Genomic DNA, 47,187 nt, shown 5'->3' with positions numbered 1-47,187 from the left:
AGATGTGGAGAAGAGACAGGCCCTGGAGGCCGCCGGTCAGGTTGCCCAGCAGGCTGGTGATCGGGTCGAGCGGGCTGCCGCCCGGCGTGCCGGACGGCGGGTTGAGCAGGCCGCCCAGCGACGCCACCGCGGTGCCGGCGGTATTCACGATGCCGCCCACGTTGGTCACGATGGGCGCGTTGGTATTGGTCAGCGCCGTGCCGAGCGAGGCCACGCCGCCGCCGACGGTGCCGAGCAGGTTGTTGGCCACCGGACCCAGCCCCGTGGCCGCGCCCAGCGTCTGCGTGGTGCTGACCAGCGTGGAGGTCAGCGGGACGATCGCCTTGCTCACGCCGCCGACGACCTGGTTGACCGGATCGGCCAGCGTCTGCGGCGACAGGCTGCCGACCAGCGCGCCGGTCTGGCTGACCACGGAGCCCACCGGCGCCGTCACCGCCGCCAGCGGGCCAGTGCCCAGGCCGCCGACGGTATCGCCGACGCTGCTGACCGCGCTGCCGACCTGATTGAGCAGCGATGCCCCGGCGGCGCCGGTGGCGCCCGTCGCGCCCGTCGCGCCAGTTGCGCCGGTCGCGCCCGTGGGCCCGGTGGGGCCGGTCGCACCCGTCGCACCCGTCGCGCCGGCGGGGCCGGTCGCCCCGGTCGCGCCCGTTACACCCGTTGCACCCGTCACGCCGGTCGCGCCTGTCACCCCCGTGGCGCCAGTCGCGCCAGTCGCGCCGGTGGGCCCCGTGGCGCCGTCCGCGCCGCTGGCGCCAGTCGCCCCCGTTGCCCCCGTTGCCCCGGCCGGGCCGGTCGCCCCCGTGGCGCCGGTCGCACCGCCAGCCGGTCCGGTGGCGCCGGTCGCGCCGTTGTCTCCCTTGGCGCCGGCGGCGCCGGTCGGACCAGGGGTGCCGGCCGCGCCCGCGGCGCCGGTCGCGCCCGGATCGCCCGTGGGCCCGGTGGCGCCCATCTTGCCGTCGTGCCCGTTGGCGCAGCCGCCAAGCAGCACCAGGGCACCCAATACACCAAGCAGATATTGCTGATTACGCACGGTCGACCTCTCTCCGGTTATCGTTCTCGACCAGGCGTTCACGCAATAGCTGTGCCCGACGCCGGCGGCGTCTTCCGGGCCCGCCGCGCGCGTCTCGCGGTCTGCCGGAAACCCGCGCGCGGCCTGGCTTTGCGGGCAGGCGGCGATGTCGTGGCAGGGCGTTTCATGCGGCCCATGTGTCGGCCGTTCCCGTTACGTGTTACGTAACGCGGCACGGCCCGCGCATGCGCCGGCGCGCTTGTCGATACAGGCGCCCCCCACCACGCGGCGCCCCGGCGCGCGGCGGATTCGGCGATACTTCTCCACCTCGCCACGCCGCATGCAGGGCGCCCCGCATGACCGCGCCGCGAGACGCCTTTCGTGGATTGCCTTCGAGGATTCCCTTCAAGACCGCCCTGAGCCATGCACCCGATCCGGCCGGACAAGACCCAACCCATCACCTTCCAGGGCGCGCTGGCGCTCACCTTCGTGGCCTGGTTCGCGGAGGTCATGGTGAGCATGCTGCTGCGCCCGTTCCTGCTGCGCCACGGCATGCAGCCGATGGCCGCGGCCAGCCTGGTGCGCGTGGTGTGCTACGGGCTGGTGTTCAGCGCCATGCTCCATGTCAACGGGCTGACCTACCGCCGCCTGTTCCATGAAGGGCCGGCCAGCGTGGGCGCGACGCTGGGCGTGTTGGGGCCGCCGCTGCTGCTGATGGTGCCGCTGATCCTGCTGCTCGACAGCCTCGCCATGATGGTGGTGGACGCGCTGCTGCCCATGTCGCGCGGCGAGGCGCAGATGATGTCCGAGATGGCGAACGGCAGCATCGGCGCGTGGGCGCTGGTCTGCATCATCGCGCCGTTCATCGAGGAGATGTTCTTCCGCGGCATCCTGCTGCGCGGCATGCTCAAGCGCTACGGCCAGGCCGACGCGACCGTCTACTCGGCCTTCGTGTTCGGCGTGGCCCACCTGAACGTCTACCAGTTCGTGATCGCGTTCGCGGTGGGGCTGTTCGTCGCGGCGCTCTATTGCCGCACGCGCTCGCTGTGGCCCGGCATCGTGCTGCACATGGGGCTCAACACGGGCGCGACGATCTATGCGGCGGTGGCGCCGGACGGCAACGCGCTGGAAACCCCGCTCGGCCTGTGGGCCATCGCCGTGCCGCTCGGCCTGCTGGGCGCGCGCATCCTGCGCCGGCTGCTGTGGCGGCCGACCGCGGACGCCGCGCCGGGCGGGACCGAGCCGCCGCCGGACGCGGCCTGAGCGGCGGCCCTGTCCGGGCTGCCGACGAAATCGATTGGCCGCTGGTTGTCTCCCTTCTCCCATGAATGGGAGAAGGGAGACAACCTCCACACCTCGCTAGAACGGCTTGGACACCGCCACGTAGAACGCGCGCCTCGGCGCATACTGCGGCGCGCCCACGCCGATGCCGGTGCCGTCGCGCAGCTCGTACGAGTGGTTGAACAGGTTGATCACCGTCAGGCGCACCTTGAATTTGCCGGCGACCGGCGTATCGAACGTATGCGCCGCGCCGACGTTGACCTGCAGGTACGGCGGCAGGTGGCCGGTATTGGCGAAGCCGTTGCGCAGGCCGCTGCCGAACAGCGCATCGGCGGTGAGCAGCGTGCCGCGCCACAGGTAGGAGGTGCCGAACGAGCCGGCCACGGTCTGGTCGTGGTCCAGGTGCACCCAGTTGCTGGCGATGAAGGCCAGCTCGTCGGCCTCGAAGTTGAACTGGCCGGTCTCGATGCCCTTGGCCACCGCGTGCGACAGGCTCACGTTGGCGTAGGCACCGAAATTCCCCTGCCGGTAATTGGCGGTGCCTTCCAGCCCGTAGATCTTGCCTTCGTCATAGTTGAACGAGGAGAAGATCAGCGCGTTGCCGAACTGGCCTTCGTCCTGCAGGTGGCGCACCTTGCGGTAGTAGGCGTCCAGGCCCAGCGTCAGGTTGCGCGTGGCCTGGTGCGAGATGCCCAGGTCGAAGTAGTCCGAGCGCTCCGAGCGCACCGCCGTGTTGGCGTCCGACGGCAGCGCGTTGGTGGTGCCCGTGAACCTGTCCACCGAGGTGGTGTCGATCTTCTCGGTCGCCGGCGGCGTGAAATAGCGCGCGTAGCCGGCGTGCAGCCGGGTCGCGTTGGTGAGCTCGTAGGTCAGGCCCAGGCGCGGGCTGAGCTGCTGCTCGCTGACCACCGTGTTGACGTGGTCGTAGCGCGCGCCATAGTTGATCGTGAGCTTGTCGGTGGCCTTCCATTCGTCCTGCAGGTAGAAGCCCAGCGTGGTGCCCGTGTTGCTGGAGTTGTCGACGATGGACAGCGGCACGCCGCTGGTCTGGTTGCCGTCCGCGTCGGCCGGCAGCACGGTGGAGCTGTTGTCCACGCCGAACCGCTCGCGCTGCAGGAACAGCCCCGCGCGCAGCGTGTGCGCCGGGTTGAGGATGTAGCTGCCGTCGGCCTGCACGCCGTAGGCCTCGTTCCTGCGGGTGATGTCGGCGGCCACGCCGTTGTAGGCCAGGTCGCCGATCGGGTCCGGGTTGTAGTCCACCCGGCTGGTGCGGTGGAACAGCGAGACCTGGTAGTCGAGCGCGGACGAGACCTTGTTCTGGAACGAGAGGATCTGGAAGTCGGTCTTCTCGCGCTGGTTGGCGTTGAGCGCGTCCGAGGCCGGCGGGACCACGCCGTCGATGGAGAACGAGGGCGACAGGCCGGGCCGGTTCGGGATCTGGAAGCGGTTGTCGGCGCTGCCGAACATGAAGCTGATGCGGCTGTCCGGGTTGACCAGGTACGACAGCATGCCGAAGGCCTTGCCCTGGTCGGTGTGGTCGTGGATCGCGTTGCTGCCGCCGGTCGGGTTCTCGATGCCGAGGTTGTTCTCGCTGAACGAGCCGCTCAGGAAGTAGCTCCACGGGCCTTTCGCGCCCTGGATGTAGCCGTTGGCCTCATGGTCGGCGTGGCTGCCGATCACGGTGCCGATCTCGCCGCCGAAGGCACGCGGCTGGCCCTCGTCGTCGGTGGCCGCGCCCTTGGTGCGGATGTCCACGATGCCGGCCGTGCGGAAGCCGTATTGCGCCGGCAGCGCGCCAGTCACCAGCTTGATCTCGTCGGCGAAGCGCGTGTCCAGCATCTGGCCGAAGCCGCTGATCGGCTCGGGAATGGTGACGCCGTTGATGCGGTACTGCAGGTTGGCGTGGTCGCCGCGCACGTGCAGCTGGCCGAAGGAATCCTGCACCACGCCGGGCGCCTGCAGCAGGACCTGGTTCAGCGGCGTGTTGTCGCCCTGGGGCAGCGCGTCGATGTCCTCGCTGTCGAAGCGGTAGACCGAGCTGCCGGTCTCCGGCGACAGGGCGTTGCGCGCCTCGTCCAGGCGCTTGCTGGTGACGACGACCGCGTTGAGCGACTTGTCGCTGGCGGCCGGGGTGGCGGGGGTGGCCGGGGTGGCGGCCTGCGCCTGGGCTTGCCGCGCGGCGGGCGGCGTGGAAGGGACGTCGGCTGGCGCCGACTGTGCGTGCGCCGAGACGGCGAGCGCCGACGCGGCGCCGGCCGCAATGGCTCGAAGCTGGAAAACTGACATGGCAATGCCTCTGACGATATGGGAGTGTCGCGCGGGGACTCCTTGCCCGCGCCAATGCACTACGTGAACGACAAGCCGGTCAGAGGCGGGCCGCGGCTGCGGGGCCGCGGCGAGAATACGGGCGCGAGGTGGCGCTCGGCGGGCAGGGGATAGTGCCAGCGGCGCGAGCAGGCGATGAGCAGCCACGACGCCAGCGCCGGCATCGCCACCGCCAGCGCCGCGAATGCCAGGCACTGCAGGCAGACATCCTGGTCGGGCTCGCACTGCCCGGCGTCGTCCGCCGCCACGCACGCGCTGCTTTGCAGTTGCGCGTGCAGGTGGGACAGCGCATGGACGTAGTTGCCCGCCTGCCCGAAGAGCAGGGCCACGACCAGCAGGAGGGCGAGCGAGCGTCGAAACACGGATGACTGCAGGGAGGGCGGGCGGCCGGTTTTCCGGAAAACAAACCGGCTATTGCAACAGAGTTGCGAGTTTGCCATCTGTTGGCGCGCTTCGCAATGGCTGATGCGGCACGTTGCGGCCAGCCGGCGGCGCCGGGGCCGGGGCTGGCTGGCGCGCAGCCGGTGTCGGAGCGGCTGTTGTGCGGCAAGCGCCACGCCGGTTTCCGCGGGCCGCTTGCCGCGGCGGGCCGGTTCGCATCCGCTCCACAGCGCGATTGCCCGCATCGGCCATCGAATTTCATCGGTTTAATTTTTCCTTAAGGAAACCATTCCTACACTGGCGGCCAAGCGCGCGCACCCACAGCGCAGCGCCTTCACCGCACCGCGCCCGCCGAGGCAGCGGGCGATGCCTGGATCGGGAGTCTTCCATGCAGGTGTTTTCCCATTTGGCACCGGCCGGCACCGCGCTGGCGTGCCTGGCCACCGCCTATGCGGGCGCCGCCGCCGCCGCCACCTGGCGGGCTCCGGCGCGGCACAGGTCTTGCGCGGCGCCGGAAGATGCCGGCCCGAAGCCGGTTAGCGTGCTCAAGCCACTGTGCGGCGCCGATCCCAATCTCTACGACAACCTCGCCGGCCTGTGCCGGCAGCGGCATCCGGCGTTCCAGCTGGTATTCGGCGTGCGCGCCGCCAGCGACCCCGCCATTGCCGTGGTCGAGCGCCTGCGGGCGGAGTTCCCGGCGTGCGACATCGCCCTCGTGGTGTGCCCGCTCGTGCACGGCAGCAACCTGAAGGTCAGCAACCTGATCAACCTGCTGCCGCGGGCGCGCCACCCCTGGCTGGTGGTGGCCGACAGCGACATCGCGGCGGACCCGGACTACCTCGTGCGCGTCACCGCGCCGCTGGCCGATCCCGCCGTGGGCGTGGTGACCTGTCTGTACCGCGGCCGCCCGGTGGGCGGGCTGTGGCCGGCCCTCGGCGCGCAGTTCATCGACGACTGGTTCGCGCCCTCCGCGCGCGTGGCCCACGCCTGCGGCTCGCGGCGCTTTTCCTTCGGCGCCACGATTGCGCTGCGGCGCGAGGTGCTCGACGCCGTCGGCGGCTTCGCCGCGCTGTCCGACCGCCTCGCCGACGATTTCTGGCTTGGCGAGCTGACCCGCCAGCGGGGGCTGCGCACGGTGCTGTCGGAAGTGGAAGTCAGCACCGACGTGACGGAGACGCATCTGGCGGCGCTGTGGAGCCACGAGCTGCGCTGGCTGCGCACCATCCGCTCGATCAACCCGTCCGGCTTCGCCTTCATTTTCATCACGTTTACCTGGCCGATGCTGGCGCTGGCGGCATGGCTGGCGCCGCAGCCGCCGGTGCTGGCCGTCGCGCTGGCCGGGATAGGCGCGCGCAGCCTGCTGGCGGGCAGTCTCGGCGCGGCCCTGCGGGCGCCGCTGCGCGACGTGCTGCTGCTGGCCGAGTGGGTCGCCGCGCTGTTCGGCGACCAGGTGCGCTGGCGCGGGCAGATGCTGTCGATTCGCGACCGGCACGCGCCCGCCGCGCCGGCCGGCGGCGGCGCGCCAGGCGCGTACCCCCTTTCCCCACGGCCCGCGGGCACGGACAATGGCGAGCATGGCGCTTCGTCGTCCGTCCTGTCCGTCGATGGCAAATGAACCGGATGACCCATCAGAGACCGCTATGAGAACCCTCTTCCTGCAGGCTCCCTCTTTCGACGGCTTCGACGGCGGCGCGGGCTCGCGCTACCAGGCCAAGCGCGAGATCAAGTCGTTCTGGTATCCCACCTGGCTGGCCCAGCCCGCCGCGCTGGTGCCCGGCAGCCGCGTGCTGGACGCGCCGGCCGACGGCCTCGGCGTGGCGCAGGTGCTGGAGATCGCCGCCGGCTACGAGCTCGTCATCATCCACACCAGCACGCCGTCCTTCCCGACCGACGCGAAGTTCGCCGAGGCGCTGAAGCAACGCAAGCCCGACGTGCTGATCGGCATGGTCGGCGCCAAGCCGGCGGTCGATCCCGGCGGCACGCTGGGCGCCAGCGCGGCCATCGACTTCGTGTGCCGCGAGGAATTCGACTACACCTGCCGCGACGTGGCCGCGGGCCTGCCGCTCGAGGACATCGCCGGCCTGAGCTACCGGCTGCCCGACGGCTCGTTCGGGCACAACGGCCCGCGCCCGATGATCGAGAACATGGACGAGCTGCCGTTCGTGGCCCCCATTTACAAGCGGGACCTCAAGGTCGAGAACTACTTCATCGGCTACCTGAAACACCCCTACGTGTCGATCTACACCGGCCGGGGCTGCCGCTCGAAATGCACCTTCTGCCTGTGGCCGCAGACCGTGGGCGGGCACCGCTACCGCACGCGCTCGGCGCAGAGCGTGATCGCCGAGGTGAAATGGATCAAGGAGAACATGCCCGAGGTCAGGGAGATCATGTTCGACGACGACACCTTCACCGACTTCAAGCCGCGCGTGGAGGAGATCGCCCGCGGGCTGGGCGAGCTCGGCGTGACGTGGTCGTGCAACGCCAAGGCCAACGTGCCCTACAGCACGCTCAAGATCATGAAGGAAAACGGCCTGCGCCTGCTGCTGGTGGGCTACGAGTCCGGCGACGACCAGATCCTGCTGAACATCAAGAAGGGCCTGCGCACGGACATCGCGCGCCGCTTCACCGAGGATTGCCGCAAGCTCGGCATCACCATCCACGGCACCTTCATCCTGGGCCTGCCGGGCGAGACGCGCGAGACCATCGAGAAGACCATCGCCTACGCCAAGGACATCAACCCCCACACCATCCAGGTGTCGCTGGCGGCGCCGTATCCCGGCACCGCGCTGTACCGCCAGGCGGTGGACAACGGCTGGCTGGCCGAGAACAAGGTCATCAACCTGGTCAACGACCAGGGCATCCAGCTGGCCGCGATCAGCTACCCGCACCTGTCGCGCGAGGAGATCTACCACGGCGTGGAAACCTTCTACAAGCGTTTCTACTTCCGCCCGGCCAAGATCTGGGAGATCGTGCGCGAGATGCTCGGCAGCCGCGAAATGATGAAGCGGCGGCTGCGCGAAGGCGTGGAGTTCTTCCGCTTCCTGCGCTCGCACGAGGCGTGACGACGGCCGTGGGCAAGGCAACCGTGGAAACCGCAGCCGCAGCGCGGCGCGCCCTGATCCTCACCGCCGACGACTTCGGCCTGCACCCGGCGGTCAACGAGGCGGTGGAACGCGCCTGCCGCGACGGCGTGCTCAACGCCGCCAGCCTGATGGTGGGGGCCGGCGCCGCGGCCGACGCGGTGGCGCGCGCGCGCCGCCTGCCCGGCCTGCGGGTGGGCCTGCACCTGGTGCTGGCCGACGGGCCCGCGGTGCTGCCGCCGGCCCGCATCCCGGCGCTGGTGGACGCGCAAGGCCGCTTCGGCTCGGCGATGGCGCGCGACGGCGCGCGCTTTTTCTTCCTGCCTCACGTGCGGCGCCAGCTGGCCGCCGAGATCCGCGCGCAGTTCGCCGCGTTCGCGGCGACCGGGCTGGCGCTGGACCACGTCAATGCCCACAAGCATTTCCACCTGCATCCCACCGTGCTGGGGCTGGTGCTGCGGATCGGCCGCGAGTTCGGCCTGCGCGCCGTGCGCCTGCCGGGCGAGGCGCGCGCGCCGCGGCTGCTGCGGCCCTGGCTGGCGCTGGCGCGGCGCCGGCTGGACGCGGCCGGCGTGGCCCACAACGACTACGTGATCGGCATCGCCGACAGCGGCGCGATGGACGAGCGCGCGCTGCTGCGCGCATTGGCCCGCCTGCCGGCCGGCGTGGGCGAGATCTACTTCCATCCGGGCGTGGTGTCCGGCGCCGAGATCGCGCCCGCCATGCACGGCTATCGCCATGCCGACGAGCTGGCCGCGCTGCTGTCGCCGCGCGTGCGCGCCGCGCTGGACCACGCGGTGCCGCGCCGCGGCGGCTTCAGCGACCTCTTCCCCGATCCCCTCGATCTCCCCGATCCGCCGCCCGGCGGCGCGCCGGGAGCCGGCATGACCGCCGCATGAAGCGCCTGGCCTGTCTCGCGGGGCTGCTCGGCCTGCTGGCGCTGATCGCCCTGGTGATCCACGAGGGCGCCGGCGACGTGGCCGGCATCGTCGCCCGGGCCGGCTGGCCGCTGCTGCTGCTGGTGCCGCTGCACGCGCTGCCGCTGCTGCTGGACGCGCGGGGCTGGCGCGTACTGCTGGCCGCGGCGGACCCGGACGGGCGGGCCGGGCTGGGTTTCCTGTGGTGGGTTGCCGCCGTGCGCGAAGCCGTCAGCCGCCTGCTGCCGGTCGCCGGCGTGGGCGGCGAGCTGGCGGGTATCCGCCTGGCCCGCCTGCGCATCCGCGACACCACCGCCGTGACCGCCAGCATCGTGGTCGAAGTCATGGTCACGCTGTTCGCCCAGTACCTGTTCTGCGTCCTCGGCACGCTGCTGCTGGTGGCCGCCCTGCACGACGGCGCCCAGGCCTGGGTGGTGGCGCTCGGGCTGGCGCTGTCGCTCCCGGTGCCGGTGCTGTTCGCGCTCTCGCTGCGCTACGGCGGCATCTTCGCGCGGCTGGAGAGCGCGGCCGGGCGCCTGCTCGGCGCCGATCACCGCCTCGTGGCCATGCTCGACGGCGCCCGCCTCGACGCCGCCATCCGCGCCCTCAACCGGCGCCACGGCAGACTGGCGGCGGCGCTGGCCTGGCAGCTTGCCGGCTTCGCCGCCGGCGCGCTGGAAACCTGGTGCGCGTTATGGCTGCTCGGCCATCCGCTGCCGTTCTGGCAGGCCGTCGCCATCGAATCGCTGACCCAGGCGGCGCGCCAGGTGGCTTTCTTCGTGCCGGCGGGCCTGGGCGTGCAGGAGGCGGTGATGGTGCTGCTGGGCAACCTGCTCGGGGTCGATGCGCAGGTCGCGCTGTCGCTGGCGCTGGTCAGGCGCGCGCGGGAAGTGCTGTTCGGCGTGCCGGCGCTGCTGTCCTGGCAGTGGGTGGAGGTGCGGGGGTGGCGGCGGGGAGCGGCGGCGCGGCAGGTTTCCGGGAAGGCGCCGTGACGCCATGACGCTAGGTCGCCAGCGTCCACTGCGCCTTGCCGCCGAGCTTGGCCAGCGTCAGGGCCTTGTCCGCCGCGGTCAGCGCGGCCATCACGTCGGCGCCGTGCTCCGGTATCAGCGCGACCCCGACGCTCGCGCCGATCTCCACGCTGACGTCGGGCTCCAGCGTGAACGGCACCGGCACTTCGCTGACCAGCCGGTCGGCGAAGCTGGCGATCTCGGCCTGGTCGCCGGCGCGCACGATGACCACGAATTCGTCGCCGCCGATGCGGAACACCATGTCGTCCGGGCCCTTGAGCGCATCGAGCCGCTTGCCGATCGTGACCAGCAACTGGTCGCCGGCCTCGTGGCCGTGCTGGTCGTTGACCGGCTTGAAGCCGTCGAGGTCCATGTACAGCACCGCCGTCTTGCCTTCGCCGATCTGGTCCGCCTTGTACAGATGCGCGGAGGCGTGGACCAGCCCCGCGCGGTTCGGCAGGCCGGTGAGGGCGTCGTGGCGGGCGCGGTGGTCGTTTTCCCGCTCCGCCTTCATGGTGGTGACCAGCAGCTTGTTCAGGTGGAAGGCCGCGATGCTCATGGCGACCAGGTAGAACGGGATCTGCACGAGGGTCAGGCGCATCACGGCCTCGCCGGAAAGCACCGCGGCGATGCAGCACGGGCCGAGCGACAGCAGGATCATGATCGCCACCAGCCGCGGCGCGCCGAAATTGCGGAAGCAGATGCCGCCCACCATCGCGGCGGCGGACAGGCAGGACATGGTTGCCGCCACCCAGTCGCCGCTGAGGATGCTGATGAAGGTGCCGTAGCCCACGCTCGCGCCCCACAGCACCGCGAGCAGGATGTAGACGTCGGTGAAGGTGGAGCGGCCCGCCGTCGCCGCGCGGTGCGCCGCCGTCAGGACGCCCAGCCGCGTGCCGCACAGCAGGATCTCGATGATGACCCAGGCCACGAAGGCCGGGCTGGGGTCGCGCCAGGCGATGGCTATCGCCACGGCGACGGTGTTGAGCACGCCGCCGGCGAAGATGGGCAGGGTGCCGAACAGGCTGCCGATCAGCTTGATGCGGATGTCTTCAGGAACGTTCGCGCCCGGGTCGCATAACCAGGCCGTAGAGCGCCAACGTGGCAGGCTGAAAGCCGCTGTTTCCATGTTCCTCGATTCCCGTGAATTCCGCGCGTTGTGCCGCCGGTTCGCGTTGCAGCAATCGGAAAGGCAGGATTCTATCGGAAAGCGCTTTCATTTCCCCAACCGGATGGGCATTGGCGGCCCATTCCGGGCCATGCCGCGCCAGCCGGGACGGCTTCGCCCGTGCCGCCGTGCGGGCGGCCGCAGTCGCGGAAAGGCATTTCATACCCGTCCAATATCCGCGCGCGGCCTGCGCTGATACCGTGCTTTGCCGGTTGGCGCAGCGCCGGCAGGCATCCGTATCTCAACCCGCAGGCAAGAAAGGAGCCACCATGTCCCAGGACATTTTCCTGAAGCTGGCGGGCATCGACGGCGAATCCGCCGATGCCCGCCACCCGAACGAGATCGAGGTGCTGGCATGGGACTGGTCGGTCAGCCAGCCGGCCAGCATGCACGAAGGCAGCGGCGGCGGCGCCGGCAAATGCAGCGTGGATGACCTCGCCTTCGAGCACTACGTCGACCGGGCGACGCCCGCCCTCGTGCAGTATTGCCTGGCCGGCAGGCACATCGACACCGCGGTGCTGGTCATGCGCAAGGCCGGCGGCACGCCGCACGAATACCTGAAGATCACGATGGAGGACGTGCTGGTCACGCGGGTTGCCGTGGCCGGCAACCACAACATGGCCATGCCGCGCGAGGAGGTCCGGCTGTCCTTCGCCCGCGTGCGGCACGACTACGTGCTGCAGAACGCGCAGGGCGGCAGCGCCGGGACGGTGGGCGCGGGATACGACATCAAGGCCAACAAGGCCATCTGACCACCGGAGGGAATGCCATGCTGTTCATTTCGAAGCAAGGCCATGTCGACGCGGAGCGCGTCAAGCTGGCCATCCATCCCGCGATCGAGCGCGGACCGATGCACAAGGTGAATGGGATTGTGGTGCATCAGACCGGCGCGCCGACCGCGAAGAGTACCTTCAACAGCTATGGGAACAAAAGCGCCAATGGTGCGCATTTCCTCATCGATCTGGATGGCACGATCTATCAGACGGCCTCTTTGCTCAGGGCCACCGCCCATGTCGGACTATTGCGCTCGCGGTGTCTGGAGACAAGAAAATGCAGTCCGGTCGAGATTTCGGCTGCCGCCGCAAAGCGTGGGGTGCGCGCCCTTCACAAGCATGAGGGGAAAAAGGAATGGCCACGACGATTTCCCTCCAACGACGATGCCATCGGCATCGAACTGGTCGGCAACCACAGAGGGCCGGTTGGAAGGGAGATCTACGATGACGTCACCGATTCGCAGCGTATTTCACTGAAATGGCTTGTCTCCGAACTGGCGGAAACCTTGGACGTAAGCATGCACGAGGTGTACTTGCATCCAGAGGTTTCCTACAAGAATGAGACCGAAGCAAGGACGGCAAAATGGTAAAGGGTCAATTCGGCAGCGGCAGACTTGCGGCAGTGCTGGCGGCTTTTCTGTGCGTGGTTTCTTTCGATAGCCATGCAAGAAATGTCCGGTCGGTCGTCATCAATCAGACCGGCATGGTACAGGGGACAAAGGATGGCGAAGATCCAATGCTCATCAGGGAATGCGGGCGGTTCAAGCCCACGCCTGCCCAGGTCAGGGCCTATTTCTCCAAGGCATATCCGGTGCCAGGCTTTGTGTTGAATCACGACCGCTACTCGCCTTGCTACGCAACCGGGACAGTCGAATTTGCCGATGGCTTTGGCGGCGAGTGGATTCTCTATTCGAGTGGTTCGGCGGGACTCGAGTGGGCGGGCGGCGGCGGAGTACATCTTCTGTACAAGAGAAACAAATGGCATGACCCATTCGCCTGCACATATGGCCTCGGCGACGAGCCCGGGTGCTGAGAGCCCGGCCGTCGATCCCGGCGGCATCGCCGGGTCTCCTTCTCCTCGCCGGCATGCCTGCCGCACCGGCCGCCCGATACTCACCCGTTCGCAATCCTCAACACCCGCGTGAATTCAGCCGGGTTCTCCGTCCTGAGCCGGGCCAGATGCCCGAGCAGCGCGTCGGACGACAGCGTGCCGTCGTCGGTCTTGAGCCATTCGATTTCGTCGCGGATGCGCTTGAGTCTCTCCAGCGAGTCGGCGGCGCGCTGCGGGTCGATGGCGGCGGGGTCCACCGCGTGCAGCAGCACTTCGGTGATGAGGCCGAGCTGGCGCCCGTAGGAGGCGATGTGGAAGGCCCGCCGTTCGATGTCGGCGTCGCCGGCGGAGGGCGAAATGGCGTTGAACAGCAGGTCGGGGTCGATGCGCTGGGCGACTGAGCCGCTCCAGGGGAAGTGAAGGTTGGGAGACCACAGCCAGATCCACGGAAACATTTTCCCTCCTGTATTCAGCCGGACACGGCGGAAGTTGCGCCGCAATAAAGATTAGCAGACCGGCTGGCGGAGGGAAGGGCGGAATCGGCCTGCGTGTGAGGACTGGGACCGGCGCCGGGCGCGGCCGGCCAAGGCAAGCGCGGGGATGGCAATCCATCCCCGCGCCCGGGATTCGCGCCGGCCGGCGCGGTGCTTGCTATTGGTCGCGCCAGCCGCCGCCCGCCGCCGCGAAGATGCGCACGAGGTCCTTGCGCAGGCTCGCGTCCGAGGCGGCCTGCTTCGATTCGGCGTCGAGCAGGTCCCGTTCGGCGACCAGCACGTCGAGCAGGCCGACGTAGCCGTGGCTGAACTGCATCCTGGCCAGCTCGACCGCCTTGCGGTTCTGCGCCACTCCGGCCGAGAGCGAGGCGTTGCGCGTGTTCTCGTTGAGGTAGCCGGACAGCGCGTTCTCCATGTCTTCGAGCGCCTCCAGCACGGTCTGCTGGTAGCCGAGGAAGGCCTGCTGCTGGCGCGCGTCGGCCGCGTCGATCTGCGACGAGATGCGGCCGAAGTTCAGGATCGGCTGGACCAGGCCCGCGCCGATGCCCCAGGGCGTGGACGAGAACGGCGTGGCGTTCTGCGCGCCGAACAGCGCGGTCAGCGAGATGTTGGGGAACAGTTCGGCGACCGCCGCCTTCCGCCCGGAGATGCTGGCGGCGAAGCTGCGCTCGGCCACGCGCACGTCGGGGCGCTCGGCCAGCACCCTGGCCGGGGCCGAGACCAGGATGCCGTTGTCGAGCGGCGGCACGGTCGCGCGCGCCGCGGCGGCGCCGTCGAACATCCCGCCCATCGATTCCGGCGTGCGCCCGAGCAGGCTCGCCAGCCGATTGACCGACTGGTCATAGCCGGTCTGCAGCGCGGGAATCAGCGCTTCGGTCGCGGAGACCTGCGCCGCCGCGCGCTGCACGTCGAAGTTGCTCGCCATCGCACCCTGGAACTGGGCCTGGATCAGGCTGAGCGTCTTGCGCTGGGTGGCGAGGTTGTTGCGCGTCAGCTCGATCTGGCGCGCGTAGTTGCCCAGGTCGAAGTAGGTGCGCGCCACCTCGGCCAGCAGCGCCACCCGCACGGCCTGCCGGCTCGCCTCGGCTGACTGCAGGATGGCGCCGGCCTGCGCGGCGCGCGCCTGGTTGCGCCCGAACAGGTCGAGCTCCCAGGTCGCGGCGATGTCCACCTGGCTGATGGTCACGGCCTTGTCGCTGGTGAGGAAGCCGCGGTTGCCGCGCTCGCTGCTGGCCTCGGCGTTGATCTGCGGCGCCAGCGCGGACTGCGCCAGCAAGCGCCCGGCGCGCGCTTCGTCGACGCGTGCCCTGGCAATCTTCAGCGTCTTGTTGTGGTCGAGCGCTTCGCGGACCAGCGCGTCGAGCGTGGGGTCGCGGAAGCGGCCCCACCACTGCTGGTCGACATCGGCGTCGGCGCTCGCCACCAGGAGCGCCGCGCCGGCGGTCTTGCCGTCGTTGGCGCCATCCTTGCCACCGTCCTTGCCGCCCTCGAGCCGGCTCCATGACGCGGCCGTGTCGATGCCCGACGGCTGCGGCCCGACCGGGCTCGTGCACGCGGCCAGGGAGGCGGCCAGCAGCGCGGCGGCGGCGAGCGCCGCCATCACATTAGTCTTCAACATGGTGATGTACCTTTTCGGTTTTCGTGAGGCGCTTCTCCAGGCCGCGGGCCAGCACGTAGAAAATGGGAGTCAGGAAGAGGCCGAAGAACGTCACGCCGATCATCCCGAAGAAGACCGCCACGCCCATCGCATGCCGCATTTCCGCGCCGGCGCCGTGCGACAGCACCAGCGGCAGCACGCCCGCGATGAACGCGATGGAGGTCATCAGGATCGGGCGCAGGCGCAGGTGCGCCGCCTCGATCGCCGCCTCGTAGGTGGACTTGCCGTGTATCTCCAGCTCGCGGGCGAACTCGCCGATCAGGATGGCGTTCTTGCACGCCAGCCCGATCAGCACGAAGAAGCCGATCTGCGTGAACAGGTTGTTGTCCCCGCCCGTGAGCCACACGCCCGTGATCGCGGAGAACAGGCACATCGGCACGATCAGGATGATCGCCAGCGGCAGGAACACGCTCTCGTACTGCGCGGTGAGCACCAGGAAGACCAGCAGGATGCAGATCGGGAACACGATCAGCGCGGTGTTGCCCGAGAGGATCTGCTGGTAGGCCAGCTCGGTCCATTCGAACGCCATGTCGCCGGACAGCGTGTCGTCCAGGATCTTCGTGATGGCGGCCTGCGCCTGGCCGGTCGAGTAGCCGGGCGCCGGGCCGCCGTTGATGTCCGCCGAGCGGTAGCCGTTGTAGCGCGAGGCGCTGTCCGGGCCGGTGGTGTCGCTCAGGGTGACGACCGCGCCGAGCGGCACCATCTTGCCCTCGAAGTTGCGCACCTTGAGGTCGAGAATGTCGTCGCGCCTGGAGCGGAAGTCCTTGTCGCCCTGCGCGATGACCTGGTACGTGCGGCCGAACTTGTTGAAGTCGTTCACGTAGAGCGAGCCCAGGTAGATCTGCATGGTCTTGAAGACGTCGTCCACGTCGACGCCGAGCTGCGCGGCCTTGGTGCGGTCCACGTCGGCGAACAGCTGCGGCGTGGTGACGTTGTAGGTGGTGTACACCCCGGCCAGCTCGGGCGCCTTGCGCGCTTTCTCCAGCACCGCCGTCACGGACTTGCTCAGGGCCTCGTAGCCGGCGTCGCCGCGGTCCTCGATCTGCAGCTTGAAGCCGCCCGTGTTGCCCAGCCCCTGCACCGGCGGCGGCGGGAAGACGGCGATGAACGCATCCTTGATGGCGCCGAACTTGGCCTGCAGGTTATGCGCCAGGCTCGGGCCGCTCACGCCGAGCTTGCCCATCTCGTCGAAGCTTTTCTCGCCGAAGAACACCGTGGCCGCCGACGGGCTGTTGATGAAGCCGTTGAGCGACAGCCCCGGCTGCTGCACGGCGTTGCGGTAGCCGGGCTCCTTGGAAGCGATGTCCGTCATCTGCCGCACCACGGCCTCGGTGCGGTCGAGCGTGGCGCCGTCGGGCAACTGGATCAGGTTGACCAGGTAGCCCTTGTCCTGGATCGGCACGAAGCCGGTCGGCACGTGGCTGAAGCCGAACACGGTGGCGCCGAGCAGCACGGCGTAGATCAGCAGCGAGCCGCGCTTGCGGTGCAGCGCGCGGGTCACGCCGCTGCTGTAGTTCTCCGAGCCGCGCTGGAAGACCCGGTTGAAGCGCGCGAAGAAGCCGCCCAGGCAGCGGTCCATGAAGCGCGTGAGCCCATCCTTGGGCGCGTCGTGCGAGCGCAGCAGCAGGGCCGCCAGCGCCGGCGACAGCGTCAGCGAGTTGAAGGCCGAGATCACCGTCGAGAAGGCGATGGTCAGCGCGAACTGGCGGTAGAACTGGCCGGTCAGCCCGCTGATGAAGGCGATCGGCACGAACACCGCGCACAGCACCAGCGCGATGGCGATGATCGGGCCGGTCACTTCCTTCATGGCCTTGATGGTGGCTTCCCGCGGCCGGAGACCGCTGGCGATGTTGCGCTCGACGTTCTCCACCACCACGATGGCGTCGTCCACCACGATGCCGATGGCCAGCACCAGCCCGAACAGGGACAGCGCGTTGATCGAGAAGCCGAAGCCGTGCATCACCGCGAACGTGCCGATGACCGAGACCGGCACCGCGAGTAACGGAATGATGGCCGCGCGCCAGGTCTGCAGGAACAGGATCACCACCAGCACCACCAGCAGGATGGCTTCGAGCAGCGTGTGGATCACGGCGTCGATGGAGTCGCGCACGAAGGTGGTCGGGTCGTAGGCGATCCGGTACTCGAGGCCCTTGGGGAAGCGCTTGCTGAGCTCCGCCATCCTGGCGCGCACGTTGTTCGAGATCTCGATGGCGTTGGCGCCCGGCGACTGGAAGATGATCAGCGCCAGCGCCTGCTTGTTGTCGAGCAGCGCGCGCAGCGCGTACTCGGACGCGCCGATCTCCACGCGCGCCACGTCCCGCAGGTAGGTGACGACGCCGTTCTCGCGCTTGATGATGATGTTCTCGAACTGGTCCACGTCGGTGAGCCGGCCCTGCACGTTGACCGGCAGCTGGATCTCGACGTTGTCCTTGTACGGCGCGCCGCCGACCACGCCGGCCGCGACCTGGATGTTCTGCTTGCGGATGGCGGCCACCACCTCGTCGGGGTTCATGTTGCGCTGGGCGATCTTCTGCGGGTTGAGCCAGACCCGCATGGCGTAGTTGCCCGAGCCGAACATGTTGATCTGCCCGATGCCGGTGATCTTCGACAGCTCGTCCTTGACGTTGATGAGCGCGTAGTTGCGCAGGTACAGCATGTCGTACTGGTCGTTCGGCGAGACCAGGTGGACCACCATCGTCAGGTCGGGCGAGCTCTTGACCGTGCTCACGCCGAGCTGGCGCGTCACGTCCGGCAGGCGCGGCAGCGCCTCGTTGACGCGGTTCTGCACGAGCTGCGTGGCGAGGTCCGGGTCGGTGCCCAGCTTGAAGGTGACGGTCAGCGTCAGTACGCCGTCGCTGGCGGCCTGCGAGGACATATAGAGCATGTTCTCGACGCCGTTGATCTGCTCCTCCAGCGGCGTGGCCACGGTGGCGGCGATGACCTTGGGGTTGGCGCCCGGGAACTGCGCGCGCACCACCACCGAGGGCGGCACCACTTCGGGATACTCGGAGATCGGCAGGCGCGGGATCGCGATCAGGCCGGCGAGGAAGATGAGGATCGAGATGACCGCCGCGAAGTTGGGGCGGTCGACGAAGAATTTGGAGAGGTTCATCGCATCAGTCCGCCGTTTTCTTGGCCGGGTCCGCGTGGACCGCAGCGGTGGTCACGGGTTTGGGCGGCGCCGCGGCGGCTTCGGTGGGCGAGACCACCGCGTCCGGGCGGATGAACTGCAGCCCCTTGGTGACGACGCGGTCGCCGGGGTTGAGGCCGGCCAGCACGATGTGCCGGCCGTCTATGCCCGCGCCGAGCGTGACTTCGCGGTAGGCGACCTTGTTGTCGGGGCCGACCACGAAGACGAACTTCTTGCTCTGGTCGCTGCCCAGCGCCACGTCGGGCACCAGCAGCGCGCGGGTGTCGCTGCCGCTGGCCAGCCGCATCGAGACGAACATGCCCGGCACCAGCGCGCCGTCGGCGTTGGCGAACTTCGCGCGGGCGCGGATGGTGCCGCTGGCCGCGTCGATGCTGTTGTCGAAGGTGTAGATGGTGCCCTGGTAGGTGTGCCCGGCGTCGCCCAGCACCGTCATCTCCACCGGCAGCTTCTGTTCCTTGCTGTGCGTGTCGGCCTGGCCGCGGATGCTGCGGATGTAGCTCTGCTCGTCGACCTCGAAATCGGCGTAGATGCCGTCGCCGGAGACGATGCGCGTGAGCACCGGCGCGTTGGGCCCGGCCTGCACGAGGTTGCCCAGCGTGATCTCGGCGCGGCTGACGCGGCCCGCGATGGGCGCCTTGACGTAGGCGTAGTCCAGGTTGATGCTGGCCTGGCGCAGCGCCGCCTCGGCGGCGAGCACGGCGGCGCGGCCGACGCGGTCCTCGTTGCCGCGCTGGTCGTACAGGCTGCGCGGGATGGCCTCGGAGCCGATCAGGCCGCGGGCCCGCTCGTATTCCGTCGCGGCGAAGTCCGCGCGGGTGCGCGCCGCGGCGAGGTCCGCCTTGGCCCTGGCCACCGCGGCCTCGTAGGTGCGCGGGTCGATCACGAACATGACGTCGCCCGCGCGCACGGTCTGGCCGTCCTTGATGCGGACCTCGACGATCCGTCCGCTCACCTCCGGCCGCACCAGCGCCTCGTCCACGGCCTTGAGCCGCCCCGAGAAGCTCGACCAGACGCGCACGTTCTCCGGCGCCACCGACTGCACCTGGACCTCGGTCGGCGGCGGCGCCGACGACGGCGCGGCCCTGGTCTCGGTGCCGGCAAGGCCGGCAATAGCGGCTACCGCCGCGGCCACGGCCAGCGAAATGCCGGCCAGGACCGGCGGCTTGCGAAACAGGGATCTCTGACTGAGCATCTCACTACTCCTTAGTTGGATTCGGAAACCGGATTCGGGAACGGGTCGTCACGGCGCGGCGAGCCGCCGGCTGAAGAAGGCCGCGACGGCGGCCAGCGCGGCCGGGTCGGTGGCGATCGACCGGTGCGACGCCGCGGCATAGCGCGTCGTCTCGGTCGGCACGCCGGCGGCGATCAGCTCGCGGGCGTACGTCTCTCCTTCCACGTGCAGCAGGTCCTGCCCGGCGCTCACGATCAGCGCGGGCGGCAGCTGGGCGAGCCGGCGCGACTCGAGCGGCGCGGCATACGGATGCATGCGGTGCCGCACCTCGGGCAGGTAGCACCGGTAGCCGAGCGCGCATTCGCTGGCGGGCAGGTCCGGCGCCGCGATCTTGCTGGCGTCGGCCAGGCGGGTCATGCTCGGGTCCAGCAGCGGCGCCAGCAGCGCCTGCGCCCCCAGGCGGACCTCCTTGCGGTCGCGCGCCATCGCGGCGATGCCCGCGGCGATGCTGCCGCCGGCATCGTGTCCCGCCACGCCCATGCGCCCGGCATGGATGCCCAGCGTCCTGGCGTTGGCCAGCGCCCACGCGGCCGCGAGATGGCCGTCCTCGAGCGCGGCCGGAAACGGAAAGCGCGGCGAGAGCGAATACCCGACCGAGACGACCACGGCGGGCGTGAGGCCCGCGATGGCGCGCGCGGCGACGTCGGCGCTATCGAGGTCTCCGTGCATGAAGCCGCCGCCGTGGAAATACAGCACGACGGGCAGGCACCGGCTCGCCCGCACCGGGGTGTACGTGCGCAATTGAATGCGCTGGGCATGGCCACTGATTGTGGCGCTCTCGATGCTCAGGACCGGATTGCGGAGGGTCTTCATACATAGCCGGGCAATCCCTTTCGGTATATGCGCCCATGCCGACTGTTGCGATGCACGAATTCTGGTACATTGCCTTGCACGAATAAACGCCAATAACTTTCAACACAATTTGGCGAAACGGAACAGTGGCCGGCTTTTGCGCGGGTTTGCATGAAAGCGGCGTATTCCGGCATGACATCCCGGTGAGGAAAATGGATCGCCTGCAGGCAATGGAAGTATTTACGCGCGTAGTGGAAATGAGCAGCTTCGCGCGCGCGGCGGAATCGCTCGACCTGTCGCGCACATCGGCGACCACCATCATCAAGAACCTGGAGGCGCACCTGCACGTGCGCCTGCTGCACCGGACCACGCGCCAGCTCAAGCTGACCGCGGAGGGCGCCGAGTACTACGAGCACTGCATCCGCATCCTGGCCGAGGTGGCGGAGACGGAAGTCGCGTTATCGACGCTGGGAAAAGGCCCCAAAGGCAAGCTGCGCGTGGACATGCCGGGCACGCTGGGCCGGCTGGTGGTCACGCCGCAACTGCACCGGTTCCACCGCGGCTATCCCGACATCGACCTGATGGTCAGCCACAGCGACCGGATCGTCGACCTGATCCAGGACGGCGTGGACTGCGCCATCCGCGTCGGCGAGCTCGACGATTCCAGCCTGATTGCGCGCCGGCTGGGCGAAATGCGGTTTTCCACGGTGGCGTCGCCGGCTTATCTGGCGCAATACGGTATTCCGCGCACTTTGTCCGATTTGCAGCACCATACCGCCATTCACTATGTATCCAATAGAACCGGCCGGATAATCGACCTGGCTTTTATGGTGAACGGGGAAATGACGGAAATCCGCATGCCCGGAAAAGTCAGCTTCAACGATGCCGATTCCTACGTCACTTATGGATTGAGCGGCACCGGATTGCTGCAGGCGCCGCGCTTCATGCTCAAGGAATATCTGCAATCGGGCGCGCTGGTGGAGATCCTGCCGCAATGGCGCCCGCGCTCGCTGCCGATCTCGATCGTCTATCCGCAGAACCGGCACCTCGCGCCCAAGGTCCGGGTCTTCGTCGACTGGGTGGCGCTGGTGTTTGAGGAATGTCCGCTGGTGGGCGACGACTGCGCCACGGTGCCCGCGGACCCGACGCTGCTGGCGATGACCGAGCCGCGGCCCGCGTAGAGGCGGATGCGGTACGGGCCAATGCGGGCCGGCACCCGCCGCGCCGCTACTCCATCGCCGCGACGAGGTTGGCTCCCACGCCGGCGCCCTTGACCGGCGCCGTATCGGCCTCCCGCACCAGCGCGAACGCCAGCACGCCGGCAATGGCCGCCACCGCCGCGGCAACGAGGCTCGCCGCGGCGAAGCCGCCGGCGAACGCGCCGGCGGCCGCGGCATGCACCTGCGCCTGCAATCCGGCGGGCACGGCACCGAGGACGCCCGCCGTGTCGCCGGAAGCCACGCGCCTCGCGGCGGCCGCCGCCACGCCGGGATCCAGCCCCAGCGCCGCGCCGGCCGCCACGAAGCGCTGCGTGACGCCGTGCGACAGGACCGCGCCGAGGCCGGCCACGCCGAGCAGCAGTCCGACGAAGCGCGTGGTCGCCGACAGCCCCGACGCCATGCCGGCGCGCTGCACCGGCACCGCGCCCTGCATGACCTTGGCCGTTTCGCTGTTGAGCAGCCCGGCGCCCGCGCCGGCCACCAGCATGCCGGCGACGAACAGCGGATACGCCGCGTGCGCGGAGGCGAAAGCCCACAGCAGCAGGTCGCCGCCCACGGTGGTCGCCAGTCCGAGCGCAAGCAGCGTCCGGCCCGAATGGCGCGTCGCCAGCCCCGCGCCGAGCCGCGGCGTGAGGAACATCGGCAGCGCGAACGGCAGCATCGCCAGGCCCGCCGCCGCGGGCGCGAAACCGTAGGTGTTCTGCAGATACAGCGGCAGGAAGAAGATCAGCACCTGCGCGCCCGCGGCATAACCGAGCATGGCGAACGCGGCGCCGAGGAAGGTCGGCTGCCGGAACAGGCGGAAATCGACCATCGGCCGCGCCTGCCGCAGCTCGATCGCGACGAAGGCCGACAGCAGCGCGGCCGAGCCCGCGATCCGGCCCAGGATTGCCGCCGAGGTCCAGCCCGCGCCGGTGCCGTCGATCAGCGCCCAGATCAGCAGGAAAAGCCCGCTGCTGAAGGTCAGGATGCCGGCGAGGTCGAGCCGCTTGGCGTCCGGGTCGCGCGATTCGGTCAGCACCGCGGCGGCCGCGACAAAGAGCACCGTGCAGATCGGCAGGTTGATGAGGAAAGCCCAGCGCCAGCCGAACAGATCGGTGATCACGCCGCCCACGATGGGCCCGCCCGTGATGGCGATGCCCAGGCACGCGCCCCAGAACGCATAGGCCCGCGCGCGCTCGGCGCCGGCGAAGGCGTGGTTGATGATGGCCAGCGAGGCGGTCAGCAGCAGGCTCGCGCCGATGCCCTGCAGCGCGCGCGCCAGGTTCAGCATCAGGGCGGTCGACGCCAGCCCGCACAGGCCGGACGCCACCGTGAAGACGGCCAGCCCGATCAGCGTGGCGAGCTTGCGCCCGTGCCGGTCCGCATACGAGCCCGCCGCCAGCAGCAGCGCGGCGAAGGTGAGCACGTAGGCGCTCACCACCCATTCGATCTCGGTGAAGTTCGCCCCCAGCGTCTTCGCGATCGACGGCAGCGAGACCGCCACGATGTTGGAGTCCAGCATGATCAGCGAAGACACCAGTCCCGCCGTCAGCAGGACCAGGAATTTCTTCTTGTCTGCGGCCGCCTCGTCGGGCTCGGGCCGCTTTGCATCCGTGACCATGGCGGCCTTTTTCAATGTGGGGTGGGACCGTTCTAGGCCGGGTTGACGAGGGTCTCGTCGGCGGCGATGTCGAGCAGCACCGCGCGCAGCGCTGCCGCTTCCGCCACGCCGAAACGCTGCTCGAAGCGCTTCTGTACTGCCTGCCAGAGCCGCCGCGCTTCGGCGAGTCTGGCGCGTCCCTGCGCGGTAAGGACCACATGCTTGCTGCGGCGATCCGTCTCGCTGGCCGCCAGCGCGACCAGGCCGTCGCGCTCCAGCGGCCCCAGGTTGTGGCCCAGGGTGGAGCGGTCCATGACCATCGCGTCGGCCAGCTCGCGCATGGTCGGCGGCTCGCCGCGCCGCCTGATCTCGGCCAGGATGGAGTACTGGGTGGACTTCAGGCCGGTCGGCGCCAGCGCGTTGTCATACATCTGCGACAGCCGCCTGGAGGCCTTGCGCATGGCCGTGCAGTTGCACGGGCTGGCTTCCGGGGTGTCTGGGGAGCTTGTCATGTATCCGGTCGGGTGCGGTTAGGTGTATATGCACGTTTTAAGAGGGTATATGCCCGTATTGGGGGAGTCAAGGGATTTCGCCGGCGTGCCCGGTGCCGGCGGCGAGAACCGGCGCCGCATTTGTAGATGAGTGCGGTCCCGCAGGAAGCGTCAGTGGCCAGCCTGATTGGCGCAGCCAGCGCCGCGGCCGGACGCGCGGCGACACGGGCCAGCCCCCGGTCGGCGCTATACTTCCGCGTTTTCATTGTCGCCGCCAGGCCCAAGGATGACCCATGAGCACATTGCCCTCCTGCCCGAAATGCAACTCCGAGTTCACGTATGAGGACGGCGGCGTCTACATCTGCCCGGAATGCGCGCATGAATGGTCGGCGCAAGCCGCCGCGCCGGCCGAGACCGGCGAGCGGGTCTATCGCGACGCGGCCGGCAATGTCCTGCAGGACGGCGATACCGTCACCGTCATCAAGGACCTGAAGCTGAAGGGCTCGGCCGGCGTGGTCAAGATGGGCACCAAGGTGAAGAACATCCGGCTGGTGGACAGCGATCACGACATCGATTGCAAGATCGACGGCTTTGGCTCGATGAGCCTGAAGTCGGAGTTCGTCAGGAAGGCCTGATCGCGCTCGCGCGCATGGCGCGTGGCGGCTGCGGGGGCGGTCATTCCTGCCGGCGCAGGTCCGCCGGAAGGTCGATGCCGCCGATGCCCTGGCGCTCGCGCGCGAAACGGCCCGGCGGCTGGCCCACGTGCCGGCTGAACGCGGTGCTGAAGGTGCTGGCCGAGCCGTAGCCGACGCGCTCGGCGACCTCGGCGATGCCGCAGTCGTGGCGGCGCAGCAGGTCCTTGGCCACCGCCATGCGCCAGGCGAGCAGGTATTCCATCGGCGGCATGCCCACGGCGCGCAGGAAGCGCTCGAAGAATGCCGAGCGCGACAGCGCGGCTTTCCTGGCGAGCTGGGCCACCGTCCACGGGCGTGCGGGATCGGCGTGCATGTGGCGCAGCGCCTGGCCGAGCCGCGCGTCGGCCAGGCCGCGCAGCAATCCCGGCGGCGCGTCGTCGCCCGAGGTCGCGCGCAGCGCTTCGATGAGCAGCACTTCCACCAGGCGCGTGAGCACGAGCTCGCGGCCCGAGCGCCGTTCCCCCGCCTCCTCGCCGACCAGGCGCACCAGCACCGACAGCCGCGCGGCGCCGCGCACGTGCACGAGCGCCGGCAGCAGCGGCACCAGCAACTCCGCATCGGACGAATCGAAGATGAAATAGCCGCCGAGCAGCCGCACGTCGGGGCGCCCGCCGCGCGTGCCGTGGCGGACTTCGCCGGCCGGCGCGGGCTTTACCTTGGGGTCGATGCGCTCGGGCGTCACCGGCGCGAAGCCCGACAGCACGAAGCCCGGCGTTGCCGGCAGCAGCACGAAGTCGCCCGCCTCGAGCGTGAGGGGCGGCTGGCCGTCGACGGCGAGGCGGCAGCTTCCCTCGAGCACGGCGCAGAAGCTCGGCTGGCCGAAGTCGGCGTAGCGCACGCCCCAGCGGCCGGCGCCGCTGATGGACTTCGAGAACACGGCGCGCGGCTGAAGCAGCGAGATGACCTGCGAGAGAGGGTCGTTCATGGCTGGAATGGGCTGGAAGGATTGGACGATGGCAAACGAAAGCTGGACTTCCCATTGTAGGAAGTCCGCCGTGCCGACGCTATCGTGGCGGACATCGCAACCACCAAGGGATGTCTGATGAAAACCGTGCTGATCACCGGCTGTTCCTCCGGCTATGGCCTGGAGACCGCGCGCCATTTCCACGCGCAGGGCTGGAACGTCGTCGCCACCATGCGCACGCCGGACGAGGATGTCCTGCCGCGCTCGGACCGCCTGCGCGTGCTCGCGCTCGACGTGACGAAGCCGGCGAGCATCGCCGCCGCGCTGGAGGCGAGCGGCCCCGTCGACGTGCTCGTCAACAACGCGGGCATCGGCCTGTTCGGCGCGTTCGAGGCCACCCCGATGGCCACGGTGCGCGAGGTGTTCGAGACCAACACCTTCGGCGTGATGGCGATGACGCAGGCGGTGCTGCCCGGGTTCCGCGCGCGCGGCGCGGGCGTGGTGGTGAACGTGACTTCGAGCGCGACGCTGGCGCCGATGCCGATGGTGGCCGTCTACACCGCGAGCAAGACGGCCATCGAGGGGTTCACCGCGTCGCTGGCGTTCGAGCTCGAAGCGTTCGGCGTGCGCGTGAAGCTGGTCGAGCCGGGCTACGGGCCGGGCACGCGCTTCACCGCCAACGGCGGCGCGCGCATGGCCGGCCTCGTTCCCGAAGCCTACGCGCCCGCCGCGCAGCGCATCTTCGCCGCACTGGCGCAGCCGGCCGCGCTGACCACCGAGGCCGACGTGGCCGAGGCGGTGTGGCGCGCGGCGAACGACAAGTCCGGGCTGCTTCGGTTTCCGGCGGGCGCCGATGCGGTGGCACTGGCCAATTCGAGGTAGACGGCGGCAATTGCTCTCGAGAACGCGGCGCGTGGCGGTGGTGGCGGCATCCGGTCTCGGCGGGCTTGCCGGTCAATGCCGCGCTTCGTTCTCTGACCTTTCGCCGAGCGTCCAGCGATCCGGCTGGAAATTCACCTCGAACTGCGACAGGAACGACTGGCCCAGCAGGCCATCGATCTTCGGGCCGAACGGCGTGCCCTTGACGATCGCGACGGACACGTCGGCCGGCTCGGCGGTGCCCAGCGTCACCGTCTTCGACGTGGTCAGCATCGCGTCGGTCAGGCCATTCGCGGTCCGCAACTGTATGCGGCGCGCCTTTTCCGCCGACACGCCGGCCTGCTGCGCGAACGCTTCGCTGAACGACACGAAGCTGGCGCCGGTGTCCACCACGAACGTGCCCGGATGGCCGTTGACCGAGACGCGCGCCATCACCACCTCGCCGCGCTTGCGCGCGAATGTCTGGGGGCGCTTCGCCGTTGCCCGCTCGCACTGTCCCGCCTGTGCGTACTTCTCCGCCAGCGCGCGCGCCTGCGCGGTATTGCGCCGCGTCGGATCCCAGCCGATCCACATGCGGATCAGTCCGCTCGCCTCGCACGGCTGCCCGGTTTTCGCCCTTGCCTCGGCCGCTCCGGCAAACACATCGCCCGACACGCGGGCGGGCTGATCGGCGAGGGACAGCACCGCCATGTAGTCGTCGAGCGCTTCACTGTACCGGCCGGCGCCGCGCAGCACCTCGGCGCGCGCGAAGCGCGCCTGCGGGCTCGTGCCGTTCTCGGCCACCACGCGGGTTGCCGCCTCCAGCGCCGCCGGCAGGTCGCCGATCGACGACAGGATCGGGACGGCGCCGGGCAGGAGCGCCACGCCCTGCGGGCATTTGCCGGCGAACTTCACCAGCACGTTGGCGGCCTCGCGGCGATACCCGGCGTTGAGCAGTGCCCGCGCCAGCGAAGACGCGGCCTGCCTGTCGCAGGCCTCGCGGGTCAGCTCGTCGAGCGGCTTCCCGATCTCCGGGCGGGAAATCTGCCGCGCGGGCACGGCGTCGAGCTCGTAGTCGCCGATGGTCTTCGCGTAGCGGCTGGTCTCGTCCGAGCAGCCGGACAGGACGGCCTGGACGGCGAGGCCAGTGCAGGCGGAAAGCAGATATCGGGTAGTCCGGGTGGTCCGGGGATTCCGGGTAGTCGATGGCCTTGTCATGGTTCCGTGGTTCGCGCCTCAACCGGCGCCGCTTTCGATCGCCTGACACGCTACTGGAAACTTTGTTGCGTTGCTACCTCATGGGGCAACACGCATGGGGCAACGCGCATGCAGCCCGCGCCGGGCCGGCCGGACGATTGCCACGTCGTCTCGCGGCCGCGAGACCGCCGCGCGAGCCATGCCGGCAACGGCGCCGGCGCGGGAAACGGCGGCTTGCCCGCCGGACTTGGCCGCCGTTTGCGCTAGGCGGTCTTCGCCGCCCAGTAATGCGACTCGACTTCGCGCAGATGCTCCAGCATCGCGGTTTCCGCCGCGTCCGGCTGGTGCGCGGCGATGGCCGCGTGGATGCGCTCATGGGCGCGGAAGGCGGCCTGCTCGGCGCCGGCCGATTGCAGGGAGGTCGCGCGCTGTTCTTCGAGCCAGCGGGCCATCGCGGTATGCAGCGCCAGGAAAATGGGATTGTTCGGAATCCTGGCAATGGCCAGATGGAATTCGACGTCGGTCCTGGTGAATTCCGCGGCGTTGCCCAGCGCGTTCCGGTTGGCTTCGAGCGCCTGCCCGAGCGCCGCGATGTCGTCGGCCGAGGCGTGCTGCGCGGCGTAGCGCACCAGCGAAATCTCGTGCATGGTCCGCGCCTGCTGGAAGTCCCGCACGCCTTCCGCGGTCGACAGCAGATGGCGCACCGCGCCCGACAGCTCTCCCACGAGGGCGTCGGCGGACGGCCGCGTGACATAGGCGCGCTCGCCGTTGCGGATCACGACCAGCCCCATCTTTTGCAGCGCGAACAAGGCTTCCCGGATGGACGAGCGGCCTACCTCGAACGTGTCCATCAGCTCGCGCTCGGGGGGGAGGGTGTCTCCCGGGCGCAGCACGCCGCTGAGCATCATCGATTCGAGGCGCGACGCGACCTCTTCGTAGAGCTTCTTGCGGCGAATCGGCTGGTTGGGGATCGAAGATTGCATCTTGTGCGGTAACTAGGTCGGCTGTCTGCCTATTAGACCATAGGCCCAACCTTCTGTGGGCCTGCCCGGCGCCTTGGTTCCGCGCCGGGCCGCGCGCGCCGCCACGGCCATCCGGCGGACGATGCGCCACGCGAAACCGCTTCCTTTCCGTCCGCCCAAGGGTATACCCGGTTTTGCGCAAAGATCCCTGGCGTTTGGTCTGATAGGTGGATAGGATGTGGTCTGATAGGTCCGAACAAGTCCGATTAACAGACGCTCGAACGCATTGGAGACGGCATGAAAGCGCGGAAGAAACTGATCATCGAGGCACGCATCAACGAGTACATGCCCAGGTCCGAAAATCCGAACATCCCCTACACCCCGGAGGAGATCGGACGAGAGGCCGCCAAGGCGCGAGAGGCCGGGGCCAGCATCATCCATTTCCACGCGCGGCAGCCCGACGGCAAGCCGGCCCACGACGCGGAGACTTTTGCCGCCTGCATCCGCGCCATCCGCGCCAATTGCGACTGCCTGGTGTTCCCGACGCTCGGCCAGATTTCCAACGAAGGCGAGATGAGCCGGCTCGCCCATATCGAGGTGCTCGCGCAGTCGCCGGAAACGCAGCCCGACCTGGCGCCGATCGACTGCGGCAGCACCAACATCGACCGCTTCGACTACATCGCGAACCGCTACCTGACGGGCCATCTGACCTACAAGAACGAGACCAGGATCCTCGAGGCATTCGCGCGGCGCCTGCCCGAGCTCGGCGTCAAGCCGCAGTTCGTGAGCTGGACGGTGGCGTTTACGCGCTGCTTCAGCGCGCTGCGCGACATGGGGCTGGTGAAGGACACGCCGTACTTCATGTTCGAGCTGACCGACCACGGCATCCTGGGCGGCCACCCCGGCACCATCCAGGGCCTCTACGCGCATCTGCCGTTCCTGCCCAAGGCGCCGCTGGAATGGACCGTGTGCAACAAGATCGGCAATCCCACCGCGCCGGCGGTGGCGGCGATGGAGCTCGACGGCCACATCGCGATCGGCCTTGGCGACTACGGCTGGCCGGAACTCGGCACGCCCAACAACGGCGACGTGATCCACCATTTCGCGAAGATCGCCAGGATGATGGGACGCGAGATCGCCACGCCCGCCGAAACCCGCGAGATGTTCCGCATGGCATAGGCAGCAAATCAAAATAAAGGAGACAAGACAATGCAGAAGCATCAAAAGATACTGGCCGCGGTAACGCTGTCCTTCTTCAGTGTGGTCGCTGCCGCGCAGGATTACCCCACCAAGCCGATTTCGCTCATCGTCCCGTTCTCGCCCGGCGGTACCAACGACATCGTCGGCCGGCTCGTGGCCAAGGACATGTCCACCACGCTGAAGCAGTCGATCGTCCCGGAAAACCGTCCCGGCGCCAGCGGCACCATCGGGGCCAACTACGTGGCGAAGGCGCCCAACGACGGATACACGCTGCTGGTCACGGACCTGTCCTTTGCGATGGCGCCGGGCCTGTACAAGCACCTGCCCTTCGATCCGGTCAAGGATTTCTCGCACATCACGACGGTGGCGTCGGTGCCGTTCGTCATGGTCGTCAACCTCGGCGTGAAGGCCAGCACCGTCAAGGAGTTCGTGGCGCTGTCGAAGGCCGCGCCGGGCTCGATCAACTACGGCTCGGCCGGGCGCGGTACCAACACCCATCTGGGCGGCGAGCTGTTCCGGCTCAAGACCGGCGCCGATCTCACGCACATCCCGTACAAGGGCGCGTCGGCGGCGATGCAGGATCTGCTCGGCGGCCGCATCCAGGTCATCTTCACCGCGCTGCCGACCGCGCTGAACTTCATCCAGTCGGGCAAGGTGCGCGCGCTGATGGTCACGGGCGACAAGCGCGTGCCGATGCTGCCCAACGTGCCGACCGCCAGGGAGGCGGGCGTGCCCGACATGGCGCTCAAGTTCTGGGTCGGCATTGCCGCGCCGGCCAACACGCCGCCGGCGGTCGTGGAGAAGCTGAACAAGTCCGTGCTCGCGGGGCTTGCCGACCCGGAGGCCAAGAAGACCTTCGCCGACATCGGCATGGACGTGATCGGCGACAACCCGGCGCAGGCGACGAAGTTCGTGGAGACCGAAGTGAACAACTGGCGCCAGGTCATGAAGGCGGCAAACATCACCGCGGAATAACGCGCGCTTGAGGCCGTGCGGCCGCGCGCTCGCGCGCGCGGGCCGGTCATCGAAGGCGCTCCGGGCTGCCGGGGCGCCCTGGGGATAGTCAATTCGTGGAAGGAAGGGCGAAGCATGGAAGCCGCAAACACAGTTCGCGTGAGCGAATCGAGCTTGAAGACATACTGCGTGGAGATTCTCACGCGCGTGGGCGTGCCCGCCGGCGAGGCAGTTGAGATCACCGACAACCTCGTCGAGGCGGATCTGCGCGGCGTCGATTCGCACGGGGTCGTGCGTTTCCCGATCTACATCAAGCGGATCCTGGACGGGGGAACGAACGCCACGCCGAAGATCTCGCTGGTCCGCGACGGCCTGACCAGCGCGGTCATGGACGGAGACAACGGACTTGGCCATCTGGTCGGGATCCGCGCGATGGCGCTCGCCATCGAGAAAGGCAAGGGTGGAAACTGCGCGTTCGTGGCGGTGCGCAACAGCAACCACTTCGGCGCCGCGGCGTACTACTCGGAGATGGCCGCGCGCAACAACATGATCGGCTTCAGCTTCACCATCGGCGCGATCAACCACATGACGCCGTGGGGCGGCGCGGAAGCCGTGCTGGGCAACAACCCGTTCGCGGTCGCCTTCCCGACCCCGGGGGCATTTCCGATCGTGCTCGACATGGCGTGCAGCATCGCCGCGCGCGGAAAGATCATCGTCGCGGCCAAGGAGGGCACGCCGATTCCGGCGGAATGGGCCACCGGCCCCGACGGCCTGCCGACCACCGACGCGGTCGAGGCGCTCAAGGGCTTCGTGGTGCCGGTGGGCGGCCCCAAGGGATATGCGCTGACGCTGATCGTCGGCCTGCTCAGCACCATGCTGTCCGGCGCGTTCTTCGGCCGCGACGTGGGCGATCTCTACGAGAAGACCACCACCGCGCAGAACAGCGGCCACCTGTTCGGCGTGCTGCCGGTGGACGCCTTTGATGACGTCGATGCCTACATGCAGCGCATGCAGAAGGCCATGACCGACGTCACCGGCGCCCGGCGCGCGACCGGCGTGGAGCGCATCTACCTGCCCGGCGAGCGCGAGTACATTTCCCTGGGCGCGCGCCGCCGCGACGGCATTCCGCTCGGCAATTCCCTTCTCGGGGAACTGCAGGAGCTCGGCGCGCAATACGGCGTCCCGCTGCCGCTGGCCTGACCGTTCGACCCTGGCGCGCGCGCTCCGGACGGCCCGGGGCGCGCCGCCGCAAGCATGGCGATCCGCCTTTCTCCTGAACCTCCACCGACAACGAGGTTACGCATGCACGCAGTCGTCGTGACTATTGAGGTGCTCCCGGAAAAGCGCAATGCGTTCCGGGACGCGATCCTGACCAATGCCGCGCAGTCCCTTGCCATCGAGCCGGGCTGCTTCACCTTCGACGTTCTCGAGAGCCCCACGGAGCCGGCGTTCCTGCTGTACGAGATCTACCGGGATGCCGCGGCGTTCAAGGACCATCTGGCGATGCGCCATTTTCACGATTTCGATCGCGCCACCAGCGCATGGCTGGTGAGCAAGAAGGTCGCGGAATATGGCAGGCTCGAAAGCGAAAGGCTCGAGAGCAAGCCGTAGCCGCGGCCGGCCATTGCTGCCGATGAGAAAAAGATAGACCGCTGTTTTCGATTCGCCGAAAGCCCCCGCGATATTTCCATCCTCGTTCCCGCCCCGGGAACGGATGCGCCTTTCCCGTCCAATCCAATTGGCTGCCGGTCCGATGCCGGAGGACCCTGCTTTCCCGCGGGGCCCGGCATGCCGGCCGCCGCCGCGGTCTTGTCACCGGAGAAACACATGAGCTTGCGTCGTGAACGCCACACAAAGATCGTGGCGACACTCGGGCCCGCCTCGTCGACCCATGAGGCGATCCGGCAGTTGTTCCTGGCGGGCGCGGACACCTTCCGCCTGAACTTCAGCCACGGCACGCAGGAAGACCACGCGATGCGCCTGCGCCTGATCCGCGAGATCGAGTCCGAGGTGGGCCGGCCGATCGGCGCGCTGCTCGACCTGCAGGGGCCGAAGCTGCGGCTGGGCACCTTTGCCGCGGGGCCGGTGGCGCTCGCGGCCGGCCAGCCGTTCAGGCTGCAACTCGCGCCGGTGCCGGGCAGCCAGGAGGTGGTTCAACTGCCGCATCCGGAAATATTCGAAGCCCTGCAGCCCGGCAACGCGCTGCTCATCGACGACGGGCGGGTCCGCCTGCGCGTGACCCGCTGCGGCGCGGACTTCGCGGAGACGACCGTGGAGACCGGCGGCAAGGTCTCGGACCGCAAGGGCGTCAATGTGCCGGATTGCGCGCTGAAGCTGTCGGTGCTCACCGAGAAGGACCGCCGCGACCTGGCCTTCGGCCTGCAGCTCGGCGTCGACTGGATTGCGCTGTCGTTCGTGCAGTCGGCCCGGGACATCGCGGCGCTGCGGCAGCTCGTCGGCCCCGGCATCGGCATCATGGCGAAGATCGAGAAGCCCGCCGCCCTTGCCGACATCGGCGCCATCGTCGCCGCGGCCGACGCGATCATGGTGGCCCGCGGCGATCTCGGCGTGGAAATGCCGCCCGAGGAAGTGCCGGCCATCCAGAAGCGCCTGACGCGCCTGTGCCGCGAAGCCGGCAAGCCGGTGGTGGTGGCGACCCAGATGCTCGACTCGATGGTGAGCTCGCCCGCGCCCACCCGGGCGGAGGCGTCGGATGTCGCAACCGCCGTCTATGATGGTGTGGATGCGGTCATGCTGTCGGCCGAATCGGCAAGCGGCAGTTATCCGGTGGAGTCCGTCCAGATGATGGCGAGGATTATCCGCAACACCGAGAAGGACCGGCTCCAGCGGGACATCATGGGCGCCGTTGCCGCCACGCGGCACGCGGACGCCATCGATGCCATCGGGGCCGCCATCCGCACCGTCGCGGACGTGCTGCCGCTTTCCGCGTGCGTGACGTACACGCTCTCCGGCGCGAGTGCCTTGCGCGTGGCCCACGAGCGGCCGAACGTGCCGGTCATCGGCATGACGCCAAGCATCGAAACGGCGCGCAGGCTGGCGGTCGTCTGGGGCGTGCATGCCGTCCACGCGGCGGATGCCGGCAACGTGGAGGAAATGGTCAGCCAGGCGACCGACGTCGTGCGCGCCGAAGGGCTCGAGCCCGGGTCCCGCCCGTTCGCGATCGTCGCGGGCATGCCGTTCGGCACCCCGGGGTCGACGAACCTCCTGCGCATCGTTTTCCCTCCAACCGATTCCGCTCACTGAGGGTGGCACAGATGAATGCTCTCCAGACACATGCCGGGCTGGCGGCGCGCTTTCCGCGCCTCGAGGACATCCCGCCCGAATATCGCCTGCCCGGGCCGCTGCACCAGCGCACTATCCTGATCGGCGGCCAGCTGCGGGAGTGGGCGGGGCCCGCTCACACCGTGCTCTCGCCGGTGCGCGTGCGCGATCCGGACGGCGGCCTGCGGCCGTTCGAGCTCGGCAGCTATCCGATCACCACCGCGGCGGAAAGCCGCGAGGCGCTCGCGGCGGCCGTGGCGGCATATGCGTCCGGCACCGGCCTCTGGCCGACCATGTCCGTCGACCAGCGCATCGCCCACGTCCAGGACTTCACCTGCCGCCTGTGCGAGAAGCGCGAGCTGATCGTGAAGCTGATCATGTGGGAGATCGGCAAGTCGGCCGTCGATTCGGCCAAGGAGTTCGACCGCACCGTCGACTACATCCGCCAGACCATCGATGCGCTCAAGGAACTCGACAACAACAACTCGCGGTTCCAGGTCGCGGAAGGCACCATCGCGCAGATCCGGCGTGCCCCGCTGGGCGTGGTGCTCTGCATGGGGCCCTACAACTATCCGCTCAACGAGACGTTCACCACCCTGATCCCGGCGCTGATCATGGGCAACGTGGTGCTGTTCAAGCCGCCCAGGTTCGGCACGCTGCTGTTCGCGCCCATCCTGGAGGCTTTCCGGGACGCCTTTCCCACGGGGGTCGTGAATACCGTCTACGGCCGCGGCGAGGAGGTCGTGCCGCCTTTGATGGCGTCCGGGCAGGTCAACGTCCTGGCGCTGATCGGGTCGTCCCGCGTGGCCGACAAGCTCAAGAAGCTGCACCCGAAGACCAACCGCCTGCGCGCCGTGCTCGGACTGGACGCCAAGAATGCCGCCATCATCCTCGCCGACGCGGACCTCGACCTGGCCGTGCGCGAATGCGTGCTCGGCTCGCTCTCCTTCAACGGCCAGCGGTGCACGGCGCTGAAGACGATCATGGTCCATCGCTCGGTCGCCGAGGCATTCCTCGCCAGGTTCTGCGCCGCCATCGCGGCATTGCGCATGGGCATGCCGTGGGAGGAAGGCGTCTTCATCACGCCATTGCCCGACAGCAACAAGCCGGCCTACCTCGCCGGGTGCCTGGCCGACGCGCAGGCGAAGGGCGCGACGATTCGCAACGCCGACGGCGGCCAGAGCTGCGAATCCTTGTTCGTCCCCGCGGTGGTGTATCCCGTGGACGAGACCATGAAGCTGTACCGGGAGGAGCAGTTCGGCCCGGTGGTTCCGGTCGTGCCGTTCGACGACATCGGCACCGCGCTGTGCTACGTGGAGAGCTCCGACTACGGCCAGCAGGTCAGCATCTTCGGCTCCGACTCCGACACCATCGCCACGCTGGTCGATCCGCTGGTCAACCAGGTCTGCCGCGTGAACATCAATTGCCAGTGTCAGCGCGGGCCGGACATCTTTCCGTTTACCGGGCGCAAGGATTCGGCGGAGGGCACGCTCTCGGTGTCGGACGCGCTGCGGGCGTTCTCGATCCGCACCATGATCGCCGCCAAATCGACCGCCGCGTCCAAGGCGCTGCTCGACGAGATCGTGCTCGGCCACAAGTCCGCGTTCATCAACACGCGGTTCATTTTCTGAAGGCCGCCGCCGCGGCCGGACCTGCGGGATTTCACTGGGAAGGACTGGATAGTGTCGAGACCACTGCTGGGCTGCATCGCCGACGACTTCACCGGCGGCACCGATCTGGCGAGCATGCTCGTCAAGGGCGGCATGCGAACGATTCAGACCATCGGCATCCCGCAACGGCGGCTGACCGGGACGGATGCCATCGTGGTGGCGCTGAAGACGCGCACCATGCCCGCCGCGCAGGCGGTGCGCGAGTCGCTGGACGCCCTGCGCTGGCTCAGGCAGGAAGGCTGCAGGCAGTTCTACTTCAAGTACTGCTCGACGTTCGATTCGACGCCGCGCGGCAACATCGGGCCGGTGCTCGATGCATTGATGCGCGAGCTGGACACGCGCTTCACCATCGCGTGCCCGGCGCTGCCCGACAATGGCCGGACCGTCTACAAGGGCCATCTGTTCGTGGGCGACGAGCTGCTGAGCGAGTCCGGCATGAGGAACCATCCGCTGACGCCGATGACGGACGCGAGCCTGGTCAGGCTGCTCGCGCCGCAGACGGCGCATCGGGTGGCGCTGGTCGACCACGGCGTCGTGGCCAAAGGCCATGAGGCGATCCGGGCCGCGTTCGACCGGTGCCGGCAAGGCGACGCGCAGATTGCCATCGTCGACGCCATCGACAACGACGATCTCCATCGCATCGGCGCCGCGGCGGCGGACATGCCGCTGCTGAGCGGAGGCTCCGGCCTCGCGCTGGGCCTGCCCGAGAATTTCCGGCGGGCGGGGCTGCTCGCCGCCTCGACGCAGGCGGCGCGCCCGCGGGCGCGCCCTGGGCGGATGGTCCTGCTGTCGGGAAGCTGCTCGGTCGCCACCAACGTTCAGCTGGAGCAGTGGCTCAGGCACCGTCCGGGACTGAAGATCGACCCGCTGGCGCTGCATCGCGGCGAGGATGTGGTTGCCGGCGCCGTCGCATGGGTTCTCGGGCACGACGAACCGGTCCTCGTCTACGCGAGCGCGCGGCCCGACGAAGTCGCCAGGGTGCAGGCCGAACTCGGCGCGGGGCCGGCGGGCCTGCTGGTGGAGGCGGCGCTGTCGTCGATCGCGGCAAGGCTGCGGCAGGCGGGATTCGACAAGTTCGTCGTCGCCGGCGGCGAGACCTCCGGGGCCGTGGTCAAGGTGCTCGAAGTCACGGGCCTGCGCATCGGCGAGCCGATCGCGCCCGGCGTGCCGTGGACGCAATCGATCGACGCGGCGCCGCTTTCGCTCGCGCTCAAGTCGGGGAACTTCGGCACCGCCGATTTCTTCGCGGAGGCAATGCGGCAATGTCCGTAGGGGCGTGCCCGGCGCTTTGTCCGGGCGCCGGCCCGCATTGCCCGCACCGTCCCGTCACTCGCGCGGACGCGGCGTAAAGACAGTCCGCGCGAGGCGGTCCGCGTTTTCCCAGTAGCGGTCCAATGCCGCGAGCGGGACCGCTTCGGTCGCGATCTGGAGTCCGGCGGGTACGGCCGCGTCGAGCACCGCCTTCACCGCATGCAGCAGGCGCGGCAGGGCGATGCTGCCGATGCCGCTGCCCAGCAGGGTGATCGGGGCGGCGCGCAGCACCGCGCCCGGCAACTGGAGGTCGGCGCCGCCGATCGAGCCGATCTGGACGAAGCGGACCGGATCCGCCTCGGCGGCGGCTTTTGCCGCGGCGATCAGCAGCGCGCGCGCGCTGGCGCCCCACAGGTAGTCCAGCACCACGTCCACGCCCGCGCGGAAATGCGATTCGAAGGCCCGGCTCAGGCTGCTCTCGTCCTGCTCCAACAAATGCCATTCCATATCATCGACATGTTCCGCCGCGCTATGATCCGTTACCTTGCCGCGGCCACCGCGTTATCCCGATCCCGATGAACCACCGCCCTCCACCGCATCCGGCACAAGACCAGCCCACTGCCTACTTCTGGAGCGGCGACGCCATCCGCAGCCGGCGCGTGAGCGGCGTCGTGCTGGCCGGCACGGTCGACATACCCGCGCCGCCCGCGCGGCTGCTGGCGGACTGGACCAGGGAATTGTCGTCCCGCCTGATCCTGGAGCCCGGGGACGTCGAGGCCATGCCGCTGGCCCGGGCGCGGGCGCGCTGGCCGGACTACGCGCGCTGCGTGCAGGCGATGGCCGACTGGGCGGGCGCGCTCGGGCTGCCCGGCGTGCTCGCCGCCAGCGACGTCGCGCTCATGGCCTGCCGCGGCGCGCGGTATCACCATGACGGCACGCAATACGGCGGCGCGGCTTTCTGCAATCTCTTCGTGAGCGAGGACAAGGGCCAGGACGTACATTTTCCCGCGCTGGATCTGCGCATCCCGCTGACCCGCGGCACGGCCCTGATATTCGATACCTGCCAGCCTCATGGCGTCATCCGGCGCGGCGGCAGCGGCTTCCACGCGGCCGACTTCCCGGCCGAGCCGGACTGCACCCAGCTGTTCCTGACCTGGGAGCTTCCCATCGAAGACGCCCGCGTCGGGCAGGCGCTCGGGGTTGTCTTCGACGTGGCCTCCGCGACCGCGCCGCAGCCGCAAGAAGAACAGGTCTGGCTGAACGGCGCCAGCGCCGGCGTGTGCCCGGATTCCGGCCGGTGGCGCCCGGCTGACGAGGCATAGCTCTGGCGGTCCGACCGTGGTGTCCGGCGGCGCGCCGCTCACTTGCGCTGTCCGGCACGCCACGCCGTCGGGAAGACGCCCGCGATCCTCCTGAACATCTCCGAGAATCCCGTCGCCGATCCGAAGCCGCACAGGCGCGCGATCTCGGCGACCGAGTCATCTGCGGCGTCCTGAATAAGGCCGGGGCCACTATCCACCGGGATGGAGGATGTTTCCACCCGGCGGCATTTATCTCCATTGCCCGCTCACTTACACTGCGACGCAGTTGAAGCGTTGCCCGCCAGGCCGCGGGCGACGGGCGGCAATGCCGCGCGCGGGCGGCGCCCGGCGCTTTTTTTCGCCGGCGCGCCGAATACGCGCCGGCACCGACTCCCCAGGTCCGTCATCCGTCTCGTCCCCCGCAACTCCAGCGGGTCAGGGGCCGTGCCTCGCACGCCGCCCGTCTCCCGATTTTCCGCCGCAAGGTCCCGCAAAAAGGTGATTCACATGAAAGTACACGACATAACCGGTTTTCCCAATCCGGCACGCATCCGCATCGCATTGGCCGAGAAGGGAATGGAATCGCAGGTGGAATTCGTTCGCGTCAATCTCTACGGCGCGGAACATCAGCAGGGCGCGTTTCGGGAGAAGAATCCGACCTCGACCGTCCCCGTGCTCGAACTCGACGACGGCACGTTCATCTCGGAGTGCATCGCGATCACCGAATACCTCGACAATCTCGACGGCAATCCCATCCTCACCGGACGCACCGCGCGCGAGAAAGCCGTCATCCACATGATGCAGAAGCGCGCCGACGATCAGCTGATCAATGGGATAGGCGTATTCTTCCACCATTCGACGCCCGGCCTCGGCAAGGCCAACGAAGCGTTCAAGAGCGCCGACTGGGCTTTCAGGAAGCAGTGGGGCGACAAGCACGGAGAACGCGCGATGGCGGGCATGCGGTACTTCGACGGCGTGCTGCGCACGCAGCCCTACGTGGCCGGCGAGCAGTTCTCGGTCGCGGACATCACCGTATGGGCCGCGCTGATGCACGGCGACTACGCGGGGCTCGCGGTCCCGGCGGATCACACCGCGCTGCTCGAATGGCGCGCCCGCGTCGGCGAGCGTCCGAGCGTGAAGAACCGCAGCGGGCAGGACCTGATCGCCGAGGACCTGCCGTACCTGGAGCCGCTGATCGCCTACCTGAACGGCAAGGCGGAGCCGGCCGCGGCCGCCGGCTGAACGCCGGCGCGGGGGCGGTGACGCGATGACGCAATGATGAAAAGGGGACTGGATTGAACAACCTGATGGCGATCCGCGTGTTCGCACGCGTCGTCGAGACGGGCGGCTTCACCAAGGCGGCGGACTCGCTCGGCATTCCGCTGGCCACCGCCAGCAAGATCATCCAGGACCTCGAAGCCGAGCTCAAGGTCAAGCTCCTGCGGCGCACCACGCGCATGGTCGCCGTCACGCCGGAGGGCGCCGCCTACTACGATCGCACCTTGCCCCTGCTGCATGCGCTGGACGAGGTCAATGCGTCATTCGGCGTGGAAAACGCCAGCCCGGCCGGGAAGATCCGGATCGGCGTGAGCGCCTCGCTGGCCAGCAGCTTCCTGATTCCGGTGCTGCCGGCGTTTCACGCGCGCTACCCGGACGTGGAGGTGGAACTGTGCGTGCGCGACGGCTTCACCGACATGATCCAGGAAGGCATCGACTGCACGGTGCGGGGCGGCCCGATGCGCGACGAGTCTCTCGTGGCCCGGGAAGTCGGCCGTGCGAGCTGGACCACGTGCGCGACGCCGGAATACATCGCGCGCCACGGCATGCCTGCCGACATCGCGGACCTCGGCCGGAATCACATCCTGGTGGGGTATATCTCGCAACGCACCGGCCGCGTCGCGCCGTCGCCGTTCGGCGTCGGCAGCGCGGCCACCGAAGTGCAGCCGAACGCCTTCCTGAGCGTCAACGAAGGCAACGCGCACCTGGCGGCGGGCCTGGCCGGCATCGGCATCATCCACCTCTTTTCCTTCAAGGTCCGGCCGTATATCGAGAGCGGCCGGCTGGTCGCCTTTCTCGAAGACTGGCGGCCGCCGCCGTATCCGCTGCACGTGGTCTACCCGCAGAACCGGCACCTGAGCCAGCGGCTGAGGATATTCATCGACTGGCTCGTCGAGGTGTTCGACGAACTGGACCCCGGCCAGAAGCAGAAGGCGAAGGCGGGCGCGGCGAGCAGGAAGAGGGGGTGAGCGCATCATCCGGCGCGTCGTCCGGCCGCGGGTCAGGCTTCGTCGCGATGGTTTTTCTCGGCAGAGGCGACTTCCGTCCCGCGACCGGGCTGGCCGTCGTCGGACTCGATGCCGGCGCCAAGGCCGGCTTCCCATCCGGCACGGTGTTCCAGCGCGGCGAGCAGTTCCGGGCGCAGCCCGTCGCCGCGATGGGCCACGAGCGCATGCAGAGCATGATTGGACTTCCTCGGATCGGTGAACACGGGCCGGGAGCCGGAGCAGGATGCTTGAAGACGTATTCCGCGGCTCCCGGCGATTGCAGGCTATGGCAATCCGCCGGCGGGCGCTCGCCGTTTCTTGCTGTGAAATCCATTTGCCGCGCCGCGCCTTTTCGGTGGCGCCGCGCGCGCCGGAACCCGGCGCGGAATTCGACCGCAAGGAGCGGAGTTCGCGCAAACGGCGGGCTTTCTACACTGGCGTCATTGCAAGCGGGCAATGCCGTCCTGCTGCGAAGGAGGATCACATCATGCAACTGTTCCTGAGCAAGCTCGCGTCGCCGCTGGGCGAGATGCTGCTCGTCACCGATGCGCAGCAGGTCATCCGCGCGCTCGATTTTGCCGACCACAAGGCCCGTCTGCATCGCGGCCTGCGCGAGCACTATGGCGAGCCGGACCTGGTGGATGCCGCCGCGCCGGCGCAGATCGCCGGGGCCATCGCCAGCTATTTCGCCGGGCACCTCGACGCACTCGATGCCCTGCCGACGGCCACGGCCGGCTCCGGGCTGCAGCGCCAGGTCTGGGCCGCGCTGCGCCGCATTCCGGCCGGGACCACCACGACCTACGGCAAGCTGGCGAAAGACCTGGGCTTCGGCGATCCGCGCGCGGCCATCGACATCGGCGCGGCCAACGGCGCCAACCCGGTCGCCATCGTCGTGCCGTGCCACCGCGTGATCGCCAGCAACGGCGACCTCAAGGGCTATGCGTGGGGCCTGCACAGGAAGCGCTGGCTGCTCGAACACGAGAAGGCGATCCAGCCGCCGCCCGTGGTGCCCCGGACCCAGGCGCTGCCGGGGTTCTGACTTGAACGGCACGGTCGCGGCCGGTGCCCGGACCTGGACCCTGATCGGCCGGGACGGCAGGCCATATCGGAGCCGCACGCCGGGCACGCTCGGCGGCCATCGGCGCGGCCGGATCTATGGCCGCCTCGACTGCCGCACTGCCTTGCGGGCCGTCGCCCGCGGCGGCTATGTGAAGCACCGCGTGTTCTTCGCCGACGAAGCCACGGCGCTCGCCGCGGGCTACCGGCCCTGCGCCGTCTGCCTGCCCGAGCGGTATGCGCAGTGGAAGGCCAGCGCAACGGCTGGCGGGCGCGCGTGGCCGTGACTTCAGCGGCGCCGTTTCCGTGATGGCGATGGCGGCGATGCCAGCGTGTCCGCAAGCACCGCTTCGATCGTCGTGGCGGCAAGCGTCCTGCGAACGCTGTCGTCGATCGACGCATAGACGTGGCCCAGCGCCGGGCCGATGCCGCGTCCGATCGGGCACGCCTGGCTGGGCCTGGAAGGGTGCAGCGCGAAGTGCGCGCCTTCTTCCAGCGCATCGAAGACGTCGAGCAGGCTGATGGCGTCCGCGCCGCGGGCCAGGCGCCATCCCGCGTTGGCGCCGCGATAACTCTCGACCAGGCCGGCTTTCGCCAGCAGCCCGAGCGTGCGGCGGATCACCACCGGGTTGGTGTTGACGCTGGCGGCGATCCGGTCCGACGTGACCGGTTCAGGATGGTTCCGCGCGACGAGCGCCATCCACGCGAGGATGTGGGTCGCCACGGTCAGGCGGCTGTTGGCGCTCATGGCAGGCCTGTGATAGTCGGTTTGGTTGTAACCATATTCGTTACGGCATCGGTTGTCAATCCGGCTCGCCGGCAGCGAACGTTCACGACGAAAGACTTGTGCCGGCGGCGCGGATGGTTTATGTTGTAACTGACATTGTTACATCGAAGGCGGCGCGGCGATACCCGCGGGCCTTGCGACGTGCCATAGCCAGCCGAAACCGAGCCACCGCTCCTTTCTTCTTCCATGCCCTGTTCCATACCGAAACGAGAAACCCGCAGATGTCCTCACTCTTCGATCCCGTCCAGATCGGCGCGCTGAAGCTGCCGAACCGCATCGTCATGGCGCCGCTCACGCGCATGCGCGCGTTCGCCGAGCGCAGCCCGGGCCCCATCAACGCGCGGCACTACGCGCTGCGCGCGAGCGCCGGACTCGTCATTTCCGAAGCGACTTCGGTCACGCCCCAGGGCGTCGGTTATCCCAACACGCCGGGCATCTGGACCGAGAAGCAGATTGCCGGCTGGCAAGAGGTGACGGCGGCGGTGCACGCCGCGGGCGGCCTGATCGTCTCGCAGCTGTGGCACGTCGGGCGCGTCTCCGATCCGGTCTACCATGACGGCCAGCCGCCGGTCGCCCCGAGCGCCATCGCGCCGGAAGGCCACGTCAACCGCGTGCGCCCGCAGCGCCCGTACACCGTGCCGCGCGCGCTGGAGACCGAGGAGATTCCCGGCATCGTCGAGGACTTCCGGGTCGGCGCCGCAAACGCGAAGCGCGCGGGCTTCGACGGCGTCGAGCTGCACGCGGCAAACGGCTACCTGTTCGACCAGTTCCTGCACGACGGCTCCAACCAGCGCACCGACCGCTACGGCGGCACCATCGAGAACCGCGCGCGCTTCCTGCTGGAAGCCGTCGACGCGCTGCTCACGGTCTGGCCCGCGGACCGCGTCGGCGTGCACCTGAACCTGATGTCGAGCTCCTACTCCATGCGCGACTCGAACCCGCGCGCGCTGTTCACCTATGTCGCCGAGCAGCTCAACGCGCGCCACCTCGCCTTCATCTTCGCGCGCGAGTCGCTCGACCGCGGCGAGAACCGCATCGGCCGCGACGTGCGGCGCATCTTCAAGGGGGCCTACATCCTCAACGAAGGGCTGACGCGGGAAAGCGCGGAGGCCGCCATCGAACGCGGCGAGGCGGACGCGGCGGCGTTCGGGCGCCCGTTCATCGCCAACCCCGATCTGGTGGAGCGCTTCCGCCGCGGCGCGCCGCTCAACGCGGTCAACGCGGAGACGATCTACGCGGACGACGAAACGGGCTACAACGACTATCCGCTGCTGGACGAAGCGGTCTGAGCGGACGGCGTCCGCCGATGCCCCCGTGTTTCAGCAGACGCTCGCCGGACGCTCCTTGAACTTCGCCGCGGCGGCTTCGGCGCCGCGCGCGAGCATCACCATGTCGACCGCCACGGCGACGAACAGCGCGCCAAGCGCCAGGCATTCCCTGGCGCGCGCCTCGTCGACCATCAGGATGCCGGGCGCCTTTCCGCAGGCGGCAACGCGCCGGATGGCCCTGTCGATTTCGGCACGGACCGCGGGATGCGCCGGCTGGCCCGGATACCCCAGGCTCGCGGCGAGGTCCGCCGGGCCGATGAACACGCCGTCCACGCCGTCGACGCCGGCGATGGCTTCCAGGTTCTCCAGCGCCTGCGCGGTTTCCACCTGGACCAGCAGGCAGATCTCGTCGCCGCACTGCTGCATGTAGTCGCGGGTGCGCCCGAAGCGCGTGGCGCGCACCGTGGCGCCGCCGACGCCGCGAATGCCGAGCGGCGGATAGCGGACCGCCCGGACCGCGGCCGCCGCTTCCTCCGCCGTCTGCACATAGGGAACGAGCAGCGTCTGCGCGCCGATGTCGAGGAAGCGCTTGATCAGCACATGGTCGTTCCAGGCCGGCCTTACCACCGCGGCAGTCTTGCGGTCCGGATCGGCGGCCACGGCCTGGAGCTGTTGCAGCACCATCGGCACGTCGTTGGGCGCATGCTCGGTATCCAGCATGATCCAGTCGAATCCCGCGCCGGCGAGGATCTCCGCGGTATAGTGGTTCGCCAGCGCCGACCAGATGCCGATCTGCGGTCGTCCCGCGCGCAGCGCCTGCTTGAAATGATTGGCGGCAATCGCCATTGCGGTGCTCCCCGAAGTCAACTGAAGTAGCACGAGACCGTGCCGAAGTCGCCATAGTCGGCGATGATCGTGTCGCCCTTCGCGACCTCCAGCGGACGGATGAACGAGCCGGCGAGAATCACCTGGCCGGGCGCGAGCGCCACGCCGTAGCGGTGGAGCCGGTTGGCGAGCCACGCCACGCCATAGCCGGGATGATTGAGCACCCCGGCCGCCAGGCCGGTTTCCTCCACTTCGCCGTTCTTGCTGACGATGGCGCCGATGCGGCGCAGGTCGACGTCCTGCACGGCGGGGCGGAACGGGCGCCCGCCCAGCACGAGCGCCGCGTTGGCGGCGTTGTCGGAAATGGTGTCGAGCACGGTGCGCGTGCGCTGCGTCTGCGGGTCCACGCGCTGGATGCGCGCGTCCAGGATCTCCAGCGCCGGCGTGATGTAGGCGGTGGCGTCCAGCACGTCGAACAGCGTGCAGTCCGGGCCGGACAGCGGCTTGTCCAGCACGAACGCCAGCTCCGCCTCGATGCGCAGCTGCATGAAGCGCTCCGAAGGAATCGTCGCGCCGTCGCGGTAGAACATGTCGTCGAGAAGCACGCCGAAATCCGGCTCGCCGATGTTGACCGCCCGCTGCATGGCCTTGGAGGTCAGGCCGATCTTGTGTCCCTTGATGGTGCGGCCGTTCTCCTGCTTGAGGGCCATCCAGGCGTGCTGGATGGCGTAGGCGTCCTCTATGCGCATCTCGGGATAGTCGAGCGAGAACTGGCGGCAGGGCACGCGCGTGCGCTCCGCCTGTTCGAGCCGCAGCGCGGCGTCCTTGAGCTGCCCGGGCGTCATGGCCGCACCTCCTCGGCGCGCACGACGTTGGAGAGCACGCCGACGCCGGCGACCTCGACCTCGACCACGTCGCCCGCGACCAGGAAGCGCGGCGGGTCGAAGCGCACGCCGGCGCCGATCGGCGTGCCGGTGGCGATGATGTCGCCGGGATTGAGCGTGGCGAACTGCGACAGGTAGGCGATCAGCGCGTCGAACGGGAACATCAGGTTCGCCGTGGTGTCGTCCTGGCGCACTTCGCCGTTGACCCGGGTCGTCAGCCGGATGTCGCCGAAGTCCGGGAATTCGTCCGCGGTGACGATCCACGGGCCGATCGCGCCGGAAGCGTCGAAGTTCTTGCCCTGCGTCACGTTGAACTTGCCGTGATGCAGCCAGTCGCGGATGGTGCCTTCATTGATGCAGGTCAGGCCCGCGACATGGGCGCGCGCCTCCGGCCTGGCGATGCGGCGCCCGGTCTTGCCGATGACGATGCCGATCTCGCCTTCGTAGTCGAGCTGCTTCGATTCCGGCGGCAGCAGCAGGGATTGCCCGTGACCGGCGAGCGAGGCCGGCGCGCGCATGAAGACGCTCGGATACCTGGGCAGGTCGCTGTTGTCCTTGTACTCCGCGTTGCGGTGCGCGTAGTTGACGCCGATGCAGAAGATCTTCTCGGGGTCCGGCACCGGCGGCAGCAGCTGCACCGACGACAGCCGGTGGTCGATGCGCGCTTCGGCCGCGGCTTGCCTGGCCCGCGCGAGCAGGGGTTCGCCGCCCGCGAGCAGCGCCTTGACCGAGTGGATGCCGGGCAGGCGGCGCGCGAGGTCGACCACGCCCGCGGCGGCGCCTTCGCCGACCACGGCGCCCCAGGAAATGCCGGCGTCCACGCTGAACGTTGCGAGTTTCATGCTTCGAATCCGAAGAAGTTGGCGGGATTGTCCACAAGGATCTTGTGGCGCACGGCGGCGTCCGGCGCGAAGCGATACAGCAGCTCCAGCAGCTCGCCCTCGTTCGGCGGCTGCTTGACGGAAACCGGATGGGGCCAGTCGCTGCCCCAGACGCAGCGGTCGGGCGCGGCCTCGATCAGCCTCTGGGCGAGCGGCACCACGTCGTCCCAGGGCGCGCCTGCGCGCGAGATCTTCTCGCTGAGCGAGAGCATGACCCAGTAGTTGCCGCGCGCGAGCCGCTCCAGGACGGCGGCGAGCGTCGGGTCCGCATCGCCCCTGGCGGGATCGGCGCGCCCCATGTGGTCGAGCAGGATCGGCACGTCGAGCTTGTCGTAGGCGGCCAGTTGCGCGGCGATGCCATCGGGCTCCGGCTGGAGCTTGACGTACCAGCCCAGCTCCCTGATGCGCGCGAAGGCCTTGTCCTGTTCGGCCGCGCTCATGCTGATGCCGAGCCCGGCCCGCGTAAAGCGCGCGCCGCGCACGCCGGCGTCGTGCAGCCGCGCCAGATAGGCGTCGTCGCATTCGGTCAGCACGGCGGCGTTGGCGCATCCGAGGTAGGTGCGCGGTCCGGTGGCGGGGTTGAGATGCGCCAGCGCGTCCAGCACGACGGCGTGGTCGGCGCCGTAGGTGGTCGCCTGCACGATGACGCCGCGGCCGATGCCGAGCGTGCGATGCAGCCGCTGGGCAACCTGCCATGTCGCGCTCGGCATCTCGTAGGCCGCGCCGGGCCGCACCGGAAAGCGCTCGCGCGGGCCGAACACGTGGAACTGGCTGTCGCAACTGCGCGCGGGCGGCAAGGGCACGGGCGCGCGCGGATTCGGATCGAAGGGAAGATAGTCTGGCATGTCTGCTGGGTGGAAATGTGGGCCGGCTTCGGTGAAGAAGCCGTCTTCGTGGAACTGGCCTGGCGCGCGCCACGCGCTCACGTGGCCACGCGCTCATGTACTCATGCGCTCACGCGATGTAGGCCGTGAAGTCGCATTCGATCAGCTTTCCCATGTCGAGGTCGGCTTGCATCGTGTGCCGCGCCGGGCGCGATTCCGGATCGGGGAACATCTCCAGCCAGGGCTTGTTGAGCGCCGGGCGCTGGTTGCGGTCCTGCATCCAGACCGTGAGCTTGACGATGTCGCCGGTGGTGCCGCCGGCCGCCTCGACGATGCGCCTGACGTTGGCCAGCATGTACTCGCATTGCGCCTCGATGGTCTGCGCCGGTTTCCCCGTGGCCGGATCGTTGCCCTGGATGCTCCCGCTCATGAGCAGCGGGCCGATGCGGCAGCCGGCGGGAATCGGGTTCTTGTGGCTGAACCCGGCCACGTAGATGCTGGCGCGGCGCGC

46 protein-coding genes and 1 pseudogene (1 of these 47 running past the window's edge) are annotated in these 47,187 nt (G+C 69.0%); 24 read left to right on the top strand and 23 right to left on the bottom strand.

Annotated elements, in window-relative coordinates; genetic code table 11:
• Positions 1 to 1,030, bottom strand: a 1,030-nt coding sequence (locus tag AC3WXD_RS13170; protein WP_492323893.1) for a collagen-like triple helix repeat-containing protein, incomplete at its 3' end; no start/stop codon positions are given.
• Between the two features lie 402 nt (positions 1,031 to 1,432).
• Between AC3WXD_RS13170 and AC3WXD_RS13165 the strand changes: the two genes are divergently transcribed.
• Complete coding sequence (locus tag AC3WXD_RS13165) at positions 1,433 to 2,272, top strand: CPBP family intramembrane glutamic endopeptidase (protein ID WP_492323892.1); 840 nt, start codon at positions 1,433 to 1,435, stop codon at positions 2,270 to 2,272.
• Positions 2,273 to 2,368: 96 nt separating this feature from the next.
• Here the strand turns inward: AC3WXD_RS13165 and AC3WXD_RS13160 are convergent, their stop codons facing one another.
• A complete protein-coding gene (locus AC3WXD_RS13160) occupies positions 2,369 to 4,576 on the bottom strand; it encodes a TonB-dependent receptor (RefSeq protein WP_020200738.1) in 2,208 nt (735 codons plus the stop codon).
• Positions 4,577 to 4,635: 59 nt separating this feature from the next.
• Positions 4,636 to 4,977, bottom strand: coding sequence for a hypothetical protein (locus tag AC3WXD_RS13155; protein WP_492323891.1), 342 nt, complete (start codon positions 4,975 to 4,977; stop codon positions 4,636 to 4,638).
• Positions 4,978 to 5,384: 407 nt separating this feature from the next.
• Here AC3WXD_RS13155 and hpnI point away from each other — a divergent pair, with 407 nt between their 5' ends.
• Genes hpnI through AC3WXD_RS13135 form a run of 4 tightly spaced genes read left to right on the top strand, consistent with a single transcriptional unit; the run spans position 5,385 to position 9,985 of the window.
• The gene (gene hpnI / locus AC3WXD_RS13150; RefSeq protein ID WP_492323890.1) at positions 5,385 to 6,611 is read left to right on the top strand and encodes a bacteriohopanetetrol glucosamine biosynthesis glycosyltransferase HpnI; all 1,227 of its coding nucleotides are present in this window, start codon (positions 5,385 to 5,387) and stop codon (positions 6,609 to 6,611) included.
• A 25-nt stretch (positions 6,612 to 6,636) separates the two neighbouring features.
• A complete protein-coding gene (hpnJ, locus tag AC3WXD_RS13145; RefSeq protein ID WP_492323889.1) occupies positions 6,637 to 8,058 on the top strand; it encodes a hopanoid biosynthesis associated radical SAM protein HpnJ in 1,422 nt (473 codons plus the stop codon).
• 53 nt (positions 8,059 to 8,111) lie between these two features.
• Positions 8,112 to 8,975 (top strand): hopanoid biosynthesis-associated protein HpnK, encoded by an 864-nt coding sequence (hpnK, locus tag AC3WXD_RS13140; protein ID WP_370552856.1) that lies wholly within the window; start codon positions 8,112 to 8,114, stop codon positions 8,973 to 8,975.
• The gene (locus AC3WXD_RS13135) at positions 8,972 to 9,985 is read left to right on the top strand and encodes a lysylphosphatidylglycerol synthase domain-containing protein (protein ID WP_492323888.1); all 1,014 of its coding nucleotides are present in this window, start codon (positions 8,972 to 8,974) and stop codon (positions 9,983 to 9,985) included. Before hpnK ends, AC3WXD_RS13135 begins: the two co-directional genes overlap by 4 nt.
• A 10-nt stretch (positions 9,986 to 9,995) precedes the next feature.
• Here AC3WXD_RS13135 and AC3WXD_RS13130 read toward each other — a convergent pair whose 3' ends face one another.
• Positions 9,996 to 11,132 carry a GGDEF domain-containing protein gene (locus AC3WXD_RS13130; RefSeq protein WP_059413744.1) on the bottom strand — a complete coding sequence of 379 codons (1,137 nt, stop codon included), beginning with the start codon at positions 11,130 to 11,132 and terminating at the stop codon, positions 9,996 to 9,998.
• A gap of 308 nt (positions 11,133 to 11,440) precedes the next feature.
• Between AC3WXD_RS13130 and AC3WXD_RS13125 the strand changes: the two genes are divergently transcribed.
• From AC3WXD_RS13125 to AC3WXD_RS13115, 3 genes are read left to right on the top strand one after another with little or no spacing between them, the layout of a single operon-like run.
• On the top strand, positions 11,441 to 11,923 hold the full coding sequence (locus AC3WXD_RS13125; RefSeq protein WP_492323887.1) for an Hcp family type VI secretion system effector: 483 nt from the start codon (positions 11,441 to 11,443) through the stop codon (positions 11,921 to 11,923).
• A 17-nt stretch (positions 11,924 to 11,940) separates the two neighbouring features.
• Positions 11,941 to 12,534 (top strand): peptidoglycan recognition protein family protein, encoded by a 594-nt coding sequence (locus tag AC3WXD_RS13120; protein WP_020200730.1) that lies wholly within the window; start codon positions 11,941 to 11,943, stop codon positions 12,532 to 12,534.
• A complete protein-coding gene (locus AC3WXD_RS13115) occupies positions 12,528 to 12,977 on the top strand; it encodes a hypothetical protein (RefSeq protein ID WP_155887912.1) in 450 nt (149 codons plus the stop codon). The genes AC3WXD_RS13120 and AC3WXD_RS13115 overlap by 7 nt, the downstream gene beginning before the upstream one ends.
• A gap of 80 nt (positions 12,978 to 13,057) precedes the next feature.
• Here AC3WXD_RS13115 and AC3WXD_RS13110 read toward each other — a convergent pair whose 3' ends face one another.
• The 5 genes from AC3WXD_RS13110 to AC3WXD_RS13090 form a co-directional block, all read right to left on the bottom strand.
• Positions 13,058 to 13,450: a hypothetical protein gene (locus tag AC3WXD_RS13110; RefSeq protein ID WP_020200729.1), complete on the bottom strand. Its 393-nt coding sequence runs from the start codon at positions 13,448 to 13,450 to the stop codon at positions 13,058 to 13,060.
• Between the two features lie 196 nt (positions 13,451 to 13,646).
• Positions 13,647 to 15,107, bottom strand: a complete 1,461-nt coding sequence (locus tag AC3WXD_RS13105; RefSeq protein ID WP_492323886.1) for an efflux transporter outer membrane subunit — start codon at positions 15,105 to 15,107, stop codon at positions 13,647 to 13,649.
• The gene (locus AC3WXD_RS13100; RefSeq protein WP_492323885.1) at positions 15,094 to 18,258 is read right to left on the bottom strand and encodes an efflux RND transporter permease subunit; all 3,165 of its coding nucleotides are present in this window, start codon (positions 18,256 to 18,258) and stop codon (positions 15,094 to 15,096) included. Before AC3WXD_RS13100 ends, AC3WXD_RS13105 begins: the two co-directional genes overlap by 14 nt.
• Before the next feature lie 4 nt (positions 18,259 to 18,262).
• Positions 18,263 to 19,489, bottom strand: a complete 1,227-nt coding sequence (locus AC3WXD_RS13095) for an efflux RND transporter periplasmic adaptor subunit (RefSeq protein WP_020200726.1) — start codon at positions 19,487 to 19,489, stop codon at positions 18,263 to 18,265.
• A 48-nt stretch (positions 19,490 to 19,537) separates the two neighbouring features.
• Positions 19,538 to 20,341, bottom strand: a complete 804-nt coding sequence (locus AC3WXD_RS13090) for an alpha/beta hydrolase (RefSeq protein WP_492323884.1) — start codon at positions 20,339 to 20,341, stop codon at positions 19,538 to 19,540.
• A gap of 209 nt (positions 20,342 to 20,550) precedes the next feature.
• Here AC3WXD_RS13090 and AC3WXD_RS13085 point away from each other — a divergent pair, with 209 nt between their 5' ends.
• The gene (locus AC3WXD_RS13085) at positions 20,551 to 21,501 is read left to right on the top strand and encodes a LysR family transcriptional regulator (protein WP_082079855.1); all 951 of its coding nucleotides are present in this window, start codon (positions 20,551 to 20,553) and stop codon (positions 21,499 to 21,501) included.
• A 46-nt stretch (positions 21,502 to 21,547) separates the two neighbouring features.
• Here AC3WXD_RS13085 and AC3WXD_RS13080 read toward each other — a convergent pair whose 3' ends face one another.
• Both AC3WXD_RS13080 and AC3WXD_RS13075 read right to left on the bottom strand, forming a co-directional pair.
• On the bottom strand, positions 21,548 to 23,143 hold the full coding sequence (locus AC3WXD_RS13080) for an MFS transporter (RefSeq protein WP_492323883.1): 1,596 nt from the start codon (positions 23,141 to 23,143) through the stop codon (positions 21,548 to 21,550).
• A gap of 32 nt (positions 23,144 to 23,175) precedes the next feature.
• Positions 23,176 to 23,634, bottom strand: coding sequence for a MarR family winged helix-turn-helix transcriptional regulator (locus AC3WXD_RS13075; protein WP_492323882.1), 459 nt, complete (start codon positions 23,632 to 23,634; stop codon positions 23,176 to 23,178).
• A gap of 272 nt (positions 23,635 to 23,906) precedes the next feature.
• On the opposite strand from AC3WXD_RS13075, the gene AC3WXD_RS13070 reads away from it, so the two are divergent.
• Positions 23,907 to 24,248 (top strand): zinc ribbon domain-containing protein YjdM, encoded by a 342-nt coding sequence (locus tag AC3WXD_RS13070; protein ID WP_020200721.1) that lies wholly within the window; start codon positions 23,907 to 23,909, stop codon positions 24,246 to 24,248.
• A gap of 40 nt (positions 24,249 to 24,288) precedes the next feature.
• On the opposite strand, the gene AC3WXD_RS13065 is transcribed toward AC3WXD_RS13070, so the two are convergent.
• Positions 24,289 to 25,233 (bottom strand): AraC family transcriptional regulator, encoded by a 945-nt coding sequence (locus AC3WXD_RS13065; protein WP_492323881.1) that lies wholly within the window; start codon positions 25,231 to 25,233, stop codon positions 24,289 to 24,291.
• A 117-nt stretch (positions 25,234 to 25,350) separates the two neighbouring features.
• On the opposite strand from AC3WXD_RS13065, the gene AC3WXD_RS13060 reads away from it, so the two are divergent.
• Complete coding sequence (locus AC3WXD_RS13060; protein WP_492323880.1) at positions 25,351 to 26,094, top strand: SDR family oxidoreductase; 744 nt, start codon at positions 25,351 to 25,353, stop codon at positions 26,092 to 26,094.
• A 72-nt stretch (positions 26,095 to 26,166) separates the two neighbouring features.
• On the opposite strand, the gene AC3WXD_RS13055 is transcribed toward AC3WXD_RS13060, so the two are convergent.
• Together AC3WXD_RS13055 and nanR are read right to left on the bottom strand one after the other, a co-directional pair.
• Positions 26,167 to 27,288, bottom strand: a complete 1,122-nt coding sequence (locus AC3WXD_RS13055; RefSeq protein ID WP_492323879.1) for a retroviral-like aspartic protease family protein — start codon at positions 27,286 to 27,288, stop codon at positions 26,167 to 26,169.
• A 242-nt stretch (positions 27,289 to 27,530) separates the two neighbouring features.
• Positions 27,531 to 28,250 (bottom strand): transcriptional regulator NanR, encoded by a 720-nt coding sequence (nanR, locus tag AC3WXD_RS13050; protein ID WP_020200718.1) that lies wholly within the window; start codon positions 28,248 to 28,250, stop codon positions 27,531 to 27,533.
• A gap of 276 nt (positions 28,251 to 28,526) precedes the next feature.
• On the opposite strand from nanR, the gene AC3WXD_RS13045 reads away from it, so the two are divergent.
• From AC3WXD_RS13045 to otnK, 7 genes are all read left to right on the top strand, one after another.
• Positions 28,527 to 29,408 carry a beta-keto acid cleavage family enzyme gene (locus AC3WXD_RS13045; RefSeq protein WP_020200717.1) on the top strand — a complete coding sequence of 294 codons (882 nt, stop codon included), beginning with the start codon at positions 28,527 to 28,529 and terminating at the stop codon, positions 29,406 to 29,408.
• 30 nt (positions 29,409 to 29,438) lie between these two features.
• A complete protein-coding gene (locus AC3WXD_RS13040) occupies positions 29,439 to 30,404 on the top strand; it encodes a Bug family tripartite tricarboxylate transporter substrate binding protein (protein WP_492323878.1) in 966 nt (321 codons plus the stop codon).
• Between the two features lie 114 nt (positions 30,405 to 30,518).
• Entirely contained in the window at positions 30,519 to 31,583 is a 1,065-nt protein-coding gene (locus AC3WXD_RS13035) for an Ldh family oxidoreductase (RefSeq protein WP_029043118.1), read from the top strand.
• A gap of 102 nt (positions 31,584 to 31,685) precedes the next feature.
• A complete protein-coding gene (locus tag AC3WXD_RS13030; RefSeq protein WP_020200714.1) occupies positions 31,686 to 31,994 on the top strand; it encodes a putative quinol monooxygenase in 309 nt (102 codons plus the stop codon).
• Between the two features lie 222 nt (positions 31,995 to 32,216).
• Positions 32,217 to 33,647, top strand: a complete 1,431-nt coding sequence (gene pyk / locus AC3WXD_RS13025; RefSeq protein WP_492323898.1) for a pyruvate kinase — start codon at positions 32,217 to 32,219, stop codon at positions 33,645 to 33,647.
• An 11-nt stretch (positions 33,648 to 33,658) separates the two neighbouring features.
• Complete coding sequence (locus tag AC3WXD_RS13020) at positions 33,659 to 35,296, top strand: NADP-dependent glyceraldehyde-3-phosphate dehydrogenase (RefSeq protein WP_492323877.1); 1,638 nt, start codon at positions 33,659 to 33,661, stop codon at positions 35,294 to 35,296.
• A gap of 51 nt (positions 35,297 to 35,347) precedes the next feature.
• A complete protein-coding gene (gene otnK, locus AC3WXD_RS13015; protein WP_492323876.1) occupies positions 35,348 to 36,607 on the top strand; it encodes a 3-oxo-tetronate kinase in 1,260 nt (419 codons plus the stop codon).
• 54 nt (positions 36,608 to 36,661) lie between these two features.
• Here the strand turns inward: otnK and AC3WXD_RS13010 are convergent.
• Positions 36,662 to 37,078, bottom strand: a pseudogene (locus AC3WXD_RS13010) (quinone oxidoreductase family protein); the annotation flags it as partial.
• An 83-nt stretch (positions 37,079 to 37,161) separates the two neighbouring features.
• Between AC3WXD_RS13010 and AC3WXD_RS13005 the strand changes: the two are divergent.
• On the top strand, positions 37,162 to 37,908 hold the full coding sequence (locus AC3WXD_RS13005; RefSeq protein WP_492323875.1) for a hypothetical protein: 747 nt from the start codon (positions 37,162 to 37,164) through the stop codon (positions 37,906 to 37,908).
• Positions 37,909 to 37,946: 38 nt separating this feature from the next.
• Here AC3WXD_RS13005 and AC3WXD_RS13000 read toward each other — a convergent pair whose 3' ends face one another.
• Complete coding sequence (locus AC3WXD_RS13000; RefSeq protein WP_370552855.1) at positions 37,947 to 38,105, bottom strand: helix-turn-helix domain-containing protein; 159 nt, start codon at positions 38,103 to 38,105, stop codon at positions 37,947 to 37,949.
• A 289-nt stretch (positions 38,106 to 38,394) separates the two neighbouring features.
• Between AC3WXD_RS13000 and AC3WXD_RS12995 the strand changes: the two genes are divergently transcribed.
• Complete coding sequence (locus AC3WXD_RS12995; protein WP_081651290.1) at positions 38,395 to 39,129, top strand: glutathione S-transferase family protein; 735 nt, start codon at positions 38,395 to 38,397, stop codon at positions 39,127 to 39,129.
• Between the two features lie 53 nt (positions 39,130 to 39,182).
• A complete protein-coding gene (locus tag AC3WXD_RS12990; RefSeq protein ID WP_020200705.1) occupies positions 39,183 to 40,133 on the top strand; it encodes a LysR family transcriptional regulator in 951 nt (316 codons plus the stop codon).
• Positions 40,134 to 40,165: 32 nt separating this feature from the next.
• On the opposite strand, the gene AC3WXD_RS12985 is transcribed toward AC3WXD_RS12990, so the two are convergent.
• A complete protein-coding gene (locus AC3WXD_RS12985) occupies positions 40,166 to 40,375 on the bottom strand; it encodes a hypothetical protein (protein ID WP_492323874.1) in 210 nt (69 codons plus the stop codon).
• A gap of 263 nt (positions 40,376 to 40,638) precedes the next feature.
• Between AC3WXD_RS12985 and AC3WXD_RS12980 the strand changes: the two genes are divergently transcribed.
• Both AC3WXD_RS12980 and AC3WXD_RS12975 read left to right on the top strand, forming a co-directional pair.
• Positions 40,639 to 41,190, top strand: a complete 552-nt coding sequence (locus tag AC3WXD_RS12980) for a methylated-DNA--[protein]-cysteine S-methyltransferase (protein ID WP_492323873.1) — start codon at positions 40,639 to 40,641, stop codon at positions 41,188 to 41,190.
• 1 nt (position 41,191) lies between these two features.
• Positions 41,192 to 41,494, top strand: coding sequence for an Ada metal-binding domain-containing protein (locus AC3WXD_RS12975; protein WP_020200702.1), 303 nt, complete (start codon positions 41,192 to 41,194; stop codon positions 41,492 to 41,494).
• A 2-nt stretch (positions 41,495 to 41,496) separates the two neighbouring features.
• Here the strand turns inward: AC3WXD_RS12975 and AC3WXD_RS12970 are convergent, their stop codons facing one another.
• Entirely contained in the window at positions 41,497 to 41,955 is a 459-nt protein-coding gene (locus AC3WXD_RS12970) for an Rrf2 family transcriptional regulator (RefSeq protein WP_454732837.1), read from the bottom strand.
• Positions 41,956 to 42,215: 260 nt separating this feature from the next.
• Between AC3WXD_RS12970 and AC3WXD_RS12965 the strand changes: the two genes are divergently transcribed.
• A complete protein-coding gene (locus AC3WXD_RS12965) occupies positions 42,216 to 43,283 on the top strand; it encodes an alkene reductase (protein ID WP_492323872.1) in 1,068 nt (355 codons plus the stop codon).
• 30 nt (positions 43,284 to 43,313) lie between these two features.
• Here AC3WXD_RS12965 and hpaI read toward each other — a convergent pair whose 3' ends face one another.
• From hpaI to AC3WXD_RS12940, 5 genes are all read right to left on the bottom strand, one after another.
• Complete coding sequence (gene hpaI / locus AC3WXD_RS12960; protein WP_492323871.1) at positions 43,314 to 44,108, bottom strand: 4-hydroxy-2-oxoheptanedioate aldolase; 795 nt, start codon at positions 44,106 to 44,108, stop codon at positions 43,314 to 43,316.
• A gap of 17 nt (positions 44,109 to 44,125) precedes the next feature.
• Positions 44,126 to 44,932: a 2-oxo-hept-4-ene-1,7-dioate hydratase gene (gene hpaH / locus AC3WXD_RS12955; RefSeq protein WP_492323870.1), complete on the bottom strand. Its 807-nt coding sequence runs from the start codon at positions 44,930 to 44,932 to the stop codon at positions 44,126 to 44,128.
• Positions 44,929 to 45,813: a fumarylacetoacetate hydrolase family protein gene (locus AC3WXD_RS12950; protein ID WP_020200697.1), complete on the bottom strand. Its 885-nt coding sequence runs from the start codon at positions 45,811 to 45,813 to the stop codon at positions 44,929 to 44,931. The genes hpaH and AC3WXD_RS12950 overlap by 4 nt, the downstream gene beginning before the upstream one ends.
• On the bottom strand, positions 45,810 to 46,697 hold the full coding sequence (locus AC3WXD_RS12945) for an amidohydrolase family protein (protein ID WP_020423628.1): 888 nt from the start codon (positions 46,695 to 46,697) through the stop codon (positions 45,810 to 45,812). The genes AC3WXD_RS12950 and AC3WXD_RS12945 overlap by 4 nt, the downstream gene beginning before the upstream one ends.
• Before the next feature lie 109 nt (positions 46,698 to 46,806).
• On the bottom strand, positions 46,807 to 47,187 hold the 3' portion of the coding sequence (locus AC3WXD_RS12940) for a RidA family protein (RefSeq protein WP_020200695.1). It continues 27 nt past the right edge of the window; only the last 381 of its 408 coding nucleotides appear in the window; its start codon lies beyond the right edge, outside the window — the gene reads right to left on this strand; it ends in the stop codon at positions 46,807 to 46,809.

This window comes from Cupriavidus sp. FW216-B1 (assembly GCF_058789195.1).
The sequence above is the reverse complement of the archived record's forward strand: the minus strand, read 5'-3'. Positions and strand labels throughout refer to the sequence as shown.

Excerpts from the sequence above, each read along its gene's own strand:
- AC3WXD_RS13060 (WP_492323880.1), top strand. The coding sequence starts at position 25,351 with ATGAAAACCGTGCTGATCACCGGCTGTTCCTCCGGCTATGGCCTGGAG.
- AC3WXD_RS13085 (WP_082079855.1), top strand. The coding sequence starts at position 20,551 with ATGGAAGTATTTACGCGCGTAGTGGAAATGAGCAGCTTCGCGCGCGCG.
- AC3WXD_RS12980 (WP_492323873.1), top strand. The coding sequence starts at position 40,639 with ATGCAACTGTTCCTGAGCAAGCTCGCGTCGCCGCTGGGCGAGATGCTG.
- AC3WXD_RS13040 (WP_492323878.1), top strand. The coding sequence starts at position 29,439 with ATGCAGAAGCATCAAAAGATACTGGCCGCGGTAACGCTGTCCTTCTTC.
- AC3WXD_RS12950 (WP_020200697.1), bottom strand. The coding sequence starts at position 45,813 with ATGAAACTCGCAACGTTCAGCGTGGACGCCGGCATTTCCTGGGGCGCC.
- hpaI (WP_492323871.1), bottom strand. The coding sequence starts at position 44,108 with ATGGCGATTGCCGCCAATCATTTCAAGCAGGCGCTGCGCGCGGGACGA.
- AC3WXD_RS13065 (WP_492323881.1), bottom strand. The coding sequence starts at position 25,233 with ATGAACGACCCTCTCTCGCAGGTCATCTCGCTGCTTCAGCCGCGCGCC.
- AC3WXD_RS13120 (WP_020200730.1), top strand. The coding sequence starts at position 11,941 with ATGCTGTTCATTTCGAAGCAAGGCCATGTCGACGCGGAGCGCGTCAAG.
- AC3WXD_RS13135 (WP_492323888.1), top strand. The coding sequence starts at position 8,972 with ATGAAGCGCCTGGCCTGTCTCGCGGGGCTGCTCGGCCTGCTGGCGCTG.
- AC3WXD_RS12970 (WP_454732837.1), bottom strand. The coding sequence starts at position 41,955 with ATGAGCGCCAACAGCCGCCTGACCGTGGCGACCCACATCCTCGCGTGG.
- AC3WXD_RS13005 (WP_492323875.1), top strand. The coding sequence starts at position 37,162 with ATGAACCACCGCCCTCCACCGCATCCGGCACAAGACCAGCCCACTGCC.
- AC3WXD_RS13070 (WP_020200721.1), top strand. The coding sequence starts at position 23,907 with ATGAGCACATTGCCCTCCTGCCCGAAATGCAACTCCGAGTTCACGTAT.
- hpnI (WP_492323890.1), top strand. The coding sequence starts at position 5,385 with ATGCAGGTGTTTTCCCATTTGGCACCGGCCGGCACCGCGCTGGCGTGC.
- AC3WXD_RS12965 (WP_492323872.1), top strand. The coding sequence starts at position 42,216 with ATGTCCTCACTCTTCGATCCCGTCCAGATCGGCGCGCTGAAGCTGCCG.
- AC3WXD_RS13030 (WP_020200714.1), top strand. The coding sequence starts at position 31,686 with ATGCACGCAGTCGTCGTGACTATTGAGGTGCTCCCGGAAAAGCGCAAT.
- AC3WXD_RS13125 (WP_492323887.1), top strand. The coding sequence starts at position 11,441 with ATGTCCCAGGACATTTTCCTGAAGCTGGCGGGCATCGACGGCGAATCC.
- AC3WXD_RS13095 (WP_020200726.1), bottom strand. The coding sequence starts at position 19,489 with ATGCTCAGTCAGAGATCCCTGTTTCGCAAGCCGCCGGTCCTGGCCGGC.
- AC3WXD_RS13130 (WP_059413744.1), bottom strand. The coding sequence starts at position 11,132 with ATGGAAACAGCGGCTTTCAGCCTGCCACGTTGGCGCTCTACGGCCTGG.
- AC3WXD_RS13115 (WP_155887912.1), top strand. The coding sequence starts at position 12,528 with ATGGTAAAGGGTCAATTCGGCAGCGGCAGACTTGCGGCAGTGCTGGCG.
- AC3WXD_RS12945 (WP_020423628.1), bottom strand. The coding sequence starts at position 46,697 with ATGCCAGACTATCTTCCCTTCGATCCGAATCCGCGCGCGCCCGTGCCC.
- AC3WXD_RS13090 (WP_492323884.1), bottom strand. The coding sequence starts at position 20,341 with ATGAAGACCCTCCGCAATCCGGTCCTGAGCATCGAGAGCGCCACAATC.
- AC3WXD_RS12995 (WP_081651290.1), top strand. The coding sequence starts at position 38,395 with ATGAAAGTACACGACATAACCGGTTTTCCCAATCCGGCACGCATCCGC.
- AC3WXD_RS13020 (WP_492323877.1), top strand. The coding sequence starts at position 33,659 with ATGAATGCTCTCCAGACACATGCCGGGCTGGCGGCGCGCTTTCCGCGC.
- AC3WXD_RS13045 (WP_020200717.1), top strand. The coding sequence starts at position 28,527 with ATGAAAGCGCGGAAGAAACTGATCATCGAGGCACGCATCAACGAGTAC.
- AC3WXD_RS13105 (WP_492323886.1), bottom strand. The coding sequence starts at position 15,107 with ATGTTGAAGACTAATGTGATGGCGGCGCTCGCCGCCGCCGCGCTGCTG.
- AC3WXD_RS13165 (WP_492323892.1), top strand. The coding sequence starts at position 1,433 with ATGCACCCGATCCGGCCGGACAAGACCCAACCCATCACCTTCCAGGGC.
- AC3WXD_RS13035 (WP_029043118.1), top strand. The coding sequence starts at position 30,519 with ATGGAAGCCGCAAACACAGTTCGCGTGAGCGAATCGAGCTTGAAGACA.
- AC3WXD_RS13075 (WP_492323882.1), bottom strand. The coding sequence starts at position 23,634 with ATGACAAGCTCCCCAGACACCCCGGAAGCCAGCCCGTGCAACTGCACG.
- AC3WXD_RS13100 (WP_492323885.1), bottom strand. The coding sequence starts at position 18,258 with ATGAACCTCTCCAAATTCTTCGTCGACCGCCCCAACTTCGCGGCGGTC.
- hpaH (WP_492323870.1), bottom strand. The coding sequence starts at position 44,932 with ATGACGCCCGGGCAGCTCAAGGACGCCGCGCTGCGGCTCGAACAGGCG.
- nanR (WP_020200718.1), bottom strand. The coding sequence starts at position 28,250 with ATGCAATCTTCGATCCCCAACCAGCCGATTCGCCGCAAGAAGCTCTAC.
- AC3WXD_RS13160 (WP_020200738.1), bottom strand. The coding sequence starts at position 4,576 with ATGTCAGTTTTCCAGCTTCGAGCCATTGCGGCCGGCGCCGCGTCGGCG.
- hpnJ (WP_492323889.1), top strand. The coding sequence starts at position 6,637 with ATGAGAACCCTCTTCCTGCAGGCTCCCTCTTTCGACGGCTTCGACGGC.
- AC3WXD_RS13055 (WP_492323879.1), bottom strand. The coding sequence starts at position 27,288 with ATGACAAGGCCATCGACTACCCGGAATCCCCGGACCACCCGGACTACC.
- AC3WXD_RS13080 (WP_492323883.1), bottom strand. The coding sequence starts at position 23,143 with ATGGTCACGGATGCAAAGCGGCCCGAGCCCGACGAGGCGGCCGCAGAC.
- AC3WXD_RS13110 (WP_020200729.1), bottom strand. The coding sequence starts at position 13,450 with ATGTTTCCGTGGATCTGGCTGTGGTCTCCCAACCTTCACTTCCCCTGG.